Origin of the sequence: Rubripirellula lacrimiformis (assembly GCF_007741535.1) — a bacterium.
GTDB classification, from domain to species: domain Bacteria; phylum Planctomycetota; class Planctomycetia; order Pirellulales; family Pirellulaceae; genus Rubripirellula; species Rubripirellula lacrimiformis.
On sequence record NZ_CP036525.1, the window covers coordinates 2,652,887 to 2,710,557 of the forward strand.

A 57,671-nucleotide genomic window follows, 5' to 3' on the forward strand; every position below is an offset into this window, starting at 1 on the left:
GGCAGCGTCACGCTAGACGATGCGCCGATGAGTCTAAGTCAGTTGACGCAAACGCTTCGTCAAGAACACAGCAATTATCCAGGTTTGAAGGTTGCCGTTCGTGGTGAAGCCGACGGGTCCCAGCAACAATTGGTCGATGTGCTGCAGGCCGTCCGCATCAGCGGCGTGGATCAAATTGGGATCGCGACCAAGAGGATGCAGCGTTGAATGATCCCGTCCAACTGTGGGCCGATCCTAGGCTGGTCTATACGGTCGCGGGTGCCGCGGCTGCGACCTTGTTGTTCACGATCTGGTTGTTCGGCCGTCGCAAACGCGGTGGACGTCCGGCCGGTGTGATCTGTCTGATGCTATCGATCGGGTTGCATGCCGCACTGATTTTCTTGGTGCCCATGCTGCCTTCGTTCAGCGGTGGATCGTCAACGGCTGATCCGACGACCGATCAGCAGGCGGGCATTGATTCGATTTCGTTTTCGACATTCGATCCCGATATGATCCCGCAGGATGCGTCGGGCGAAGATGCCGATGCGATGATCGCGCCGCTGCCGGTTTCGAATCTGACGGACCTGCTTACCGATCCGGTTGCCCAATCGGATCCCGAGCCCGAACCGGAGACTGCAGACGAACCCCAGGATGCGTCGGCGATCGACGTGGCCCCTGAATCGTTGGTGATGGCCCAGCCGTCGCCGACCAGCCAACCGCTATCCGAAATCGACACCGCGTTGGGCGAATTTTTGGACGATGCATTTGCCGAATCCGAGGCTGTGCCCGATTCGCCTGATGTGCCGACGCCCGAATCGGTGGCCGCAGACGCCAGTGAATCAGCCAGTGCGGCGGAACCGATCGCCAAGGCCCCCGTCACGCGGCAGGTCGACGCGCCGTCGCCCGTGATTGTCAAAGCAACCGATCCCGTTCAGGCAGCACCCGTGTCTACGACGACCGCGCCTGGTGCGATGGTGGCAGGGGATGTCCCCGACGATTTCGCAAACCGCGTTGGGAAGGCCAAAGAGGTCGCGATCCAGCGGACCGGCGGAGACGCCAACACCGAGGCGGCCGTCGAAGCGGCGCTGAAATTTTTGGCCGAAACGCAACGTCCCGACGGCGCCTGGGATCCTCGCGCCTCGGGCGCCGGAAAGGAACGCGCCCCGCTGGGAATGACACGTGGAAACGCAGGCGCCAAAGCCGAAACCGCGATCACCGGTCTGGCTTTGCTGACCTTGATGGGGGCCGGTCAAACTCATCAACAAGGTCCTTATGCCGACAATGCCTATCGCGGGTTGGCGTACTTGATCCAGCATCAGCAGCCCAACGGATCGCTGGCCGGCAATGCGTCGGTCTATGCGGCCACCTATAGCCATGGGATGGCGGCGCTGGCGATGTGCGAAACCGCCGCGATCACTCGGGATCCGTCGGCGATCCAGTCAGCGACTCGGTCGATCAACTTCACCCGATCGATGCAGCACCCGTCGACCGGCGGATGGCGATACACCGCTGGCGATCCCGGCGACCTCAGCCAATTGGGGTGGCAGGCGATGGTGCTGGATGCGGGCTACCGCGCCGGCGTTCCGGTCGACCGCCAAAGTGTGACCGGAGTCCAACGGTTTTTGCGCAGCGTGCGGGCTGGTTCGGTCGGCGGTTTGGCAAGCTATCGGGCGGGCGAGGCACCCAGCCGGACCATGACCGCCGAAGCTTTGGCCACGCGATTGCTGATCGGCGAAAAGGTTCCGCCTGCCGAAATTGCCGAAGCCCAGCGATATCTGATGCAGCAGCCCCCCGGTGTCGGGCAAGACAACTATTATTACTGGTACTATGCAACGCTAGCGCTGCACCAGTTGCAGGATGAAACCTGGCAACAGTGGAACACGGCGCTGAAAAATCGACTCCTGGCCACCCAACGCAGCGACGGCAGTTGGCCTGCCGATACCGTTTGGGGCGGCTACGGAGGCACCATCTACACGACCGCCATGGCGACCCTGTGTCTGGAAGTCTATTACCGTCACACAATCCGAAGCGATTCCGACCGGATCGCCAACCAGATCAACCAGCCGTCGATGCGGTGAGCGGTCCTTTGATTCCGACTGATTCGTCATCGACACAGGCGTCCGTGGATGGACTTCGCGACTTGATCGCTGCCGAAGGGTTCACGCTGTGTGGGATCGCTCCCGCGGTGGATTCGTCGGGGCACTCGGATTTGGTCCGCTGGATCGAAGCCGGGTACGCGTCCGAGATGCAGTACTTTGCTGATCGGATCGACGCCTATCGGCACCCCGCCGGCGTACTCGGCGGTGCCAAGTCGATCATTGCGATGGCGATGCCCTACCCTGCCCGCCCGGCTCAACCCCTGCCGATCGGTCACGGCAAGGTCGCTCGGTACGCATGGCCGGGCGTCGACTATCACGATGTCATCCACCCCAAATTGAAACGACTGTGTCGAACGATCCGTGAAACTTTCACCGGGGCAGCGGCCCGTGGCGTCGTCGACACGGCACCGTTGATGGAACGCGAGATCGCTCAGCTTGCTGGGTTGGGGTGGCGTGGAAAGAACACGTTGTTGCTGAATTCGGTCCAGGGCAGCTATTTCTTTTTGGCCTGCGTTTTGGTGGACATCGAATTGCCCACCGATGGGCCGCAGGCGACCGCGCATTGTGGCACCTGCACGGCTTGCTTGGATGCCTGTCCAACGGATGCGTTCCCGTCGGCCGGCGTGCTGGATGCCAGCCGCTGTATCAGCTATTTGACGATCGAACATCGTGGCCCGATTGACCCGCTGTTGCGACCGGCGATCGGGGATTGGGTTTTCGGTTGCGACGTCTGCCAACAGGTTTGTCCGTGGAACCGCCGACCCGCCCGCGCCGATCCGACGCCGGAGGTGCCGATGGAAAGAATCGAACTGTCCTCGCTCTTTGGAATCAGCGAAGATGATTTCCGCCAACGCTTTCGCAAGACGCCCATGTGGCGGACTCGGCGACGCGGACTGTTGCGAAACGCCGCGATCGTGCTGGGGAACCAGGGGGACGCCAGATCGATCCAAGCGTTGACGATTGGTTTGCATGACGACGAAGCGATCGTGCGCGGGGCCGCGGCCTGGGCGATCGGACAAATCGGCGGTAGGCAAGCGATCGACGAATTGGACCAGCGATTGTCGATCGAAACCGACCCCGACGTGATTACTGAAATTGATGCCGCACTGAGCTAAATCCGCTATCATTCTGCTATGTCGCGATACGAAAAAATCAAACGTGTGTTCTCGCGTGTCGGCCAACCTGCGGCGGCTTATGTCGCCGGTTCGGCCGCCGACCCTGTGGCCCATCCCGTGACCACGGCGGCGAGATCCAACAGTGCCATCCGCCCTCGTGATCCCGCCGTGCTAAGCAAGTTGGCGGGCGAGGTCGCGCTGCGGACGTTTCCGCGTGCTGAAATCGATCGAATGCAGCGAGAGATTCACGAGCAGACATTGCAGTTAAGCCGGACCATCAATCGGCCTAATTTCACACGTGTCGGACGCGAAGATCTGATGCGGATGATCCGCATGTATGACGAACGTTTTTTCGGTGGCAAAATTCTGCCGGTTGCGATGGCCGAAGGTTTGACCTTTGGCATCTCGTCCCGGATGACCAGCGTGGCTGGCAAATTGGTGACCCATTACGCACGCGGAAGGAACACCGGACCGCGCAAGTTTGAACTGGTTTTGTCGTCGACCCTGCTGTTTCAAACTTTCGAAGATGTGGATCGTCCGGTGGAGGTCACCGGTCGGTTGTGCCGCGATCGTTTGGAAGCCATGCAGCGGGTCGCCGAGCATGAATTCACGCACCTGATCGAAATGCTGATCTGGAACGATGGGAATTGCAGCGAGTCGCGTTTCCAATCGATTGCCAATCGGTACTTTGCCCACACCGACTATCGACACGCCCTGATTACCCAACGCGAACGAGCGGCGATTAAGTTCGACATTCGTGTCGGCGATCAAGTCGTGTTTCGCCGCGATGGCCGCGAATTGATCGGCCGCGTCAACCGAATCACTCGCCGGGCAACGATTCTGGTCCCGGATCCCAACGGCGAACCGTTCAGCGATGGTGGTCGCTATGTCCGCTACTACGTGCCTCTGGAACGCCTGAAGAAGGCCAGCTGATCGGTCTCTGCCTTGCTATCAAGGCCGCATTTTCGTCTTGTAGCCGTTGAACCTCGTCGATACGCTGAGCATTCGAAGCAGGATGTTTCACGGTCTCGGTTGGGCCGGTTTGCCGATTTGCCAGGGAGGGCGATAGCGTGTTGAAACGAAGATCGATTCGAACGAAGTTGATCATTGCGATGACTCTGTTATCCGCAATCGTCCTGCTGCTAGCATTCAGCAGTTTCTGGGGGCTAAATCGTTATCGCAGGTTGGCCGAAGCGGTCAGTCAGCGGGCCACGGAAATTCCCTGTGTCAACGAACTGAACCGGTACGCGTTGACGATGCGGGAAAGCCACCTGCGATCCAGCGAGCTGAGCGACCACCAGGGCATGATCCATTCATCTTCGATGGTGGATCCCTTGTTCGACATGCGTCAGGTTGAAAACGCCAAGTTCAATCATGCTGTTTTGAAATTCGGTTTCGACCTGGCACGTTACGAAAGCAGGGTCGAATTATCCTCCGGAGCAACTTCCTTGTTGGTCGGCGACGTCCAGCAAATCGATTCGATCGACGCGATTGTCCGCGCGTTTGATCGATTGGAAGCGTTCCGCCGAAAACCTCGCGTCATGGACGCAATCCAAAAAGCCGAACTTGGTCAGCTGATCGATCAATTGGTCGACCTGACCGATCAGCACCTGGCGATCATCCACGGATCGATGGCCAAAGTCAGCAATGACGTGCGTGGTGAATACCGAACATGGATGACGCTGGCGCGAACCTGCAGCGTGGCAGCAATCTTGATCATGGTGGTCTTGCTGTGGTCATTCAATTCGTTGGTCGTCAAGCCGTTTCGAACTCTGTTGGACGGATCGCGATTGGTCGCCGGTGGCCAGTTTGATCATCGCATCGATTTAGGCACCGGCGACGAACTGAGCGAGTTGGCCGTCGCGATGAACCAAATGACCGATCGATTCCAAGGGGCGCTGGCAAAAGTCAACGCGTGGTGCAACAACTTGGATCGCCAAGTCCAAGAGCGAACCCGCGAAGTGATCCAAAACGAACAATTGGCCAGCGTCGGTTTTCTGGCTGCCGGTGTCGCGCACGAAATCAACAACCCGTTGGCGACGATCGCCTGGAGTGCTGAGTCGTTGCAATCGCGAATGAGCGAATTGGCGGGAGTGTCGCAGTCGCAACGGATGGTGGACGACGAACTTTATGACGCACTGACGACCAATCTGCGACGCATCGAAGACGAGGCGTACCGCTGCAAAGGCATCACAGAAAAACTACTGGATTTCAGCCGGTTGAACGAGGTTCGGCGTGCTCCCACCGACCTCACGGAACTGGTGCAAGACGTGATTGCGATGGTCGGAACCGTCGGCAAGTTTCGTTGCAAGTCCATCATTCCACACACCGAAGGCCCGGTCATCGCCGAGGTCAACGCCCAAGAGATTCGCCAAGTCGTATTGAACCTGCTGACCAATGCGTTGGAAAGTGTCGATGTGGATGGCGCCGTCCAAGTCCAGGTCCGCGGCGATCAGGATGGGGCGATGATCGTGGTCGAAGACAACGGTTGTGGGATGAGCGAAGAAGTCATCCAGCATCTGTTCGAACCATTCTTTACCCGTCGACGTGACGGAACCGGTACCGGTTTGGGATTAAGCATCACGTACCGAATCATTTCTCAACACGGCGGATCGCTGACTCCACAAAGTGATGGTGTTGGCAAGGGATCACGAATGGAACTTTCACTTCCCTATCAACCCAGCGATACAGACATCCACGGTAGCCACCGATTCCCCATTCGGCCGATGCAGCGAATTTCGCAAGCGGCGTAAGTTCCCCAACACCCCAGGTGTGCGGTACCGCTGTCCAGGGACTGTCCCTGCCAGTGGTTTGCAAAATGGAACCGAGCACCCGAATCCCGTTGGCTCTTCATTCTTTTCAGGTCATGGACGCACGATGAGTAAGAACAAACAAAACAAGCCGCCGGCAATGCACATTTTGTTTGCCGACGACGAGAAGAATCTGCAAGAACTGATGCGCCAGGAATTGCCTCGGATGGGCTACTCCGTCACGGTTTGTCCCGATGGGCTGACCGCGGTTGCTGCGCTGGAACGGGAATCGTTTGATTGTTTGCTGGTCGACCTGGACATGCCCGGCATGAACGGGATCGACGTGATCGGGAAAGCACGTGAACTGCGCCCCGAAATCGAAGCCGTGGTCATGACCGGCAAACCGAGTCAAGAAACGGCGATTGCCGCGCTTCGTCATCAAGCGTTTGACTACCTGACCAAACCATGTCGATTGGCCGATGTCGCCGGCTTGCTGGGACGCGTCAACGAGCGGCGCCAGAACAAAAAACAGCTGACCGCGCTGAACCTGCGCCTGCGGCACGCCGAAGGGGATTCGAAATTGGTCGGCAGCGGCAAGATGATGGACGCGGTCCGCACGTTGATTTCGAAGGTTGCACCGACCGATAGTTCCGTGCTGATTCGAGGCGAGACCGGGTGCGGTAAAGAATTGGTCGCCCGCGCGATCCACGACGCCAGCCTGCGTGCCGACAAGCCGTTGGTGCCCGTGAACTGTGGTGCCCTGCCCGAAAATTTGATCGAAAGCGAATTGTTTGGACACTGCCGTGGGGCCTTCACCGGCGCCGACGTTGCCCGTACCGGACTGTTCGAAGTCGCCGATGGTGGCTCGATCTTCTTGGACGAAATCGGTGAACTCCCTTTGCAGATGCAAGCCAAGTTGCTGCGTGTTTTGGAAACCGGAGACATCCGACGACTGGGGGATAACCAAACGGTGCATGTCGATGTTCGCATCGTTTGTGCCACCCACCGTGATCTGGAAAAGATGGTCGAAGAAGGCACGTTCCGCGAAGACCTGATGTTCCGGATCAACACGTTCGAAGTGCATGTGCCGGCGCTTCGCGAACGGACCGAAGATCTGGCCGTCCTAGCCCGTCACCTGCTGCGTCGGCATCGCACCGATGGCGCCGACGACAAGTTGTTCTCGGCCGATGCGATGGAACAATTGATGTCGCATCGTTGGCCAGGCAACGTGCGTGAATTGGCCAACGTGATCGAACACGCAGCGATCCTGAACGATTCGTTGCCGATCGAAGCCGAACACCTGCCCCGCCACTTTGGCAAACGACAGCTGCGAAAAGAGATCCGAGACTCCGGACCGATGAAGTTGCGGGATTTGGAAATGCTTGCCATCGACAAAGCGATCGAACGAAACGATGGCAACAAGCCTGCGGCGGCCGAGGAACTAGGGGTCAGTCTGAAGACGCTGTACAACAAACTGAATGCGGCCGAAGAAAAACGAGCCGCTGGTTAACCGCGTTCCCCAACCGGTTCAGCTGCGTACCAATTTTCGGAACGCTTCGTTCAACTTCGTCGTGATCGGGCCCGGTTTTCCGTCGCCGATCGTGCGGCCGTCCAGTTTGACCGCGGCGATCACTTCTGCGGCACTGCCGGTCAGAAAGCATTCGTCGGCGATGAAAATGTCGTGCCGCGTCATCGGATGTTCCGAGGTTTCGATGCCCGCTTGTTTGGCAAGTTCCAGCACGGCGTTGCGAGTGATGCCTTCTAGGATGCCGGCGTCGATCGGAGGTGTGGAAAGTTTGCCGTTCTTGACGATGAAGATGTTGTCGCCGGTGCACTCGGCAACTTCGCCCTTGATGTTCAACATCAGTGCTTCGACACATCCGGCTCGCAAGCCTTCCATCTTGGCCATGATGTTGTTCAAGTAGTTCAGCGATTTGACGCGTGAACTCAGGGCCGCCGGATGGTTGCGGATTGTTGCCGCTGTGATCAGTTCCAGGCCGTTCTCGTACATCTCGGCGGGGTACAACGAGATCTTGTCCGCGATGATGATGATCTGCGGATCGCTGCACTTGTACGGATCCAGCCCCAAAGGTCCGCAGCCGCGGGTAACCACCAAACGAATATAGCCGTCATCAAGGCCGTTCTTGGCAACACATTCGTCGGTGTCTTTGGCCAACTGTTGGATCGTCATGCCGATGGGAAGCGCGATCGCGGCGGCGGATTCGAACAGTCGAATTAGGTGTTCTTCCAGTCGAAATACTTTGCCGCTGTATATGCGCATGCCTTCGAAGACGCCATCCCCGTACAGCAGCCCATGATCATAGACGCTGACCTTGGCATCGGCGCGCGAGAAGTATTCACCGTTGATGTAGATCTGTTGGCTCATGAGAACATTGATGGCGGACGAGGAAGTGAAGGTCAGAAACGATTCGTAAACACGTTCAGTATCAGAGAACAAAACCGTCGCGAAAGTCGCCAAGACTTTCGGCCATTTGGCACGTGCCCGAAACCCTTGGCGAGCCTAGCGGCGGTTCGATTCATGGCTAGCCACTGAATATTGGCAAACCACTAATCGATGTCGGCGGCGGTCACGGCGCCCACGATGGATGCATCAAAGTAGTTGATTGACATGCCGGCATCGACCACGATCGACTGAGCTGTGATCCCGCTGCTGCGCGGGCTCAGCAGAAAGGCGGCAGTCGATGCGACTTCATCCGTGTCGACCGCACGTCCGCGCGGGATCACTTTTTCCGCATACAAATAGGAATCGACATAGCCGGGGATGCCGGCTGATGCGCTTGTCTTCAGTAGTCCAGCGGCGACAGAGTTGAATCGGACTTCGCTGAACTTGCTGAACGATTTGGTCAGAAAGGCCAGGGATGATTCTAGGGCGGCTTTGATCGGGGCCATGAACCCGTAGCTTTCGCTGGCCATGCGAGTCGTACTGATCCCGATCGTGACCACCGACGCGTCCCGAGCGAACGTGTCTTTCAGCGCGTTGCAAACATTGGTCAGCGAGTACGCCGAAATGTCGATCGCTTGCAGGAACTGCTTGCGAGTGGTTTCGTGGAACGGGCGGATCCCTTCGGGGTAATCGGCAAAGGCGATCGAATGGACCAGCCCTGCCAATTGGATCGAATCGGCGGCCAACGTGGCTGCGAGTTGATCGATCTCCGATTGCTTTTCCACGTCGCAAACGATGATCCGGCGGTCGGCCAATAGCTTCGCCAGACTGTCTTTCCGCGACTGACTCCGCACGCTGTAGATCACTTCGGCACCGGCCTGTTCCAAAATTTTGGCGATTCGGAAGGCGACGCTCTTTTTGTTGGCGACGCCCATGACCATCACGGTCTTGCCGGACAGACCCAAAAAATCAAAGCTGGGTTCACGATCGCTCATGTCGATGTCTCCTGATCGGGGCGGCTGGATCCCGATGGCGGCGTGGGGGCTGGGCTAGAAAGGCTGCAACTGAAATCCAAACGCATCGCCAGTTTCCCGCCGACCTTCATTTTGCCAGTCATGTAGAACGCGTTGCTGACCTGGTCGTTCAACGTCGCTTCGATCTCGACCGTGTCGCCCGGACGGACCATTTTCTTGAATTTGACGCCATCCATTCGCGTCGCAACCGGAACCGCATCGGCGGCGACATCCCCGGATCGGCCAGCCAACAGAATCGCACCGGCCTGCAAACAACATTCGCACTGGATCACGCCCGGCACGATCGGCGAATCGGGGAAGTGTCCATCGAAAAAGAACTCGTCGGCTCGGAACGTCTTTCTGCAAACGATCGAATCGGCAGTTTCCGAAACGATTTCGTCGACCAAAAGCATATTTCCCCGGTGGGGGATGCGCTGCTGTATTTGTTCAGATGTCATGGCGTTATGAGACGGCAAATCAGCACCTGAAGTCAAGCGGGGCGGGATCTGGTAGGTTGGCGTTTTGGCCGGTTTTTGACTCCCCGTTTTCATTCCCAACGACATGACCACCTACTACGCCAACGGCAGCGAATCGCACTCCCTCACCAGCGACGATCTAAGGGACGCGTTAAAACAGGTTTTTGCCCAGATCGGCCCCAAAAAGAAGGTGCTGTTGCTGCCGCCCGACCAAACCCGGCTTTTCAGCCGCGCCGGCGAACTGACCGTTCAGTGCTGCGAACTGTTGGGCGATGCCGTTACCGACATCATGCCCGCGCTTGGCACCCACGACGAAATGGAACCCGATCAACTGGACCATATGTTCCCCGGCGTGCCCCACCACCTGTTCCGACCCCACCGTTGGCGTGACGATGTGGTGACGTTGGGCGAAGTGCCAGCGTCCTACGTGCACGACGTTACCGGCGGCCTGTACGACAAACCCTGGAAAGCCCAGGTCAACAAGATGCTGGTCGACGGTGGACACGACCTGATCTTTTCGCTCGGACAAGTCGTGCCGCACGAAGTCATCGGGATGGCGAACTACAACAAGAATGTGTTCGTCGGGACCGGCGGTGTCGAAGGAATCAATGAAAGTCACTATTTGAGCGCCGTATACGGGATCGAACAGACGCTCGGCCAAGCCAACACCCCGCTGCGACAGATCCTCAATCATGCTCAGGATCAGTTCTGTGGCGACATGCCGCTGCTGTATGCATTGACGGTGATCCAGCAGATGCCCGATGGCAAACTGCACACCCGCGGGCTGTTCATTGGCGACGATCACGAGACGTTTTTTGCAGCCGCCGAATTGGCTGGAAAGGTCAACATCACGCACCTTGATCACGCCCCGCAGCATGTGGTGGCGTATCTGGATCCGCGAGAATTTTCCAGCACCTGGCTGGGAAACAAAGCGATCTATCGGACCCGTTTGGCGATCGCAACCGGCGGACGCCTGACGGTGATCGGGCCAGCGGTGAAAAAGTTCGGCGAAGACAAATCGATCGACCTGCTGATTCGAAAGTATGGCTATCGCACCAAAGCGGAAATCATCCAACTGTTTGCCGAGAACGAAGACTTGCGAGCCAATCCATCGGCCGCCGCGCACCTGGTCCACGGATCTCACGAGAATCGGTTCGAAGTCGTTTACGCCGCCGGTAAATTGACCGCCGAAGAAATTCGTAGCGTCAACTACACCCCCGGTGACGTCAACGAACTGATGAACCGATACGACGTCAATCAATTGGAAGACGGTTTCCATCAGGACATCGATGGGTCCGAATTTTACTTCATCCAGAACCCAGCACTGGGGTTGTGGCAGGCCCCCTTGTAAACCAGGAAACGCTTGTTTGCGGGTTGTTTTGTTCCTTTATGTGGAAATAGCGGTTTGTTTCGTGCCTTTTGGCCGTTCCTGACGTATCATTGATTGCATGAGGAAAGCGAGCAACATCGGCTCGGTTCGCAGCTCGCTTTTCGCGTGTCGTTCGGTAACGACGTTCGCTACCGGATGAAGGCAATCTGACTTGGCTGGTTCCGAGCCGGCAGTCGACTGATGCGTGGGAGGTCCGTCATGGGTTTTCTGTTCCGCACGGGATCGCCAGGGGAAAGTTCGCCGCAGGAAAGTTCGCCGCAGGAAAGTTCACTAGGCCAAACTTCGGTAGGGATCGCAGCCGACCGCGAAACCGTCGACCGTGAAGCAGCCGACCGTGAAGCAGCCGACCGTGAAGCCAACAAGCGCGAAGCCAACGAGCGGGCATCGGGCCCACGCCCCACCGGCATCACCTCGTATCGTGATTTGCCCGCCTACGGTGTCTTGCAGCACGCCGCCGAACAGATCCCCACACGGCCGGCAATCGTTTACGGCGACCTGGTTTGGAACTACGGTCGGCTGAACTACGACAGCATCCGAGTCGCGGCTTTGCTGCAACGGATGGGAGTCCGACCGGGGGACCGGGTCGGTATCTTGCTGCCCAACGTTCCAGAATACGTCATCGCGGCCAACGCGATCTGGCGCTGCGCTGCGGTGGCGATCGCCATCAGTCCGTTGATGGTGGCCGAAGAAATTTCGGCCCTTCTTTCGCGGACCAAGTGCCGGATCGTCATCTCGCTGGACATGCTTTCGGACGTCATCGTAGACCCATCGATTCATCGGTTGTTGGTTTCGCTGCGCCAGCATCTGCCGTCGCTGTATCAACTCGGGTACCTCTGGGCACGGCGCACACGAACCGGCCACTGGACGCTTCCGACTGGACCGCGGTGTCAGTGGCTTTGGCAGCAAGTCGATAGAACCACCAATCGTTGGCAGCCAATCACGATCGACTGTGCCAACGACCCGGCGTACATTTTGCCGACGGGAGGCACCACGGGGACTCCCAAAGCGGTGACGCTTAGCCACACCAACCTGGTCGCCAACGCGTGGCAACAATACCAGTGGACCGGTTGCTCGTTCGCCCGCGAAACGATGCTGGCGGTACTGCCGTTCTTCCATAGCTACGGAATGTCCGCGACCGTGATGGGCGGCGCCGCGACGGGGGCGACGTTGGTGCTGCACCATCGATTCAACACTCGCCAAACCATCGATCTGATCGAAAAGCATCGGCCCACGGTGTTCCATGCGGTGCCCGCGATGTTGGTTGCCATGAACGAACGTTTTCGAAAGCATCGACCAGACATCCATGGCCTGCGATGGGTGATTTCAGGTGGTGCTCCACTCGAACAAGAAGTTGCGTCAGAGTTTCGTGATTTTACGGGTGCCTTGGTTGTCGAAGGTTACGGATTAAGCGAGGCGTCTCCGGTGACTCACGTTGGTCACCTGTTTCGCGACCCTCGCTACGGCGTGATCGGATTGCCATTGCCCGAGACCGAATGTCGAATCGTGGACGAAACCGACGGTGATACCGAGGTTTCCGAAGGCCAGGTCGGGGAACTGATTATCCGCGGTCCGCAGGTGATGATCGGATATTGGGATGACGACGCGGCGACTGCCGCTGCGATTCGCGGCGGATGGTTGTTTACCGGTGATTTGGCGGTCCAAGAAACCGAAGGGTATTACCGGATCGTCGGTCGCAAAAAAGACCTGATCATCACCTCGGGATTCAATGTGTATCCCAGCGAGGTCGAAGACGTGATCCGCGGTGCGCCCGGTGTGTTGGATGCGGCCGTGGTCGGGGTCGTGGATGACCATCGCGGTGAACTGGTGAAGGCGTTTGTGGTGATGAAACCTGGTGCCGTATGGGACGAATCTGTCTTGGACGGACATTGTGCGATGCACCTATCCAAATACAAGCGTCCGCGACGGTGGCAACGATGTCAGGACGACCTGCCTCGCAACTTTCTTGGCAAAGTCCTCCGTCGCAACCTTCGTGAATCCGATGTTTCGGCATCCGTCGATGAAATCAAGGAGACCATGTGATGATTGTTTCGAAACCTGACACCATGAATCCGGTCGCCGTGATGGCGGCAGCCCGCACCCCCTTTGCCAAAGCGTTCACGGAACTGTCCAAGGTTTCGGCGGTCGAACTAGGCAAGATTGCGTTGCTTGGCGCGGTCGGTCACAGCGGTCTGCGGCTTGATGATGTGGATGAAGTCATCTTTGGCAACGTCGCTGGGCCAGCGGACTCGGCCAATATCGCTCGTGTGATCGCGCTCAGTTCGGGCGTGCCACAGGATCGAATTGCGCACACGGTCAATCGAAACTGCGCCTCGGGAATCGAATCGCTTTTGGCGGGATGTCAGTCATTGAATTCCCGCCGCGCGGGACTGGTCGTGGCCGGCGGCACAGAATCGATGTCGCAGATCCCGTTGCTGTTTCGCCCAGCGGCCGCCCGGCGGATGATGAAACTGGCTCGCGCCCGTTCGTGGCGCGAAAAGTTGCGGGTGTTGGTCAGTCTGCGGCCAGCCGACTTCAAACCGGTGGTGGGGATTGAACTGGGGCTGACCGATCCGGTGTCCGGATTGAACATGGGGGAAACCGCGGAGGTCTTGGCCAAAGAATTTGCCATCACCCGCGACCAACAGGATGCGTTCGCGATGGATAGCCACGTGAAGGCCGAAGCGGCTCAAACCCGATGTTTTCTGTCAGGCGAAATTGTCCCGGTGCCGGAGTCCACCGCAGGAATGGATCGCCCGTTCGCCAAAGACAATGCGATCCGCTACGGCCAATCGATGCAGTCGCTGGCAAAGCTGCGGCCGATTTTTGATCCGGCCGGATCGGTCACCGCGGGCAACAGTTGTCCGTTAACCGATGGTGCGGCAGCGGTCGTGATGGCACGAGAAGACGAAGTGGTTCGGTTCGGGACTTCGCCGCTTGGGTACATCGTCGACTATGCGGTGGCGGGATGTGACCCGCGACGCATGGGGCTTGGCCCCGTCTATGCGACGGCCAAGCTGCTGGACCAACGGGGATGGTCACTATCCGACTTTGATTTGATCGAGATCAACGAAGCCTTTGCAGCGCAGGTGATCGCCTGCGAACGCGCGTTCGAATCGAAACAGTTTGCCGAGCGTGAACTCGGTCGCGGAAACGCCGTGGGAACCATCGATCGGTCCAAATTGAATGTTCACGGCGGCGCGATTGCATTGGGGCATCCCGTCGGAACCACGGGGACTCGATTGATCCTGACCATGATGCGAGCGCTGCGTGAATCGGGCGGCAACCGTGGGTTGGTGACGTTGTGTGTGGGTGGCGGTCAAGGTGTCGCCGTGGCGATCGAAGTGCGTTCTTAACAGGAGATGAATTCAGATGAATACCAAACCCTATCAAAACTTTGATGTCACGACCGATCACCGCGGTGTAGTGACGGTATCGATGAACGTTCCCGATCGGCCGTTGAACGTGCTGACACGCTCGGCAATGTTGGAATTGGTTACGATCGTTGCGGACTTGGAACGGTCCCAAGGAATCGTGGCGGTCGTTTTCTGTAGCGGAAAGGAGAGCGGGTTCTTGGCGGGAGCCGATGTTGCGGTGATCGCCGATATCCAGTCGCCCGAGGAGGCTTCTCACATGATCGAAGCCGGACAGCAAATGTTTGCGCGTATCGAATCATTGCCAATGCCAACCATCGCAGTCATCCACGGCCCATGTTTGGGGGGTGGTTTGGAATGGTCATTGGCCTGCGACCATCGAATCGCTCGTGACAACAGTTCGACCAAGATCGGATTGCCCGAAATGAAGCTTGGGTTGATCCCCGGATGGGGCGGCACACAGCGGTTGCCTCGTTTGATTGGGCTTCGTCAGGCTCTGCCATTGATCCTGACCGGGGCGCATGTTGACGCCAAGAAGGCAGCGAAGATTGGGTTGATCGATCGAGCGATTTTGCCTGATCGATGGGACTACGAAATCGATCAGTTCGTCGATGATGTTGTCGGGGGGCGAATTCCGCAGCGAAGTGCAGGATCACTTTGGCACAGAATGCTGGATCGCACTCGGTTAGGACGTTTCGCCACCCTGCAGATTGCGAACCGGTCGGTGCGGTCCAAGGCCAAGCACTATCCAGCACTTCCCGCGGCGCTGCGGGCAATGTCACACAGCCATTTGAATCTCACGGTCGGGATGGCGGCGGAACGAACGGAGTTTGTGAAGCTGTTATCGACCCCGACTTGTCGTCATTTATTGTCGCTGTTCTTTGCACGCGAACGGGCTCGCAAGCCATCGACATGGTCCACGGCGTCCACGGTAGCAATGCATCAGCCACCGATTCGCAAGGTGGGGGTTGTCGGTGCTGGGGCGATGGGCGCCGGCATCGGCCAATTGGCCGCGACCTTGGGCTATGACGTCACCCTGAACGAAGTGGACGAAGCTGCGGGGCGTGCTGGTCAAACGCGAATCGACAAGCTGATCGACGACTTGGCAAAACGCAAGCGATGGGATGATGCCGGACGTAAGGCTTTGGCAGATCGTATTCGCGTCTGCTGGGACCCCCATTCGCTTGCCGATTGTGAACTGGTGATCGAAGCGGTGGTGGAACGCGCCGATGTGAAGGCTGATGTGTTCCAGCAATTGGATGCGGTGGTCAAACCATCCGGGATACTGGCCAGCAATACGTCATCCCTTTCGGTGACTCGGATGGGCGATGCCACCACACGAAGCCAGCAGGTCGCGGGGCTTCACTTTTTCAATCCAGTCCACCGGATGGAACTGGTCGAAGTGGTCCGCGGTCGTGACACCGACGACGTGACGATGGCACGATTGGTGGGTTTTGTTCGGACGCTGGGGAAGACGCCGGTGGTGACGACCGATACCCCCGGATTCCTGGTCAATCGCGTGTTGTTTCCCTACTTGGGGGAAGCCATTTTGATGGTCGCCGGTGGCGGCGACACGGCGATGATCGATCGCCAAGTCAAAAAGTTTGGGATGCCGATGGGGCCGCTGGAACTGTTGGACCAGGTGGGGTTGGACGTTGCCGAGCACGTCGCCGAGTCGCTTCGCGGAGTGATTGCGGACGTGGAACCCGTGGTCCAGTTTCTGCACCGCATGGTGTCCAAGGGACATTTGGGACGCAAGTCGGGACAAGGTTTCTATCGCTACGAAGATGGCCAACGCCGGCGGGCCTTGTCGCTGCGTGGTCGCCGCCGGGCGGACGCGGATCCGGAACTAGGATTCCTGCCCGATGGGTTTTCGCCCACGGCACGGCGGTTGGTCTATCCGATGTTGATCGAAGCGGTTCGTTGCCACGACGAATCGGTCGTCGATTCCGCTTGGGCGATCGATTTGGCGATGGTTCTGGGCACCGGGTTTGCGCCTCATCTAGGCGGTCCTTTGCACATGATCGACCAGATCGGTCCGGGCACGATCGCAACCAACCTGCGGCGTCTGCGTGATCTGCATGGGGATCGGTTCGTGGTTCCGGATTCACTTCGCGCGATGTCTCAGTCGGGGGAAAACTATTTCGACCAGTTGGTCGACACGCAATCGCCATCGGTCACGGTGGAAGGATAACGAACATCGATCGGTTGGATTCTCGATACTGTAGGAGTATTGATCATGAGCACTGACATTCGGAAACCTTCGAACAGCGACGATCAAAGCCGGGAAGTCAAACGGCACGTTTCGCCGACGAACGATTCAAATCCATCAGCCGTCCCTGTGTCGGCTTCGGCTAGCCATTCGTTTGCCGAGGTTGCACTTCGCTTAGGTGGCGCGTCCGACGACGAAGCCAGACGCACCGGGGTGCTGGATACGGCGGACGATCAGGTCGAGGGCCTCTTTGCGCCTCAGTACCAAACGGTCCAAAGTCCGGCTCACCGTGCTGTTTGGGATGCGCATGTTCCCACCGAACTGTTCCAAAGCGAAAACGGCGAATCCGATGCAGCCGTGGATGGGGTGATCGAGCGATCGTTGCAGGTCGTCCGGTCGCACCGTGATGGTGGGACGCTTGTCAACGATCAGGGGAAAATCACTGACGAAGTCCTGGACCAGCTTGGGGAAGCTGGATATTGGGGGATGTTGGTGGACCGCGAATTCGGTGGCAGCGGCGCATCGATGCGGCAATTTTCCAAAATGATCACTGCGATGGCGACCTTGGATCCAACCGTTGCCGGTTTGGCGTCGGTCCATGGCTGTATCGGCGCCGTGGACCCTGTCCGATCTTTTGGATCAGACGCGCAGAAACGTCGATTCCTGCCCAAGTTGGCTGACGGTACTCGGCTGTCTGCGTTCGCGCTCACCGAGCCCGGTGCGGGCAGCGATCTGACGGCGCTGCGAACGACCGCGGTGCTGGACGGTGATGACTACGTGGTCAACGGCGAGAAACTGTTCATCACCAACGCCGTTCCCGGTCGCACGATTGGTTTGGTTTGCAAGATTGATGGGGTCCCCAGTGTGTTGGTGGTCGACCTTCCCGAATCGGAAGACGAGACCTTCCAAATCAATCGCTACGAAATCTATGCACTGCGTCGGGCGCACAACAATGGACTGGTATTCCGAAACTTCCGCGTCCCCGCCAAGAATCGTCTGGTCCCAGCCCACGGTGACGGCTTGACGATCGCCTATCACGGGTTGAACCTGGGGCGAGTCGCGTTGTGCGCCAACGCAGCGGGGACGATGCGATGGATGTTGGCCGAGATGTTGCCATGGGCCGATTACCGTCACACCTATGGTCAAGCGATCGCAAGACGCGAATTGGTCCAACGTCGCATCGGACGCATGGCCGGATTGATCGTCGCCTGCGACGCGCTATCGAGTTGGTGTTCGGGGTTGCTGGATCAAGGGTATCGCGGCGAGATGGAATGCATCATTGCCAAGATCTTTGGCAGCGAAGCTCAAAAGGAAGCGGCCATTGAATTGTTCATGAAGACACACGGCGGGCGTTCGTTCCTGGCAGGTCACCTGTTCGGTGACAATGTCCATGAATTCCTTGCGCCGTGTATCTACGAAGGCGAAGGCGAGATGCTGGGGATGGCGTTCTTCAAGTCGCTGGTCAAGGATCATGGAAAACGCTATTTCGAACCGATCGGACGGATTCTGCATCAGCGGGGAATCCAACAACCCAACCTCGCAAACCCGCGCCATCTTTGGGCGCTGAAAGAACCGATGATGGCGTATGCCCAGTGGTATGGGGTCCGCGGTTTGGGGGGGGCATCGTGGACGAAACGTCCAAGGATGTCGGATTCTTTGGCGCGGCATGCCAAGTTCGCGCAAAACGTTCTGTCCAGCGGTGCGTTGGATGTCAGCGGAACGATGCGTGCCCATCAACTGAAATTGGCTGATCGTCAGTGTCGTATGTCGGCACTCTCGTCCCGATTGCAGGATGCGATCGTGATGTTGGTGACGGCGCTGTATGCCAACCGATCCGAGGATCCGGTGACGCAGGCAGCCGGGAACGTGATTTGTTCGGAACTGCGCCGTCGGTTATCGCTCGCGGCGCCTTCGGACCGAGACTTTCGTCAGGTCACTCGATTGGGGGCAACGATCGCGTCCCAGGGTTGGAATGAATTGAAAGGTGTGGGGGCCACCCCCATTCTGATGCCGTATTCGAAGGGAGGCGGTTGATATGATCGATCTGATGCGGTTCTTTATCCCTCATCGGCCAACCTTTGATCGGGACCCCCAACGACGCCAAAGCGCAGCGATTGCACTTGGCGGTGGAGGTGCGCGGGGGCTGGCGCACCTGGGCGTGATCGAAGCCATGCAGCAGACTCACTTAACGGTGGATCAAATCGTCGGCGTCAGCATGGGCAGTTTGATCGGTTCCATGTTTGCCATCGACGGAGACATCCAGCGAGCCAAAGCGATCGCGGTGGAATTGCTGGGGTCACCCGACTTTCAACATCGCCAACAGGTGTTGTTTGGTGCCGCACCACCGGCCGAAGATGAATCGTTGGGAGGAACTTTGGGGTGGTATTCGCGGCTGCGCAAGATGGTTTCGGCGCATCGGAAACTCAGCCGCGCCGTGACGGGCCCTTCCCTGTTGTCGGATGCCCCGCTGCGGGATTCGATCGAAGCCTTGCTGCCCGATATCGATCTTGCCGACCTGGCGATTCCGACCAGCGTTGTGGCGGTTGACCTGTTGACCGGACACCGGATCGTGTTGGAACGTGGCTCGCTCCGCAAGGCGGTGTTGGCGTCATCGGCGATCCCTGGAATCTTTCCGCCGGTGCCCTGGGACGGCATGCTGCTTTGTGACATCGGAACGATCGAAGCGGTGCCGACGATGGTGGCAAAATCCTATCGCCAAGACCTGACCATCGCTGTTGACGTGGGACAGAGCGATACTCGCGTTGAAGCCTGTTCAACGGCGCTTGACGTGATGATGCGAGTCGATGATATCGGGCAACGATTGATGCGACGTCATTATTTGCAGGCTGCCGATTGTGTGATTCGTCCCGACGTGGGCACGCGAGCTTGGTTCGACTTCAGCAAGCCAGACGAAATGATCCGCGAAGGACACCGATCCGCGCTGGAAATGTTGTCGTCCGTTGTCCAAATCCAGGCGGCATGAGTTCCGCGATATCGAAACCGATCAGCCGCGGACGATGTCGAAATCCGCTGCCGCTGGCATCCGCAGGTCATTGGGTCAGGATGACCAACACATATCCAATCCCGACCATCGATCCAAACGCGGTTACCCCCCAAGCCGTGTAAATTCGCTTGCGGCGGTTCGGGTGCTGATGGGCCTCCGGTGGCAAACGCCAAAGCAGCGACATGACGTACAAGGTTGAAATTGGCGGAAACAGAAAGACCGCAGCGAATGCAGCGATCAGTACCCGCCGAACCTGTTCATCAAGATCATCGCTGGACACCGCGGCCGGTGACGCTTGGGAGTTTTCCAAACCGACGGGCTTCTCCGGCGTGACCAATACCGGGCGGTAGGGATTGCCGTCTTCGCGAGTCGACGCCGGGGCGGGCGGATCGAAGTGATCGTCAAATCCGTTGGCGACGGGAATCGGCGGTTCTTCGACGACGTCTTCGCTGCGGATCCGTACGTCGTCATCACGGCGCGGCTTATTGCAGCTCCAACACAACTCGAACGCGGCATCGTTGGGCTCGCCACAGCGACTGCACTTCCAGTCCCCTGCTTCAAGCGTGCGGCGGGCGTCGTTCAGAAGAGTTTCGTTAGCAAGGTCGTAATCGTCCGGATGCACTTCGACACGCACCAGTCGGTCTGTGCCGGCGCCACCCATGCTGAGCGCCGATTCCATATCGGTACCGGTCACGAAAGCACGAATGTCGGCTGCGGCCAAGCGGTCGCGAACGATCTCGGCTTCGTACACCGCGGCGTATTCGCGTAGCGGTCGAGTCGACTGTTGCATCGTGGGAAAACCTGTGCGAGCGAAATTCAATCACCGGTCCATTCTATTCGCTCTGCCCTGCGGTGCACCGGTACCGGCACGGTATCGTTGACCCTTTGACGCAGGATTCCGGTCTAGCGTCCACTTGTACCGCCGCGACTGGCCCAACGCGTCTCCCACGGCCAGGGTGACGCGGGAATCCATTGGCCAAATTCGCTGACGGTGCTTGTGATGCGCAGCGGATTCAGGCGGCTCGGGTGCGCATCGATACGTTGGATGTAATCGTTTCGCATTCGTTGATCCAGCGTTTCAGACGCCGCGTGCTGGGCAGTCGACGACCGCGCAGTTGGGCTTGCCCTTGACTGCTTTCTGCGAATCGTTGCAGATCGCGATGGAGCGCTGCGGCAGATTCACAAGCGAGGCCTCGGACGCCGCGGCGATGAATGCTGACCAACAGCATCGCGTCACGCGGCATCATGCCGGGAACCGATGCCGCAAATCGAATCGATCGACGGTATTGCTGGATCACTCGCAGCGCCTTACGCGATGCGGTGAAGTGGCTGGCCAGTCGTTCGGGATTGGCCGCAGCCAAGTCTCCGGCGGTGATGATGCCCAGTTCGGCAAGTCGTTCACAGCGTTTGGGGCTGCAGATCCGGATGTGTTCAATCCGCATGCTGAGCAGGCGTTGGCGATGGCCGCCTGAACTTTGCCGTCGCGCAGTGTGATGCTTGCCATCGATTTTGGCATGGCAATGGGGGACGGAGCGGCCTTGGGGGGCAGCGGTCGGTAGTTGGGCGTACAGCACCACCGACTGGGATGTTTCCGTCGGGATGGGCTTGGGAGCCGTTGGCGTAGAAAAGAGACGCAGAATAGATCGTAGCAACATGGTGTCCCGTGTGGAGTGAGAGAAGAGATAAGGCACTCGACACTTTTGAATTACCGAACTGACCGGGCCGGACGCCAGAGCGAAAATGTTGACACCGACTATTGAACGGACCGAGAAGTTTGAGATTGGTATTGCGTTTGGAACCGAGAGCGGCCCGGATCCCGGGTCCGCGATTCACATTCGGTGAACGAGGAAGGATGGGATAGCGGATTTCTTGGTCCCGCATACTTCTATTTCGTCGGCCTTTCGGCCCCTGCTCGTTTCACCGCGTGCCCGTCGGGCCGCGCGTTTTGGGTGCGTGGACGCACGGGGCGTTGCCCACGCGGTGAAACGATTTAGCGCACGAGTCGCATGCGCGGTGCCTGATTGCTCCCGCTCGTTTAACCGCGTGCCCGTCGAGCCGCGCGTTTTGGGTGCGTGGACGCACGGGGCGTTGCCCACGCGGTGAAACGATTTTGGGCACGGATCGCATGCGCGGTACGTGACTGCCCCTATCGTTTAACCGCGTGCCCATCGGGCCGCGCGTTTGGGTACGTGGACGCACGGGGCGTTGCCCTCGCGGTTAAACGATCCAGCGCACGGATCGCATGCACGGTACGTGACCGCCCCTATCGTTTAACCGCGTGCCCATCGGGCCGCGCGTTTTGGGTGCGTGGACGCACGGGGCGTTGCCCACGCGGTGAAACGATTTTGGGCACGGATCGTATGCGCGGTACGTGACCGCCCCTGTTCGTTTAACCGCGTGCCCAGCGGGCCGCGCGTTTTGGGTGCGTGGACGCACGGGGCGTTGCCCACGCGGTGAAACGATTTTGCGCACGGATCGTGTGCGCGGTACGTGACCTCCCCTGCTCGTTTAACCGCGTGCCCATCGGGCCGCGCGTTTTGGGTGCGTGGACGCACGGGGCGTTGCCCACGCGGCCAAACGATCCAGCGCACGGATCGTGTGCGCGGTACGTGACCGCCCCTATCGTTTCACCGCGTGCCCATCGGGCCGCGCGTTTGGGTACTTGGACGCACGGGGCGTTGCCCACGCGGTTAAACGATCCAGCGCACGAGTCGCATGTTCGGTGCGTGACGGCCCCTGTCGTTTAACCGCGTGCCCAGCGGGCCGCGCGTTTTGGGCGCGTGGACGCACGGGGCGTTGCCCACGCGGTGAAACGATTTTGGGCACGGATCGCATGCGCGGTACGTGACTGCCCCTATCGTTTAACCGCGTGCCCATCGGGCCGCGCGTTTTGGGTGCGTGGACGCACGGGGCGTTGCCCACGCGGTTAAACGATGCAGCGCACGGATCGCATGCGCGGTGCGTGACGGCCCCTATCGTTTCACCGCGTGCCCGTCGGGCCGCGCGTTTTGGGTGCGTGGACGCACGGGGCGTTGCCCACGCGGTGAAACGATCCAGCGCACGAGTCGTATGCGCGGTACGTGACCGCCCCAGTCGTTTCACCGCGTGCCCGTCGGGCCGCGCGTTTTGGGTGCGTGGACGCACGGGGCGTTGCCCACGCGGTTAAACGATCCAGCGCACGAGTCGCATGTTCGGTGCGTGATTGCTCCCGCTCGTTTCACCGCGTGCCCGTCGAGCCGCGCGTTTTGGGTGCGTGGACGCACGGGGCGTTGCCCACGCGGTTAAACGATACAGCGCACGGATCGCATGTTCGGTGCCTGATTGCTCCTGCTCGTTTAACCGCGTGCCCATCGGGCCGCGCGTTTTGGGTGCGTGGACGCACGGGGCGTTGCCCACGCGGTTAAACGATCCAGCGCACGGATCGTATGTTCGGTGCCTGATTGCTCCTGCTCGTTTCACCGCGTGCCCATCGGGCCGCGCGTTTTGGGTGCGTGGACGCACGGGGCGTTGCCCACGTGGTTAAACGATTTTGGGCACGGATCGCATGTTCGGTGCGTGATTGCTCCCGCTCGTTTCACCGTGTGCCCGTCGGGCCGCGCGTTTGGGTGCGTGGACGCACGGGGCGTTGCCCACGCGGTTAAACGATACAGCGCACGGATCGCATGTTCGGTGCCAGATTGCTCCTGCTCGTTTAACCGCGTGCCCATCGGGCCGCGCGTATGGGTACGTGGACGCACGGGGCGTTGCCCACGCGGTGAAACGATCCAGCGCACGAGTCGCATGTTCGGTACGAGACCGCCCCAGTCGTTTCACCGCGTGCCCGTCGAGCCGCGCGTTTTGGGTGCGTGGACGCACGGGGCGTTGCCCACGCGGTGAAACGATCCAGCGCACGAGTCGCATGCGCGGTGCATGACGGCCCCAGTCGTTTCACCGCGTGCCCATCGAGGCTGTGAATAATTGAGTTTTGGCTTGTTGGATTTCTACATGGGGCTAAATTATTTGCATGAAAATTCCAACCGATGCTCAGCAGCGTGGTTCCGCTCGCACCCACCGCCCCGAACGCAGCCAAGTTGAGATGCGGTTCTATTCGCTCGACCAGATGGTGGCCCGCGAGCACCGCGTTCGTTTGGTATGGCAGTACTGCGAATCGCTCGACCTCGGACCGCTTTACGAGAAGATCAAATCGAAAGTAGATGGTCGTGGTCGTACCCCGATCGATCCGCGAATCCTCTTCGCCCTGTGGTTCTACGCAACGCTCGAAGGGATCAGTAGCGCCCGCCGTTTGAGCGATTTGACCACCCGCGACTTCCACTACCTGTGGATCTGCGGCGATGTCACGGTTAATCATCACACCCTGAGCGACTTTCGCAGCGGCAACGCCGAGTATCTCGAGAAGTTGCTTAGCGACTCGATCGCCGTGCTGCTGAGCGAAAAACTGATCACGTTGGATACCATCGGGCAGGATGGCATGCGGGTGCGTGCCTCGGCCGGCAGCAGTTCGTTTCGGTCCGAATCGACGCTCCAACAGATGCAAGAGGTTGCCGAAGACTATGTAAAGGAACTCGCCGAGCGATCCGACGAGGAAGCTGCCGCGGCAACTCGGGCCGAACAGGCCGCCCGTAAGCGTGCTGCCGACGAACGACTCGAGCGTATCAAGGCGGCTCAAGAGAACCTCAAAGAACTTGAGCGACGTCGTAAAGAGAAACGATCACGCAAAAGCAAGTCGACCCCACGAGCCTCCACAACGGACCCCGAAGCGGCGCGGATGAAGATGGGAGACGGCGGTTTTCGCCCCGCCTATAACGTCCAATTCGCCAGCGACGGCGACTCTCGAATTGTCGTCGGCGTGAGCGTTGACAATCAGGGCAGCGATCAAGGTGAGATGCTTCCGATGTACGAGTCGATCTGCCGCACCTATGGGGTGACGCCGGCACACTACTTGGTCGACGGCGGGTTCACCAAAGCGAGCGATATCGAAGCGATGGACGCTGCGGGGACGGAGGTTTACGGTCCACTGAAGGACATCAAAAGACAAGTCGCTAACGGCAAGGATCCCCATGCGAGCAAGCCGGGCGATAGCGACGCGATGGCGAGGTATCGAAAGAGGATGGGGACACCCGAGGCGCAGGAGATGTTGAGACGACGTCCATCGATAGCTGAATTTCCCAACGCGGAATGTCGTAATCGCGGTCTTCATCAGTTCCGGGTTCGTGGCCAGAAGAAAGCAATGGCCCAAACGCTTTGGCACGTGCTGGTGAACAACTTCAATCGATTGAACAACCTAGGATTTTTACAAACACTGATGAGGCAATCCTGTACTGCGACGCCTTGAGGTTGGCCTCCGGCCTCCAATCGTTGGACGCATCGCGTCCAACGAAGCTTCAAAGCGATCCACCAAGACAAAAGAACCACCGAAGCTTCAACCTGAAACTTTGACGACGACCGGCAATCCAAAATTTTTGAAAAACCACTTCAAAAACACGGCGTCAAGCCACAACCGGCCAATTATTCACAGTCTCATCGGGCCGCGCGTTTTGGGTGCGTGGACGCACGGGGTGTTGCCCACGCGGTTAAACGATTTTGGGCACGAGTCGGATGCGCGGTGCATGACGGCCCCTATCGTTTAACCGCGTGCCCATCGGGCCGCGCGTTTTGGGTGTGTGGACGCACGGGGCGTTGCCCACGCGGTTAAACGATCCAGCGCACGAGTCGCAGTGAGTGCCTTGCGGTGCGAGCCGTCAGGTTTGCTTGCACCATTGGTTCTGCGCCAGACCCGGCATGCATTGCCAATGCCGGCGAGTGGAAATCAGTTCTTGGCCCACGGTGTCGCTGGAAGATTGTTGACACGATCACGCAATCGATCCAGATCGACCGATTCATCCGCGGCGGGATACGGGCTGTCCCAAAGCCACCAAACTTCCGTGAACGATGCTGACTGGCCCGGTGAGATGGTTTCGGCGGGACCGATGGGTTCGACTTCGACGGTTTCGCCGCTGGCCGGCGCCCAGGTCGACAACGTGATGCCGGCGACTTCGTTGTAAAGCCTGTCCGGGAAAGTCGGGTACTGTTTGACAAACATCAATCCGGCGGGCTGTTGATGAGCGACCCAGCCGGCGAAACTGTCCATGCCTAGCTTGGGTGTCTTGGGTGGACCGATGACCTCTAGGAATCCATCTCGAATGCGGATGTTGTCATCGACAGGCTTGGTCAAAATGCCGCCGCCCTCGTAACGCACGTAACGCTTTGGGAATCTCGCGTGACCTGCCAGCGGCAGCAAGGCGATCCCGGCGCCATTGGCTAGCGTGCGGCTCCAGTGACAGTACTGAACCGTGCGGTCGGAAATGTTTTCGATCCTTTGAGTGCAAACCAACCGAGATGTTTGGTGGTCGAGCGAAAACTGACGTACCAATCGAACCCCAGTCGTCGGACAGTCCGGACTAGTCAGTTCGATCTCGTGATCGGTAGACGACGTCACCGTCCATTGACCACGGAAAAGCGGATCCCGTTTGGGGACGATCTGTTCGGGGCCAATGTCAAACCGGCCAGCCGATGGATTGTGTTTCCAACCATCATCTGGCTGCCCCAATTCATACGGGGACACGAACAACGCATTCTTGCCGTCCAGCGAATACTCCAGCACGCGGCCGCCAACCTGCGGGCACAATACAACACGTGTTCGATCGTTTCGAAGCACGGGGCAGTCTTGATAGCGGCCAAAGTCGACCACTTGAGTGGACGGTGCTGCGATTTCAAATGCCACCGCGGCCATCCACAAAGTCCAAGCAGCAATAGGTGACATCGACAGGTCCAGCGTGCGAATGAGGGGCAAGATTGTTTGCCGGCGACGGACGGTTCACTCCGCTGCCACGAACAAAAGGTTCGCCCCGTATTCTACTGCAACGGGCCTGCTAGTAGCCGATCCCGAGCCGGAAATTGATCCCGTCATCGATGTCGATATCGTTCGCGCTGTGTCGATATTCGATGTCGCGATTGAACACATAACCGACCTCGAAGAACCCGATGCGACGACCGGCGCGGATCGCGTCGCTTTGGCCCCATTCGATACCGCCGATCAATCGAATGTCATTGATGTCGACACTGTCCTCCGCACCGCTGGCACGCGTGACGGTCCAAGAACCGCCGCCGTAGTCGCCGCTGATGTACCACCAAACGTCTTGGGTGCCGATCGTGCGGCAGTAACGCGCGAACTTTGGCTGTGGAAAGAAGATGTCGAAACGTGTCATCGGGTTGGGTTGCCACAGCAGTCCACCGGCCGGGACCAGTTTCGTGTTGTTACGGTCCAGGTAGTAGACGCCACCTTTCAGTGTCGATTGTGGGGTCATCCGGAAACTGACCAATGCTTTTCCGAGGACTCGAATGCTTTCGTCATTGAAAGTGTCAAAGTCGGTGAAGGCACCGACGCGTACGCCCAATTCGGTGCTGAACATCTGGTTGGGGTCCGAGTTCCAGCCCAAGTCCAGGAAGGCACTGTAGGCGCTGCCGGGCAGGTCCGCCCCGTTGGGATAGTTTTTGGGGCCATCCCAAAGGTGCATCGAAAACGACGGCACCACGTAAAAGGGTTGATTGGTGTACAGGAAATTTGGGAACGCAAAGACGATCGAAAGATCCATGTCGTTCATGTTCAACGAGTCGTCATCGTCACCGGATCCGACGTACCCGTAACGGAACCGTGGTCCACGCAGCAGACGATAGGCACTGTAATTGTCGACGCCGGTACCCGGAAAAACGCCACCCTGGAACAGACCTTCGGGGAACAGCGTCGAAGGTGACGACGACGGGTAGATCGAACTTGGGTAACCGGGGGCGGCGTAGCCACCCTGATTTCCATAGACATTGGTGTTGTCATAGGGCAGACCCGGGACGCCGTAGGCGGGTGCGCCGTTGAAGGTGGGTGCACCGACGACGGGGGCACCGTAGGGCGATGATCCGTAGGGGGCCGTGGTTCCAAAGGGGACGCTGGTGCCGGGGGCCTGCACCGGGGCACCGAATCCGGAGGGGACCGGCGCGGATGCGGGTTGCGAAAACAAGCCACCGAAGATGCCCGAGCCGGTACCGGTGGAAAATGGTGATCCCGCATAGTTGGGCGGCGCTGTCACGCCGGCCGGACCTGTGGTGCCGATCGGTGCGCCGATACCCGAGGTGCCACCGTAGGGAGCGTTGGAATACGGATCAAAACTTCCATAACCGCCCTGGGTGGGCGGGGCGGATGGTGGGCTGATCGGTACTAAGTTCGTCTGTGGGTTTTGGGGGGCACTGCCGGTGCTGGGATATTGACCGTGGGCAGGCTGGACCAGCAAAACCAATATCGCTGCCAAGCAGAGGGCCGGACTCGACTTGCCAAAATGCTTGCGGTTGGAAATAACAACAGCCGGCCAAGACAAGGCCGTCCAAACTTTGCTCGGCATCCTAGCGATGCTAGGTCCAGGCATGGATGATCCCCGGTGATCCCCGGAATGAAATCCAGTTCGGCGTTCGCTAGGGCTTCGACGATCAGTCGTTTTCATCGCAGGGCTGAACGGGACAAGTGGTTCGGGATCCGCAGTGCGGAGGGGAACACGTGCCTGTCCGCATCCTCGAATTACCTAGACCCGTCGTTGCCGGTCAAGGCGAATTGCTCGGCAAAGGGCATCCAAATCTTGAGCCGATTTCTAAAAAAGGCCTCCTTTGCCCTACCAGGCCAAGAATCGCGTCAACATTTCGATTCCGGGTTCGGTCAGGAAACTTTCCGGATGAAACTGCCACCCTTCCATTTTGAATTCGCGGTGCCGCACACCCATGATCTGTCGGATGCCACCGGTGTCGGTCCAAGCGGTGACGACCAATTCAGGTGGCAGACTGGACGGTTCGATCACCAGCGAATGATAGCGTGTGGCAATGAACGGATTGGCCAAGTTGGCAAACAGCCCACTGTCGCTGTGGTAGATTGCATCGGTCTTGCCGTGCATCAATTGCGGGGCGCGGACGATATTGCCACCGAAGGCTTGCCCGATCGATTGGTGCCCCAAGCAGACACCCAGCAACGGAACTCGCCCGGCGAAATGCTTGACGCATTCGACACTGATGCCAGCTTCGTTGGGGGTGCATGGTCCCGGAGATACGAGCACACGCGACGGCGAAAGTTCGTCCAATTGTTGGACCGTCAATTCGTCATTGCGGAACACTCGAATGTCGATCGTCGGATCGATCTCGCCGAGCCGCTGGACCAAATTGTAAGTGAACGAATCGTAGTTATCGATGACGACGACCATCAGGTTGTTCCCGCCGAAGAAGTCAATGGAGATTCAAGTCGAAACAGGCAAAAAAGATATTCTTTCGCTACTAGCTTAAACGCTCTTTAGCCAGTTCCGATACGGTGCCTATAATGGCGATGTCGCTTTGTGCGATCGATGACGAGTCGACGGGTGGATACCAGACGGCGTCGAACCGGAACGACAATGAGCCCCCAGTTGCGACGGCTCGCCCTTGGCAAGTGGACGCTCTGCGTTTGGCTTGCTTTGGATCTAGAGCTTGCGGTAACTCAATAGTTCTCACATTGAATCATCTCTTTGTTCGTGTAACGGAAATCTGCTGTGCTTTCGGTTCGTCCTAAAGTTGCCGAATTGGCATTTCACGTCTTCAGCCGTTCGCTTCACCCCGAACTGTACGCGATTCACAAGAGTCGTCGCGTTGAACGTGATCACTACCATGCCCAGATCGATATCACCAATTGCGGTCACGTCGTGACCTGGAATGCGGACGGCATCACGCTGTGCGAAGTCGCAACCAGTGCCCAGCAACCACTGCCCAAGCGGCGATGTTTGTTGTCCAAGCCGCTGAAAGGCAGCCGAACCGAACGCGCCAATTGTCGCCAAGGGTTCAGTTATCGCACCCATTTTCAACTTGAACCTGTCGAACCAGACATGTTCTGGATGGTCCAACAACAGTTGGGCAACGGTCCGACCGAAGGTTTGTTGCACAACTTCGACGCCAGCGGCCGGATGGCCCTCGGGGCACTCAGCTACGTCAGCGTTGAAACACGTCGCAGTTCGATGTTAATCCAGGCGATCCATACTTTCCCCGACGATTTTGCAATTGTGAAGGTGGAAACATTGTTCTCCATCGGTTCGGACAAAGAATCGGTTTGATCAACCAGCTTGCAGCAGCACGAAAGCTTTCTAGCTGCAATCCCCCCATCGACCGAACCCGGTCGATCAAGCCCGATCAAGATCTCTGCCAATCCAGCATGGCGGTCGCCGATTCGATCATCGGCGTGATTGATCTGAAGAACGGGCAATCGGTTCACGCGGTCGCTGGTCTCCGAGATCAGTATCGACCCGCAAACGGCGGTGATGGTTCGCCCACCCATCTGGCATCGCATTACCGAAGCATCGGTGTCGATCGACTCTACATTGCGGATCTGGATTCGATCCAGTTTGGCCGCGTTTCAGTGGACGTGATCGCCGAACTGCTGGACATCTACGCCGGCTGTGAAGTGCTGGTGGATCTGGGGTGGCGGAACCCATCCAGAATCGAAATCGTTTCCGCCATGAATGTTTTGGTTGCCCGATCCGAACATGTGTCGTTCATTGCCGCCACAGAGTCCGCGGAATCGTTGGTTTCGGTCCCGCAGATGGCTGACATCGTTCCAGCAGACCGCTGTTTTCTAGGTTTGGATTTTCGAAACGGCCAACTCAATGTTCCATCCGGCAGCCAGGCCGATTGGATCGATGCGGCGGCGGACGCCCGTTTTGCCGGCGTCGTGGTGTTGGATGTGGCCGAAGTTGGAATGCGGCGTGGCCCGGTCACTGCGACGCGGTGCCGAGAAATCGCCGATGATTTTCCCCAGTTCCGCGTCTATACCGGCGGGGGGATCCGATCGTTGGATGACGCAAAACGGCTTGTCGATGCGGGATGCCGTGGATGTTTGGTGGGGACCGCCCTGCTGCCCCAACACTAAATCGGGTGGTGTTTCGACGGCGGGTATCGAACGGTTTGGGGTCCAGTGGACAGGCATTGATACCGAATCAAACGTCCACTTTCCGTTCGAATCGTTCGATCGACTTTGCTTTCCCATTGTCCTTCGCTTCGATGATCGCGCCGCACAGTCGGACGTCGCGGGTTGCGACATGGAAGTGGCATGGTTCAAAAGTTCGTGTCGTCTGGGTGACGCGTCGAATATCACGGCCGATGATACTGTCGTACGGACCGCACATTCCGACATCACATTGGAACGCGGTTCCACCGGGGAAAATGCATGCGTCTGCCGTTGGGACGTGCGTGTGAGTGCCCAAAACAGCCGTGACTTTGCCATCCAAGTATCGCCCGATCACTTGTTTATCGCTGGTCGCTTCGGCATGGACATCGACCAGAATGTGTTTCGCCGCGTCTCCGATCTCTTCGATCGCGCGGTCCAACGCATCGAATGGGCAATCCACCGGCCGCATGTAAACACGCCCCATCACCGAAATCACCCCGAGGGGCCCCTTGGACGTATCGATCACGATCCAATTGCGACCCGCCGAATCGGCTGGATAGTTGGCTGGTTTGACGATCCGATCGCTTTTTTTCAGCGTCGCTACGATTTCTTTGCATCGATAGATGTGGTCGCCCAAGGTGACAGCGTCCACGCCGACTTCTAAAAATCGCTTGAATTGCCTTGGCATCAGTCCAGATCCGTCCGATGCGTTTTCGGCATTGATCACCAACGCATCCAGATTCAGTTCGGACCGCAGGGCTTCGGCATGTTTGGTGACCGCGACGTAGCCAGGTTTGCCGACGACATCGCCTAGAAAAAGAATCCGCATGGCGAAAATGTCACTCCGAAATCAAAGCTAGTCGGTCGAAAATGGGGGCTGCCTATCGATGACGGCATGATACGCGATCCATCGATTCAGTTCACCGGTCGATCAAAAGACGAGGGGGGGGGAGAGATGAGACGACTCATTCGTTCTCCGCTGGTTCCATGCTCCGGTGGTTCGATGCTTGCCGCAGTGGGGGGGAACCTATTCTATGGAAATGGTTAGACTGTTGATGCAGGTGTGTGTGCCACATAAAACGGAAAAGATGCTCGATGAAAAATAACGTAAAATTGTTTCCCCCGTTTCTCAGTGCAACCAAGTCGTTGATCCTCCGTTTAGCGGTCCTTGCGGTGATCGCTGCGTCCCCGTGGACGGTTGAATTGGCGGCGGAACCGCCTGCCGGCGAACTGGAATCCGCCAATTCAACCGAGCAGATGATTCGCGACGTCTTGGAAGGCAAAGAGCTGGGTCAGGTCAGCGATGGAGTCTTGGAGGACGTCTTTAATGTGATTCGAGATCGTGGCAGCATTCTGGACGGCAGCATTTTGGACGACAGTGCAGACCAGGAAAGCCAAACCGAAGTCCGCAACCGCGGTGGTAGCAAAAAAACGCATTCGGTGTCGGATCGCGGCTCTGCGGTCCATCGTCGTGCAGTGGCCGCCGAACAGCTTCTGCGAGCGGCGCGTTTGTTGGTTCGCGTGGATGGGGAAGACGCTCAGAACGACCTCGTGCGACAGATGCGATCGGAAGCCGCACGACTGCTCGCAATCCCATCGCATGCTGAACGACCGATGGTCGATTCGTCCGCATCGGTCGATTTCGTGGAACCGAAACGCCATCAAGTTGGTCTACGCAAAAGTAGGGCTGGTAAAGCCAGGCGAAACGAAACCGAGTAAACTGCGTTTTGCCGGCCACCGCCCGTGGCTTTGCATCCAATCTATGACGTGGAAACCGACGCTTTTGGCGTCGCCCCTGAATCTCTGACCCGACCCAAGTCAATTGCAACCGATCTCTTCTCCGCTCAAGTCCAAACGGTTGGCATTGGTCGCTGGCGCCGCGATTCTGTTGCTCGCGGGTGGCGTGTTTGCCGACTACTGGTCCGCACGACCACCCGAGACGGTTGCCACGTATGTCGGACGCGCCGCGTGTATCGATTGCCATCAAGAGGAATCGTTGGCGTTCACTGGATCGGATCACGACAAGGCGATGGACTTAGCGACGGACGAGACCGTGCTGGGCGATTTCGACGACGCCACGCTTGACCATGACGGGATGACCAGCCGAATGTTTCGCGACGGCAAGCGATTCATGGTCCGGACCGACGGCCCATCCGGCGAAATGGAAGACTTCGAAGTCAAGTACGTCTTCGGCGTCGAACCGCTGCAGCAATACATGGTCGAATTCGATCGAACCGATGACATGTCACCCAACGAAGTGCCCAGGTTGCAGGTGCTTCGAATCAGTTGGGATACGATCAACAAACGTTGGTTCTATCTGCGTCCCCCGGACGTCGATGACAAACTGTTGCCCGATGATCCATTGCACTGGACTGGCATCGCCCAGCGCTGGCAGACGATGTGCGCCGATTGCCACTCGACCAATCTGAAAAGCAACTTTGATCCGGTCACGACCAAGTACCACACGACGTTCTCGGAAATTGATGTCAGTTGTGAAGCCTGTCATGGACCGGGCAGTCTGCACGTTGAATTGGCCAATGCGAAATCGTTGTTCTGGGATCGCAACCACGGCTACGGTTTGGCTCGGCTGAAAGGCCCCGACGCCGAACCGCAGTTGCAGTCGTGCGCACCCTGCCATAGCCGGCGCAGTCTGCTGGATGATCAATTCAAGCCGGGGGACATGTATACCGACCACTACAACCTGGAATTGCTGCGTGCGGACACGTATCACGCCGATGGCCAGATCAAGGACGAGGTTTACGTTTACGGTTCGTTCATCCAAAGCCGGATGCATCACAAGGGCATTCGTTGCACCGATTGTCATGACCCGCATACGTTGAAACTGAAATCCACTGGCAACGAAACCTGCACGTCCTGTCACCAGCATGCGGCTGGTAAATACGACGTTCCATCGCATCATCACCATGCCGTCGGCACGCCCGGTGCGATGTGTGTGAATTGTCACATGCCGCACACGACCTACATGGACGTGGACAAACGACGGGATCACAGCATTCGCGTGCCCCGTCCGGATCTGTCCGTCGAACTGGGGACGCCCAACGCATGCAGCCAATGCCACGTTGCGGACCAACTAAAATCGCTAGATACCAAACGGCAAACGGAGTTTGCGACCAAAGAGTATGCCGACTGGATTTTGGCTGCTCAGGCCGGTGACGAATCCGTGGCCGATGCGATTCTGCGTACCGATACCTGGTGCGACGAAGCCTGCGATCGTTGGTACGGCGACAGTCGCAAACAACCGGATCACTTTGGTCAGGCCATCACTGCATTTCGACGCGGCGAGCCCGATTCCGTTGCTGGCATGCTGCGGTTGGCGATGATGCCGACCGAAACCCCCCAGGGACAGTTGACTCCCGACATGGCTCGCGCCTCGGCGCTAGCGGAAATGGCATCCTCGGGTGCCGCCGAAGCAATTCCGACGGCCAAGAAACTGCTGGACGATCCTGATCAACCGCCGATGGTTCGGGCTGCCGCTGCGGGTGTATTCCTGATTGCGTCGCCGGAAGCCGCTCGCCGCGCGTTGCAGCCGCATCTGCAAGACCCGTCGCGTTTGGTTCGCACCGAGGTCGTCCGCGTGTTGGTGGCGTCCGGTGGATACCAGACGTTGACCGGCGCCGAACAGTTGCGTGTCGACCAGGGGCTAGAAGAGGTTCGAGAGGGAATGATGATGGCCGGCGATCGCGCCGGTGCTCATATGGCGTGGGCGATGCTTTGTGAAGCGACCGGACGGTACGACGAAGCGATCAAAGCCTACGAAGCCGCCATCCGTGTCGAACCCAATACGACCGGTCCGCGGTCGAATTTGGCCACCCTGATCGAGAACTTGGCACAGCAATCGCAATCGCCGAATTCGGTGTCCATGTTGCAGCGTGTCGGTGAACTGCGAGCCGCCGAACTGCCATTCCTGAAACGCGATGCTAACCTGGCGCCCGATAACGCGGCGGTTCAATATCGTTTCGGATTATCGTTGTATTTGGCGGGACAGTTCGACGAAGCGCTCGACCAGATTGAACTTGCGATCGAACTGGCACCGGATGTCGCCGAATTTCGTCAGGCTCGTGACTTACTAAAAGCCAAACTTGCCGAGTAAATCGGCGACCGTTGGTGACTCTGTGGAAGGTACCCGAATGCGCATCCTGTCTCTGATTGTTTTTACGCTGATTCTGGTTGGGCACTCGGACGCCGAGTCACCGCTGCCGGCGGGAGGACATAGGGTCGTTGAATCGGATTCGTCGATCATCGACAAATTGGATGTCCGGTTAGCCGATGGCACGTGGGGGACCAGCGTGATCAGTGCGGTGGACCATCCCCAATTTGAAAAGTCGCTGCGCATTGATCTGACGAAACAGCCGCAAAATACTTGGGACGCCAGCTTCGGAATCGCAACGACTGGTCCGGTGGCCAAAGATGACATCCTGTTGGTGGGGTTTTGGTTGCGCGGCAATGCGTTGGAAAACGATGGCGGCGCAGTTGCCGAATTCGTTTTTGAACGGTTCGGCGAACCGTACACGAAAAGTATCCAGTTTCTGGCCGAGTCGCCTGCCGACGGATCATGGGAACACTACTGGGTCCGGTTCCGAAGTCTCGAAGACTACGATGCCGGCGTCGCAGGACTGAATTTTCAATTGGGCTATCAGCGTGAGACCATCGAAATCGCTGGTTTGGAAGCATGGAATTTCGGAAAAGATTTCAACATCGATTCGCTTCCCAACACGCAACTGACTTATCAGGGGCGGTCGCCCAGCGCTGATTGGCGGACCGAATCGGCCCAGCGAATCGAAACGCTTCGCAAACGTGACATCAAAATCACGTTGGTGGACGAAAACGGGGATCCGCGGTCCGGCGTGAAGGTGTCCGTCGAACTCGATCGGCATGCGTTCGATTTTGGTTCCGCCGTATCGGTGCCCATGGTGACCGGTCAGGGCCCCGACCATGATCGATACCGAGAAACGTTCCTCGATACGTTCAACTGTGCGGTCATCGAAAACGGATTGAAGTGGGGCGTGTGGGAGCAGACGCAGGACCGGCGGACGGCAACCCTGGACACGCTTCGCTGGCTGAAACAGGAAGGCGTCCCCAGCCGCGGTCATGTGATGGTTTGGCCCAGTTTCAAGAATTCGCCGGGTTGGGTGGCACCGATCGCAGATCACCCGCAGTCGTTGGCGCACACGATCGATACCCATATCCGCGACGTTGGGTATGCGACACGCGGTTTGGTTCGTGACTGGGACGTGCTGAACGAAGTCTTCGACAACCTCGACTGGACTCGGATTTTGGGCGACCAAGCGATGGTGGGTTGGTTCAAACTTGCCGACGAAGTCGCGCCCGATGCCGATCTGTACTACAACGACTATGCCGGTTTGGTGCGCGGCGGGTTTCCTACCAAGCACAAGGATCACTTCGAAGAAACCATTCGGTATCTAAAAGACAATGGTGCACCGATCGATGGCATCGGGATCCAAAGTCACTTTGGTTCGTTGCTAACCCCGCCTCAGCGATTGATCGCCGAATTGGATCGTTGGCACGCCTTGGGACTGAAGGTGTTGATCACCGAATTCGACGTGGTGGTTCCGGACGATCAGTTGCAAGCGGACTTCACTCGCGACTTCCTAACGGCTTGTTTTTCTCACCCCGCCGTCGTCGGTGTTCTAACCTGGGGTTTCTGGGAAGGTGCTCACTGGAAACCCGATGCCGCTTTGTTTTCGAAAGACTGGTCGCCGACCCCGATGGGCAGTCAGTGGATCAGGCTGACGCAGCAGGAATGGACCACCAAGACGTCGGTCGTGACCGATCAGAATGGCGTGGCTGGTTTTCGTGGATTTGCGGGGACGTACAACGTCACCGTCGGCGATGAAGCGTATCGGGTGGATGCATCCCAAGACGGGGAAGCCCAACGCATCGACTGAAAATCCACGCCCAATGGCTGTGCTGGTTTAGGCCGGTGTGTCGGACCACGGTAGTCGGCAAACTCCCCACTGACCATGGTTTTCATCGACGCCGACTTCGATCCAGTGGATCGCGTCGCCGAACTGTTCGCGGGTCTGCTCGCGAACTCGTTCCGCGATCACGCGAGCCATTTCTTCGGCCGTGGTGTTGGTGACCGGCAGGATGACACAGTCTTCGTTTGGGAACACCCATCGTCGGTCACCGAAGGTGGCTGTGGTTTCTTTTTCGTCGCTTGTGATTTTGATTTCAGCGTGATCGCTAGGCAGCACCACGTGGTGATCCAATAACTGCGTTTGCTTCAGCACGGCATCACGCAAAGCGATGAAGTCCACGACATATCGGTTGGCGTCCAAGGGGCCTTCGACCGAAGCGCGAACGCCATAGTTGTGACCATGCAGTCGTTCGCAAATGTCACCTGCAAACGTGATGAAGTGTGCTGCCGAGAAAACGAACTGTTCTTTCGTTACATCGACGCGATAGGTTGCCTGGTTCATGGTTTCGATTTTCGTGGGTGGGGAAGCGTACTGTCTAAAACGTGCCCGCGTCCGTCCGCAACAACAGATACATGCTGGCTGCAATCAAGTCGGCGGTCGTTCCCGGATTCAATCGGTGGTCATCGGATCGTAGGTAGGTGTCCAATGCCAACATGTCTTCGGCATTGTCGACGTCGACGGTGGCGGCGCTTCGCTGCACTTCTTGGGCAACGGTTGGTCCACATTTGCGAGCGATCAGGGTGTCGGGGGCCTCGGAAAGAATCCGTACATGGGCCCGTGCGATGCCGCTGATGACGTCACCAGATTTCCGAATCTGATCGGCAACGACTGGCACGACGTTTTCTATGAGATCGCGAAATCCGGTCGCATACTGTCGTGCGATACGGTCACGCTGCTTTGCCGAATCCATTGCACTGACGATATCGATCGACTCGTGATCGTGTCGAACGTCCATCGAATCGACTTCGCCTAGTCCGCCGGCAGACGCCGCGCCGATAGCGGCATAGATATTCTGGCCATCGGCCGCGTCGAAAGTGCGGATCACTTTTGCGATCTCGTTACACCAGTCCGCTGGGCAATGCAGCGACCGGTGGTTGGCTTCGTCCGCAGCGACGATGGGGCCCAACAGCAGGATGATTCCCAGATTCACGTTCGTATGGGTCGCACGCTTGGTTTCGATCGCGGCGTCTTTCATCCGCTGTGTGATGGGGATCGACGGGGGCGACAATTCTATGGCGCAGGTTTCGGCTGCCACTTGGAAATCTTGATACGTCAAATCGTGAAACGACTTGCCCGGATAGACATTGCCGGCTTTGGGCGCGGTTGCTTCCAGCAGGCATGCCCAGCGGATGGCATCGGCAGGATTGCCCACGTGACTTCGAAGCAGATTCAGCGTGTCAGGCATCAGTGCTGTTAGCCAGGAATGATTCAATCGCTTGCAGGGTCTCGTCCGGCGCATCCTCGATCACGTAGTGGCCGGCGTCCGCGATTTCCACCGACGTGGCAGAGGGCCAAACCGACTGAAAACGCCTCAGACACTCTGGGCGGAAGCACCAATCTTTCATCCCCCAGACCAGCAGCGAAGGCAGATCCGCAAGACTGGGCAGCGCGGCCTCTAGATCGGCCAACGTTTGATAGGTGGGGTGGCTCCGGTTCATCGGGATGTCCTGGACGAACGCGTTGATCGCGACCCGATTTTTCCAGCTGTCGTAGGGAGCCAGCAATCCAGCGGCGACGTCGGGATCCATGCGGTTGCGGTCCATCGCCATGGTGATGGCTGCCTTGGCAAACGCATTGAGGCCCTGGACGGCAGCGGGACCCACCACAGGGATCCGACAAGCGGCGATCCGCCTTGGCAGGTAGGGGGGCGGGAACGCCGCCGTATTGAGCAGCATGATGCGATTGAATCGATCTCGCCGTGCCACTAGCGACGATAGTCCGATCGCACCGCCCCAGTCGTGAGCCAGTAGTGTCACGTTTTGAAGATCCAAATGGTCGATCAGGGCAATCAGGTTGTCCCGGTGGTCGGCCAAGGTGTATCCAAAATCGCCTGCCGCCGGTTTATCGCTGCGACCACAGCCAATATGGTCGACCGTGATCACGCGGAATCGGTTTGAAAACTGCTCGACAATCTTCCGCCAATAGAAGCTCCACGTCGGATTGCCGTGGACACAAAGGATCACTTGATCGCCAGTTCCCTCGTCCAAATAGCGCAGCGTATGGCCGCCGACGTTGAACTCGGCAGATGAATAGGGCAATCGTTCCGACGCAATCTGTTTCATGAGCAAGAGTTTCGCCAATTGAGCCGGATTTTGAAACCGGTAGGACACGGAATGTTCTGGGCTGGGAACTGCGAATTGTAACCACTTTTGGGCGTGATTCGTCTTTACCCGAAAGCACGGAATTTCGTAGCTTGGGTTCGTTGGCAGGAATCCTGGCAATCTTTTCTCCTTTTCTTTTCTCTCCGCGGTTCGATGGGCCCCCCTTCCATCCACCCATCAGGAGACATCCATGATGTTGCATTCTGCGCTCACCGGTCCTTCGTATCCATTCGGACTGTTTCGACATCTAGCGGCGCCCTAGTACTTCGCTGCACCTTGGTTTTCGGGTAGCGGAACTCGTCAAGAGTTTCGGCCTCGCCGTGATCTACGAAAGTCTTGACGACTTCCGCTACGGCGTTTGCACGAAAACTAAGCTGATACGGAGTACTAGGGCACGGCCCCCGTTCGATACGGCCCATTTCGATACAGCTGCAGTCCGTTCGGGACCTCAGCGATCCCTCCCCTGTCCAGATTTGTTCTCCTTCGATTTCTGCTGGCACTGTGCCAACAGCGAAACGATGGCGTCGTCGGGGGCGGTATCGCTATGCCAAAACGATGGCTGCGGTTTTAGGTTCTCGCTCGAGTTCGATTCAACCAATCAGAAGGTTCGTTTGGTGAGCTTTTTCACTGCATTTGCTGCGCTGACCGCTATGGCCGTCACCGCATCGTTGGGGTTTCTGTTGGAAGCTTGGCTCTACCGTCGGCGGCTTCACCAGATTCCTATCCGCATTCATGTCAACGGGACGCGGGGGAAATCTTCCGTCGCTCGGTTGATCGCAGCGGGGCTTCGCAGCGGCGGAGTCCGGACTTGCGCCAAAACGACAGGCACATTGGCCCGGATGATTTTCCCGGACGGTACAGAGATGCCCATTTTTCGACCCGCCAGGGCCAATGTGATCGAACAGAAACGTGTGGTCCGTGCGGCCGTGAATTCTGGGGCGGAAGCCTTGGTGATTGAATGCATGGCACTGCAGCCGCTGTTGCAAACGGTGTGCGAATTGAAATTGGTGCAGTCCACTTTAGGAGTCATCACGAACGCTCGCGCCGACCACCTGGATGTGATGGGACCGACTCGCTTGGATGTGGCCAGAGCATTGGCGGGAACCACTCCCGTTGGCGGCACTCTTTTTACGGCGGAATCCCGTGCGGATTCGTTAAGCGTGATGCAGATGGCCGCGTCGGATCGCGGCAGCCGGATGGTGCGGATTGACCAGCGGGATTCGGATCAAGTGACGCCCGAAATTTTGGCAAAGTTTTCGTACATGGAACATGCCGAAAACGTCGCGTTGGCTTTGCAAGTATGCCAGGCCGCCGGGGTTGATCGCGAGTCCGCGTTGCTTGGCATGTGGGCTGCATCCCCAGACCCGGGCGCCATGCGAGTCCACTGTTTGGCGTTGGGGCAAAATTCCCAGTGGCACTTTGTGAATGGTTTTGCAGCCAACGATCCCGAATCGACCGAGGGACTGTGGGCGTCCGCGTTCGACCGATTTCCAGGCACCTCTCGCCGAGTCCTGGTGATGAATTGCCGAGAAGATCGTCCCGATCGATCGACGATCATGGGACAGGCGGTGGGGGCATGGTTACCAGCCGATCAGATCATCGTGATTGGGACAGGGACAGAAATGTTTGTCCGAGCGGCTTTCGCCAACGGTGTCGCCGCAGAAAAACTATCGTTGCTGGGCGACGCGACCAGCGAAGAAATTGCCAATGCGATTGCCGATCACGCCACATTGACCGAACCGTCCGTGATGGTGATGGGGATCGGAAATGTGGCGGGGCCAGGGTTCCGCTTGGAACGTTTCTTCGAACAGAACAGCGTGGCCGTGTGTGGCGACGACGGCAACGCCTGGACACCCACGCGGTTGCCCGAGGTGTCCCGTCGGTTGGCCGATCCCGTGGTGCCCGCGGAAACGGCGTACCCCGTCGAAGTGATCTTTCAACGGATCCAACCCACGAACGAAACGACTGCTGCGTCGCTTCCCTCTGTTCCAAACGCGTCGGCAATACGGACCACGCCGTCACGAACGTCATTGCCGGTCCACGAGCTATCAGGAGCTGTTTGAAATGGAATGGGTTGCTGTTTCTATCGGGTTGGGTCTGATTGTCAGTCTGCTGTTCACCGAGGCCTTTGGGTTAAGTGTTGGCGGAATGATCGTGCCGGGATACTTGGCGCTGCATTTTGCACAACCGATGACGGTCGTGTTGACGATTGCTGCGGCCGTGGCAACGTGGGGGATCGTCCGTGCGGTCAGTCGACACGCAATCGTGTTTGGTCGCCGCCGTGTGGTTCTGACCATGTTGATCGGATTCGCGGTCGGCGAAGGGATGCGGATGGCGTTGGCTTGGTCGATCTCTGGTAGCGGCCCCGAAGCGACGACATCCGGATCGATGGCGGGCGTGACGGTGGTGGGATTTGTGATCCCCGGTCTGGTCGCTTTGTGGATCGACCGAACCAGCATCCTGCAAACACTCTCGCCTCTGTTTGCGGCATCGGGGTTGGTCCACCTGACGCTGATTGTTCTGGGCATGCAGTCGTTCTAACAACGGAAATTCGATCATGAAATCGCTTTACTATCGTTCACAGAAAATTTCGGACACCGCCTTTGTCTCGATTGCGATGACGACACTGGCAGTGCTGGCCGTCGTTCAGTGGTGTCGCAACGAGACACCGACGGCGCTGCGTCAACAGATGATTGAAGCGGCCACGCAGACGGACGCATCCTTCGCTGCGATCCGCCATCATCGCAGTGAATTGGGACATCGAATGCTGTCCAGCCAAGATCCGACGCAAACCGGGATGTTGGGCCCATCGATGTCGTTGGTGACGACGCTGCCCGGACATCTGGACGCCAAACAGACATCCATCAATCCCAACTTTGCTGCGGTCGCCGTTCGGTTGTTTCATGATGCGGGCGTCGATCCCGGCGATCGTGTGGCGATCGGGATGACGGGAAGTTTTCCGGCTTTGAACATCGCTGTGCTTCAAGCTGCTCGCAGTATGGACCTGGACGTCGCTCTGGTCAGTAGTGCAGCGTCCAGCCAGTTTGGTGCCAACCATCCAGAAATGATGTGGCCTGATATGGAACGAATACTGTTCGACGAAGGCCTGATCGGGCAGAGGTCCTTGGCAACTTCGCTAGGAGGTTTCCGCGACGCAGCAGTCGGTATGACCGACGACACACGTTCCTTGTTGGTCGATTCGGTGCAACGAAATCGAGGCGTGCTGTTGGAATGTGAATCGGTGGCTGATTCCATCGATCAACGAATGGCGATGTTCGATCGCTCCGAAAATGGGCGGCCGGTGGTTGCCTATATCAATGTCGGTGGCGGGTCGGCGTCCGTCGGTGGAACGAAGGGGAACGATGCGTTGGGCAGCGGAGTGATCTTGCCGACCCAACTGACTGCGTTGTCATCGGAAATCGATAGCGTCGCCACAAGGTTTTTGAAACGCGACATCCCGGTGATCAACATGATCGAAGCGGTCTCGCTCGCTAATCGCTATGGTTTAGCGGTCCAGCCAGACGTTCGCCCGAACGTCGGCGAAGCGAATGTGTATCAAGCGTCCGAGTACCGCAGGTTATGGGCAGCGACGGGGATTCTAGTCGTATTGATGGTGACCAGCCTGGCAGTGCGGCCACCACGCCGCTGGGTCGCATGGATCCAACGACAAAAATGGTGGTCAGCCGAAGAACACCAACCCCAGTGGATGGTCTAATCCCAAGCCTCAAGCCTCAAGCCTCAAGCCTCAAGCCCCAACCGCCAAACGGCGTCCGTCCCATCCCGTTGTCCGTCGCAAACGCGAGCGTAAGTCTTTCGGCCTTCCCCTCCCCCACCAATCGATTTGGCGGGCCGTCAATGTGTCGCCAGCCGCCAAACCGCGCGTAAGCCGAAAGTCTTGGCGACATTCGCTACGGGGGCAGGTGCAGCGTTGACCTCGTGCCAACCTAGGGCTGGCTGGCGACCTGAAGCGATAACCGCTGATTCCAGAATTCTCGAGCCGCTTTCACGTAGGGAATGTGCTTTGCCAACTCGGTCGGTGGCAGGCGTTTGAGTCTTTCCTCGTAATCGCTTTGCCACTTTTGAAAGAACAGCACCGCGTCGGTGGTGACCCGGCGATGTCCATCAAAATCGATGTACCAGGGGGCGCTGGTTGCGATGCGATAATGGTCGTCATGCAGTGTGACCACTCGCATCATGACCCAGCTGCTTTCTTTGATCAGCAGTGGAGGAATGATGCCGCCGGCTTTCGCAAACTCATCCAGCCTGGCCTTATAATGGACCTGGCCATTCTGGATCACCTCCAAATAGTCGACCGGATCTCGCGTCGCCAACCGCACTTCGGGATGCATCTCCAAAGCTTCGCCGGTGGTGGCGTGAAAGACATGCCCGGGAATCTTGCCAGCCAAGACCGGACGCAGCATCGGACCGTTGGTGGCGACGCTTTGCCCAGCCCATGCGGACCGCCACCAATTCGTTTCGCTTTGGACCGGGTTTGCTTCCAGTTCAGCGTCTTCGTTGTACGATTCCAACGGTTCGGCAACATATAGCCGGTTGTAACCAATCGGTGACAGACCCGAATCGTCACCGCTGCCGGCAAGCGGAGCGATCCGAAACCCGGCGTCTAGTAGTTTCCAATAGATCTGTTCGGCCCAACGTCCCACCGCATGGTGCGTGCCTTTGACCAGGCTTTGCGTTTGCTGCCCGCTGCGAACGGACAAGACCTTTCGATCCAGACGAAGCCAGTCCCCCAGCACAAAGAATCCATCGATTCGTTCGCTGGCTAGCCAGATCGGTAGCGCCCAGGCGAAAGGGTTCTCGATCGCGATCTGTACATCGGATTGGTCCGACGTCGCAGCGATCCACTGGCTGGGGATGGATTCAGACGGCGGGTGCTGATTGGGATCCAGGCCATAAAACGCCAAACCATCGTGCGTGGCAACATCGTCGCGAATCCACATGGGATCGATGATGGGTGGGTCATCGCGATCGCGGCGGGGGATCGGCTTGGCGTCGACGTGGCCCATCACGGCGGCTAGGTGCAGGTCTTCGGAAACCATCCGAAGCGGCAGGCTATTGGGGGATGCCGTGACGCAGGCATCCCCGCTGGTCCATCCCTTGGATCGCATGTTGACCATGCGTGGCAGATCGACGTTGTGTTCGTCCAGGCTGGCTTTTTCGAGTGAAAAGTTTCCTGTGATGATCCGATACTCGGGGCCGCGAATCATTCGGAACTGGTAGCCGCCGTCGGGCAGCGAAAGTTCCAACGATCGGTCCAGCACCACACCCATCCCGGCCGGCACCGACTTTCGAATCTTCATCGGTTTGTCGGGTTGTTCCAACCGAAAGATTTCGACCCGGGTGATGGTCGGATCGCCCGTTTCTTCGTCGTGAACGGTCAAGTTCAGGACGCCACCGGCGGCCTGGCATGGCTGGGCCATCATGGTGCCCATCGAAAGCGTCGCAGCCAGGCCGATAAGGATGGCCAGCCCGCGGTGATGCTGGTTCGGTTGTCCGGCGGCGGTCGGAGCCAATCGGGGGTTGGCAACGAACTTGCAACTTTCGTCCTCGGCGGCGACTTGTTCAGGCTTGAAAACTACACTCGCCATCACCGCGGTGTATCCTTGATTGACCCAATTACCTCGAGTGAAGGACCTTCGATGCGACATTCAGTCATCCTGTTGTTTTGGCTTGTGACCACGGGAATCTACGCGGCCAATCGACCCAATATCGTCTATGTCTTGTCAGACGATATGGGGTTTTCGGACATCGGGTGCTACGGCAGCGAGATCCCAACGCCTCATCTGGATTCGTTGGCCCACGATGGGATCCGCTACACACAGTTTTACAACACAGGCCGTTGTTGTCCCACGCGGGCAAGTATGTTGACCGGGTTGTATCCGCATCAAGCGGGTATTGGCCACATGATGGATGATCGCGGATTGGATGGCTATCGCGGCGAATTGAATCGCAACTGCGTGACGATCGCCGAAGCGTTGAAACCGGCCGGGTACCGAACCTACATGTCCGGCAAGTGGCATGTGACCAGCAGAATTGACCCCAAGTCGGATGCCGACAAAGCCAACTGGCCTCGCCAACGCGGTTTTGATCGGTTCTATGGGACCATTCATGGTGCCGGAAGCTTCTTCGATCCGAATACGTTAACCCGAGACAACGAATACATTTCGCCGTTTGCCGATCCGTTGTACACGCCCGATCAAATGGCCAACGGAACCTTTTATTACACCGATGCAATCGCCGACCATGCGGTCAAGTATGTGCACGATCACCATCAATCCCATGGCGATCAACCGTTCTTTCTGTATGTCGCGTTCACCGCAGCGCATTGGCCGATGCACGCATTGGAAAAGGATATCGCCAAACACACCGGGAAATATGACGCCGGTTACGACGCGATTCGTGACGCTCGGTATGCTCGGATGCTATCGCTTGGCCTGATTCGTGAATCGAATACCGTCAACTTTCCAATCTCGGATCGCGCCAAACCAGATATGTTCTGGCAGTGGGACAAACGAAACATGGAAGTCTATGCAGCGATGATCGACAGCATGGACCAAGGCGTCGGACGCATCGTCGACGCGCTCAAAGGGACCGGTCAGTTCGACAATACGCTGATCTGTTTTCTGCAGGACAACGGGGGCTGTGCAGAAGGCTATGGCCGGGGCGGTGTTGGATCGGCGCGAATCCAGCCGCCATCGATGACCCCGTTGTCGGACGACTATCTACAGCCGCACATGACGCCCAAGCAATCGCGAGATGGTTACCCCATGCGAACCGGCAAGGGAGCGATGGCGGGACCCGCCGATACGGCGATCGGATATGGCGAGGCTTGGGCGACCGTGTCCAACACCCCGTTTCGCGAATACAAACACTTCGTCCACGAAGGCGGCATCGCGACTCCGCTGATCGCCCACTGGCCGGATCAAATCAAACGTGCCGGTCAATGGGATTCAACCCCCGGCCACCTGATCGATTTGATGGCGACCGCGATCGATGTTTCCGGGGCGACCTATCCCAAAACTTTTCATGGCGGCAACGCAATCAAGCCAATGGAAGGCAAAAGCCTTGTGCCGACCTTCGCAGGAAAGACGATTGATCGCGATGCCATCTATTGGGAACACGAAGGCAACCGAGCGATCCGAGTTGGCGATGATAAATTGGTTGCCAAGGGAGCCAAAGGAAAGTGGGAACTTTACGACATCGCGACCGATCGCAGCGAACAGAATGATCTCAGCGAGCAGAAGCCCGAGTTGGTCAAAACGCTGGCGGCCAAGTGGCAAGCCTACGCGGAACGCGCCAACGTGTTGCCGCTAACTCCGAATCGTCCAGGTGCGGCGAAGAAACACTGACAATGTTTGGACGGACGCGTCCAGCTTACGACAGCCTCGGAGAGGCGAAAGCATCATGCCGGTGGCCTCGGCCACCGGCATTTGGCCACCGGATATGGCCACCGGATATGGCATCGACCAATGATTTTCTTGGCCGGGCGCCCTCCGGCGGCCCGGCCGAGAAGATCAAGATTTCATCAGTCATCGCTAACCGTGGGGCGGGCCACACGGCAAATAGCTGCCGCCGCTCCGCGGCTGAACTGGACGCTCGTGCCACAACCCTTAAGTTCCGTCCGGTCAGGTGCCGCCAATGACCGGAGGGCTCGCGCCGCGGGCGCTAACAAAGCACCCCTTTCGCGGTGGTAAAGTAGGTGGCATTGGCCGTGAGGGCACGGGCAACGGGGGATGCCCGGCCGCTTACGCGATCACGGCTCACTCAATCAACGGGCCGCTAGGGGCAAAACTGCTATTCAACCGAACGACTTCCTGGCTATCTGCTTGCCAGCAGGGAATGCTGGCGAATCCCATTGCCCGAGCTTGGCTGGTTTAGGCCAGGCGGTGCAATCGACGCGTGACCCATTCCATTGTCAGCATCGTCGCGATCAGCCACATCAGCACGACATTGCGACGTTCACCAAAGTCAACGTCGGGGGTGCCGGGCAGGATTGTGGTTTGTGGTTGCGGCCGAATCGATCCGATCAGTTCGGCACGGATCGATTCGTCGCTGGTGTCGTCATTCATCGGCAAGAAAACGCCGCCCGTCGTGGATGCGAACTGAGTCAGTTCGGCATCGTTGCGACGCGGGCGTTCCAGTTCGATCGTGGGCAGCCGTACTTGAACGCTTTGCCGTAGAACCTGTTCGTCCAAAGCATCGCCGAGGGTCAACCGAATTTCATAGCTGCCCGCTTCCCGGACGACGAACCGGCCGCCGTACGTTCCGGCGCGAGGTTCACCCTTGAGCGGCAGCAGTCGCAAGTCATCGATGCGTCCGCTGGGGGCCAGCAGCTTGGCTTGAACTTCGGGGACATCCAACGGTTCGAACTGTTCGTCCGACAACACCGCGCGGACTGTGATCGTGTCCCCGACCATCGCACGCGACGAATCGATCAACAGGATCCCGCGGTTGCTGTCACGCAGCAAACGCCCTTCGCTGACCCATCGGATCAGTTTGGTGTAGTAGCTGTCGAAATAGGCGTCGCTTTCACCACGCAATCGCCACATCTCGCCGCTACCTTGGAAATAGATTCGGCCGGCGCCGTAAAATTGGGACGCTTGATAGATCGGCAATGAACCGGCAATCTCAGTGGTCGGGTCGCTGAAATAGCTGTAGACCTTGGCACCCGGTTTGGCGCTTTTGGCATCGACGTAGTCGTACACGCCATCGAAATCGTCCCACACTTCGAAACTGGATTCCGGCGTTTCCGCGATCCAGAAAAACTCGGCTCGACGAGCCTCGGGGGTGAACTGTGGCGGCCACGGTGTTTGCCCGCCTTGGCGTCCACCAGAAAGCAGAGGCGATTGGGTGGATAGATTGACCGGAAAGAAACCGCGGATTCGCGAGACGCGTGGATCGGTTTGGCGGCGGATCCAAAGTGGGTGATAGACCGGGCCAGCGACCAACACCATGCCGCCGGCTTGTTGGCTCAGCCAGCGGTCCAGCAGGTCCAGTTGTTCGGGCTGGATCGCGGTCCAGTCCGGGTCGAACATGGCGATCGCATCGTACTGGAAAAGTTCTTCGGCCGTCTGGGGGAACGACATCAGTAACCGGTTGGCATCTTGGCTCATCCCGGTTTGACCGGTTTGCAGCCAAGCGTCCAGTTCAATGGATTTGTCGCGGTGCAGCAGGTTTCGGACAAACCGATACTCGCGGGTCGGGCCACCTGCGATCGCTAATACCTTGAGTTTCCGTGCGACGACTTCGTAACGCGCGTCTCGGATATCGTCGCGATCATTACGGTCCTCGGTTGGCGCCACGACTCGCACGGCCAATCGTCGCCGGCCAACCGATTCCGGTTCCAGTTCGAATCGAATGCCGGTCAGTGTGCCGTCGTTGTTGACTTTTACTTTTTGCGACTGCACGACATCGCCAGGCGGCGAAATCTTGCCATCGGCACCGCGATTTTGGCTGTCGTCGGCGGGACTATCTAGCCCGTCCAATAGTTGCACTTCGATTTCCAGTGGCTTGGATCCGCTGGCCTGCAAGACCGCTGTGATGGCAAACTTGTCGCCCGGGTAAACACGACGCGGTGCATCCAAATCGACGACGCGGATATTGGTGGGGGCATCGCTGCTGCCCAGGCCAATCGGATAGACCGCGACTTCGCTGCGTCTTGCTGATGCGATTGCTGCGCCGGGATCGCTGCCACCGTTGCTTTGGCCGTCGGTGAACAGGATGATTCCGGCAAGTGTCGCCGGATCATGATCGGTCAACACGCCGCGAACAGCGTCGCCGATCCGGCTTTCCGCATCCGCGGCGGCAATCGCTTCGTTCCAATCCGTGACGCGAATCGGCTCTGGTGTTTCCGGTTGGTCGTCGGGCAGCACCTCGGACGATTCGGATTCCTGTCCAGCGACGCCGACGATTTCTGCCAACGATCGCTCGGTATCGACGCAGTAGGCCGCGCCTAAGATCACAATTCCCGGTATCAAGGTTGCGGCGCTGGCCAGAATCCAGGGGCCGACGAACGTGCCACGACCGGCGGCGCCGATCAATAGCGAAAGCACCGCCAAGACAATGCCAAGGCTGATCAACGCGATGCCCAGATGAGCGAAAGTGGATGGGCCGGATCGATCGGCCGTGTCCGTGGTCGGTTTTTGGCCGTCGCTGACGGATCCGATCGATTCCAACAGACGCGGTTCTGAATCACCACCGAATCCATACACACTGACGCGGTGTTCGGACGACAGATCGTCCAATAAATCGGTATCGCCAAGCAATTGTTGGACCCGCTGGGACCGGTTTTGGGTACCCACCGATGTCGCTGATGAACCCGATGGCAAAGACATGCTTTGACTGGTGTCGACCAGCACCACGACCTCGCTGGGCCGAGTGACCAATCGCTGAGCCCGCCGCTGGAGATCAAAGAAAAAGAACACGAGTGCCGCCAGAGTGCCGATCCGAAGAGCGATCAATCCCCACCGCAGCGAAGGGGAAAGTTCAGCGACGTCGCGGCGATAGTAGCGAATGCAGATCCACATCGCCGCAGCGATTGACGCGACCAGCAATGCCCAGACCCACCAACCTTCTAGAGTCGCGGCGCGAGCGAATTCGTAAATGATTTGACGTGTGTCATTTGCCATCGGCGTTGAAGCGGACTCGTTCATGCTTGTCCTCCCGCGGCGGATGGTTGATTCGATGGTGGTGTCGGGCGGTGGCGGTGACTGGCCGATTGAGTGGTTGGCTTGGCGTGATAGCTGGCCCAATATGCCAGTGCCTGTTCGGCGGCCAAGAACAGTGCCAACAGTCCTAACAACAACAGCATCAGTGTCGAACTGCCGGCGGTGCGGTTCTGTTCGCTCCAGGCACTGCTGCTGACAAACGTGACTTCGGTGGGCAGCAATTGTTGAGTAATGTCGGCTTTGTCGGCGCGGTCCAAGTCGCCTTCGCCGACTTGGATGACTGATGCAACGGGCAACACTTCGCCGCGGCCGTCGGTGCGATTGAACACCCATTCGGAAATGCCGGGACGCAGCACTTCGTCGACTTCACCCTGCCCTTCGATCACCATTTCGTTCGGCGCGATCACAAAATGAAGCCTCGGGTCGTCGCCCAGTGCCATCGCGTTGTCGGGACCATCATCGGTTTGATTCGATTCGTCGTCCGGTGTCGCAGCGATCTCGATCGGAATTCGCGGCGGCGAAAGACTGGCCGGTAGGTAGGTCGCCTTCGCTGCGTAATCGCGGGATGAACGGATTTGATCGATCGGGTCGTCGACCATCCGCTGGGTGGGTGGCGCCGCACCGCTCCACAGCAACGCGTTGGACTGCAGTAGGAACACGACAAAGGTTGGATCCCCAGGCCAGTTGGACCAGCCACCGTCGAGTCCCGACAAAACTGTGATGACACGACCGCGTCCGACATCGTGCTGGGTCACCCAAGGCAATCCATCTCGCCGTGTCAGCACCGTCCGCACGCGCGGTTGATCCGGCAACGGATCTTCGCCCAACGCAGGTTTTCGCAGCTGCCAAGATTGGGTTAGCCGCACCAACGAAAATGCACTCTCGCCCACTGACTGCAGTGGCGCTAGCAACAGAGATGCGGATTCACCGAGCCCAATATCGGGCTGGTTATCGGTCGGCGGTGGCAGCGGAATCGCTGGCATCAATTCAGCGGGCAGCAGATGGCGGTCTTGGGCCATCAGTGATCGGTTGTACGATTCGCTACTGGCTTGTGGGCCGATGAACCAAGCCAACCCACCACCCCGGCGAACGTATTTGGAAATCGCGTCGGCCGCGTTTTCGCCAATCTCGGGAACGTCGACCAGATAGATCGCACGATAGGCCGCAAGAGATTCTGCAGTGGCCGAGCGTAGGAACGACGGTGGCTGCACGTCGGGGACGGCGCCGATTCGAACCTGGCTGCCGGGATCCAAGACGGATGCGATGTGATAGGCACCCCGTCCATCGATGTCACCATCGATCACCAGCACCTTTTCGGCATCAGACAGCGGCAGCGTGCAAGTTCGGACATTGTCGATCGCAAGTGAGTCATCGGGAAGCGAGACTTCGATCGCATGCGTCCCGGTTTGTGTCACGAACACTTGGAAACTTTTGGTCGCTTCTTCGCCTGCGGCCAGTTGTTCAATCACCATCGTGGGAAGCGATTCGACTTCGCCGCTGAACGAACGTGTCGGATCGGCGGCGATGACGTCCTGCGAATATCGGATCACGCGGCTCGACAACGTGACGTTCTTGGCCACCGCAGACGAGTAGTTTCGAACCGTGACTCGGATAACAACCGGAACACCCGCGACCCAGACATCACGTGCTGGCGAAACATCGGTGATCGCCAAGTTGGGGCCGGGCGGTGCGGCGCAATCGATCATCCGAACGCTGACGTCGTTGTCGAGTTTCCGCATCGATTGGGCCAGACGTTCGGCGGATCCCCAATCGCGTTGCCGGAAATCGCTGGCGACATACAAGTACTTTGCGTCGGCCGGTGTCGCATTGATCAACTCGGTGACTTGATCCAAGGCCGGTACCAAATCCGTTCGAATCGGGGACGCTTCAGTCGCCATCACGCGGTTGATCAGGCGGGCGTCACCGGTGACGGTTTGAACGGATAGGTCGGCTGCGGCGTCGGCTGATTCGCGCCCACCGCGGGTGGTCATCGCAGCCCGACTGGCACGGATGACCGTCAACTGATGCACGCCATCATCCGACGCCAAGCGTCGTGTTAGATCCTGCAGCGCTCCTAGCGAACGCTGATAGGCCGACGCGCCGTTGTCGGCGGATACCAGTGGTGTGCCGGACCCGATACTAGAGTCGGCCATCGAGTAGCTGTCATCCAGCACCACCACGTGATGAGTCGTCGTACCACCCAGAACGCCAAAGGTTCCTTTGCCGCCTGTCCAACCGCACAACATCGCGATCAACAATGCGGCGACTGCCAAGCGAGAGAGCAGCAGCAACAGTTGACGAAGCCGGATCCACTTTTTTTGCTTGCGATAACTGGCCAGCAAAAAGTCCATGGCGGCCCAGGCTTGCTTGCGATGCCGAAGCATGTTGATCAGATGGACCAACAATGGCACCGCGACAAACAGAAATCCGATCGTCAGGGCTGGGTAAAGGAACAAGAGTCGTTTTCAGGTGACAGGTGACTGGGGATGATGTATGCGGGCGTGACGTGCCGTCGTGCGGGCTATTTTTTCAGTTTGGGCAGCGAGTTTCTTGCCGCTAGGAATTTGGCCAGCACGGCATCCAGTGGTTCGCTGGTCCGCACCTGGACGTAATCAATCGACAGCCGACCGCACGCTTTCTTGGTCTGGTCCAGGAACTGGTTCAGGGCTTCTAAATAACCGTCGCGAAGAGCGCGTGGGTTGCAGTTTAGAAAGTCGTCGCCTTCGAGTCCTTCGAATCGTGTGGACCCGCTGAATTCAAAGTCCAGTTCGTCGTCGTGCAGCACGTGGAATAGCACCACGTCGTGACCGCGACGACGCAGCACTTGCAGTCCGGCGCGAAGGTTGTCGACCCCCAACAGATCCGAGACGACCACGACGACACCGCGTTTGGGAATCCCCTGGGCGATCTGCTTGGCGACCCGTGTTAGATCGGTTCGGCCGTCGGCACCGACGCTGTCCAGCATCGTCAGGATCCGCGTCAGTTGCTGTTGGTTGCTTTTGGCCGGAACCGATGCACGGACTTCGGTATCGAAGGTGAACAACCCACAGGCGTCTTTTTGACGAAGCGCCAGATAGGCAAGCGATGCGGCGATCGACGCGGAATAATCGAACTTGTTCGATTCTCCTTCGCCGTAGGCCATCGATGCACTGCGGTCGACCAACAACGTCAGTCGAAGATTGGTTTCCTCTTCGTACTGTTTGATATGCAGTTTGTCTTGGCGCGCGTACACCTTCCAATCGATGTGACGAATCTCGTCACCGGCGGTGTAGTTGCGGTGCTGTAGGAATTCGATCGATTGACCAAAGTACGGGCTGCGGTGCATCCCCGACAAAAAGCCTTCGACCACGCGGCGAGCCGTCAACTCCAGTCGACGTATTCGCCCAGTTACCTCAGGACGCAAATATCTTCTGGAATCGGGCATCGCGTGAAAGCTCGTCTTCGGTCGTTGGCGTGGCTGCGATGATCCGTTGGATCACATCGTCGCTAGTGATTCCGTCGCTTTCGGCCGCAAAGTTGACAACCATGCGGTGGCGAAGGACGGCATTGGCGAGTGCTTGGATGTCTTCGACCTGGACGTGGAATCGGCCTTTCAGCAACGCCCGGGCTTTGCCACCCAAAATCAGGAACTGAACCGCGCGAGGTCCGGCACCCCAGCCGACCAATTCGTTCACAAAGTCAGGAACGCCTTCGCTGCCGACCCGCGTTTGGCGGACCAGCGATAGCACGTAACGCACGACATGATCGCTGATCGGAACTTGGCGAACGAGTTGCTGCAGACGCAGGATTTCTTCCGCGGTCAAAACCGGTTCGACGACCGATGTTTGGGTGCCGGTGGTTCGGCGAGCGACCTCGAATTCTTCGTCAAAGCTTGGGTATTCGACAAACACCTTGAACATGAACCGGTCTTGCTGGGCTTCGGGCAGCGGGTAAGTGCCCTCCTGTTCGATCGGGTTTTGTGTCGCCAGCACAAAAAACGGATTGCCCAGTTCGTGTCGGTTGCGACCGACCGTCACCTGCCGTTCCTGCATCGCTTCTAGCAACGCTGCCTGAGTCTTGGGCGGTGTGCGGTTGATTTCGTCCGCCAAGACAACATTGGCGAACAACGGGCCCTGCATGAAACGGAATTCGCGGTGGCCGGTCGCGCGATCCTCTTCGATGATCTCGGTACCCGTCACGTCGGCCGGCATCAGGTCAGGAGTGAACTGAATGCGGCTGAATGAAAGGTCCAGCGTTTTGGCCAGCGTGCTGATCATCAGCGTCTTGGCCAGTCCCGGAACGCCTTCAAGCATCACGTGGCCGCGGCTGAACAGGCAGATCAGGATCTCGTCAATGACATGTTCCTGGCCAACAATGACCTTGCCCAGTTGGTCCAGAATCCGTTTTCGAGCTTCGTGCAGACGGCTGGCGTCGGCCTCGCTGAGAACATCTACGTTTCCCGCAGCATCATGCGACATGCATTCTCTTTCGCTGTTGAATCAATCGTTGAGGGTGGGATCAGGGACGCCCAGGCATCGGCCGATACATTCTACGACCCTGCCAAACCCAAGCAAAGGATACCAGCAATCCAGGCCGGGGGCGGCATCGCAACCGCATCGCTGGTCAGATTCGATCATTGACGACGCTGTTTGGGCCCTCGCCGGTCGGGGGGCCATCGTCTGGTAAAACGTCCGATTCCAGATCCTGGTCGCCCTCTGCTTCCTCGAGGCTCTCATGCACCTCGGCGCCGGCGGTCCAATAGAACACCGTTCCGATGATCGCCATCACCACTTTGACGATTTCAAAGACCAACGCGACCAGCGTTCCCGAGGCTTCGGTGGGGACGGCCGGGACGCTGCGGTACAGCGTTTCGGTCACAAATTCTAATACCCCGATCCCGGCCGGGGTGATCGGCAACGCCGACGCCAACATGCCGATCGGGACGATCACGAAGTGTTCGGCCAACGTCGGCGGATCGGGATACATCCCGCGTGCGACCAAGTACATGCTGATCACCAACAATCCCTGCACACCGATGCTCATCAAAATCGATGAACCAAACGCAAACGGATGAGCGTGAAACATTCGCAGCGGCGGGCCCACGGTCCGAATGATGCCGCCGATCAGCGGCAAATCACTGCCCCAGCCGATCAGCCGATCCACCCCGCGGCCACCCATCACCAGGATCGCTAAGACCGTCGATCCGACAACGATCAATACGGCTGTCGCGGTTTTGATCTTGTCCATGTCCAGTGCCGAATCCACGGAAGCCGGTGGCGCCGAAACCATCAACCCCGCAGCGACCAACAACAGCAGCCCGTACAGTCCAGCACCGCGGTCGACGAACACCGAAGCCACCGCAGCAATTCGCTTGCCGGGACGTCGTTTGGCCAGAAAAACGGCTTTGAATACATCGCCGCCCACCGAACCGGCGGATACGAACGAAAGCAAGAATCCGATCGATCCCAGCCGGAACGCTTCCAACATCGACAATTCGATCCCCTGGCAGCGAACCAGCACACACCAGCGAACGAAGGACAGCATCATCGCGGCCAGCGATACGACCAGGGCCGCAGCCAGCAAACCGTAGTTCTTGGGTTGGGACGATAGCTGTTCCCACTGTTCTGGTTCGATCCTCCAGATCAAAAATCCAATGATTGCCGCCGGGAAGGCAAACTTGGCGAGCACGACGAGAGCGGTTTTGGCGGTGGGATGCATCGTGAAAAGGATAGTTGTCGACGAAACGGCATCCAAGCGGCCAACCGAACAAAAAGTGTCGTTCGCGGATTCCCACCGCCGCCGCTACCGCGCTAAGAATCTTGCGGGAAAAACGTGTCCGAGTCCCTTTTGCCGCGTTCCCGGCCCTTGGGGTGGTTTGCACAAAAGTTGAAACGCGCCGCCTGGATGGGCACACGGCTAAACGACCATGAAGCGGACCGGAGCGATTTTTTCGGCCTACCGTCGACCCCCGTCGGTTTGATACAGGTCGGATTCTGGATGACTTCTTTTGGTTCCGTCGACACTCACAGCCCTCTTTGCCTGCCGTGCCCACTCGTCTGACACGTTACGTGCTGCTGGAGATTCTGAAGATATTCTTCGTTTCTTTGATCGCGCTGACGATGTTGATCCTGCTGATCGGCGTAGGGCGAGAATTGATTCGTCGTGGTTTGGGGATCATGGCGGTGGTCCAGCTGCTGCCGTTCGTTTTGCCCATCTCGTTGCAGTTTGCATTTCCGGCAACCGCACTGTTTTCGGTCTGCTGTGTCTATGGACGGATGGCGGCCGATGGCGAAGTGGCGACCGTCAAGTCGTCGGGGATTTCGCCGCTGAAACTGTTGCAGCCCGCGTTCATTTTTGCTGCTTTGCTTAGCCCCGTTGCCGTCTATGTCTCCGACTTAGCGGTTTCTTGGGGGCGGCCGGGCGTGAACCGAGTGGTGATGCTATCGATCGTGGACATCGCCTATCGCGTCTTGGAATCCGAGCATTCATACACATCCGAGCAGGGGTTTTCGATCAGTGTCCGCGAAGTCGACGGACGGACGTTGGTGCGACCGCGGGTCACCGTTCACAACAGCGGCAATTCAGGGCCGATGATTTTGACGGCCACCACGGGCGAATTGAGTCTGGATCCCGAGTCCGAGATGCTGCTGTTGAAGGTTGTCGACAGCCAGTTCCAAGGCGGCAGTTCGTTCCAGTCGCTGGTGCCCGGCGAGAATGAGTTTCGGATTCCGCTGTCCGACGCGATGAGCAAGAAAGACATCAGCGACCAGAGTCCAAGTGAACTGCCGTTGCGGCTGATCAGCAGTGAACGGATTCGCCAGGACAGCCGATCGCACGAGACCGTCGGCAAGATGGCCGCCCACACTGGTTTTTCGATCCTGGCGTCGCGAACCGAAGAAATCGCCGGTGGCGAAGGCCAATCGCTGACCCATTCGCTCTCTCGCAGCAAACGGCGGTTGGTCCGACTGCAGACCGAACCATGGCGACGATGGGCGTGGGGATTCAGTTGCTTTTTCTTTGTCGTCGTGGGAGCACCGCTCGCCATGATCGCCAAGACCAGTGACTACTGGACCACGTTTGGACTGTGCTTTCTGCCCACGTTGATCGTCTACTACCCGCTATTCATCTTTGGATTGGAACAGGCCAAAGACGGCACCGTTCCGCCCTATGGGGTTTGGTTGGGCAACGGAATCCTGGCGATGATCGGGATGGGATTGATCGCCCGAGTCCGCCGGTATTGATCGATCCGACCCGCTGACGATCTTGCTTGTCGACCTGGTCACCGATTGTGAAAGAATGTCGCCGGAATCGTCGGCCATCACGCCACCCCGATCGGGAATTGGCCGCCAGCGGCCAACGGATTTCGTGAGCCGCGATGCGTGAGAAAACGTCCGGCTTACGGCAGCCTCGGAGAGGCGAGAGCATGCTGCGGTGTGGGCGAGCCCCACGGATTCAGCGTTACCACCGCCCCCTCACCCCAACCCTCTCCCCCTGGATAATCGAAGCTCCACTTCGATCATCCAGGGGGAGAGGGGGCAAAAAAACAACCAACCGCAGTGTCGCCCCACCTCTTTTTTTCCCCTCTCATTTCGCCCCCTCACCCCATCCCTCTCCCCCTGGATCATCGAAGCTGCACTTCGATGATCCAGGGGGAGAGGGGGCAAAAAAACCAACCGCAGTGTCGTCCCACCTCATTTTTCCCCCTCTCATTTCGCCCCCTCACCCCATCCCTCTCCCCCTGGATCATCGAAGCTCCACTTCGAATATCCAGGGGGAGAGGGGGCAAAAAAACAACCGCAGTGTCGCCCCACCTCTTTTTTTCCCCTCTCATTTTGCCCCCTCTCCCCCGCGTTGAACGCGAGTTCCGCTCGCGTTCAACGTGGGGGAGAGGGTTGGGGTGAGGGGGCCCGACCTTCGCCGCTCCGCGACCTTCGCCGG

General features: G+C 58.3%; 41 protein-coding genes (1 of these 41 cut by a window edge). 23 read left to right on the forward strand and 18 right to left on the reverse strand.

Annotation, left to right across the window (positions count from 1 at the left end):
- From K227x_RS09395 to K227x_RS09420, 6 genes are all read left to right on the forward strand, one after another.
- Positions 1–207, forward strand: the 3' portion of a protein-coding gene (locus tag K227x_RS09395) for an ExbD/TolR family protein (RefSeq protein WP_145169275.1). The gene continues 204 nt to the left of window position 1, outside the view; only the last 207 of its 411 coding nucleotides appear in the window; its start codon lies beyond the left edge, outside the window; its stop codon occupies positions 205–207.
- Entirely contained in the window at positions 204–2,057 is a 1,854-nt protein-coding gene (locus K227x_RS09400) for a prenyltransferase/squalene oxidase repeat-containing protein (protein WP_246146693.1), read from the forward strand. The genes K227x_RS09395 and K227x_RS09400 overlap by 4 nt, the downstream gene beginning before the upstream one ends.
- Positions 2,054–3,193 (forward strand): tRNA epoxyqueuosine(34) reductase QueG, encoded by a 1,140-nt coding sequence (queG, locus tag K227x_RS09405; RefSeq protein WP_246146694.1) that lies wholly within the window; start codon positions 2,054–2,056, stop codon positions 3,191–3,193. The genes K227x_RS09400 and queG overlap by 4 nt, the downstream gene beginning before the upstream one ends.
- A gap of 18 nt (positions 3,194–3,211) precedes the next feature.
- Positions 3,212–4,126 carry a hypothetical protein gene (locus K227x_RS09410; RefSeq protein WP_246146695.1) on the forward strand — a complete coding sequence of 305 codons (915 nt, stop codon included), beginning with the start codon at positions 3,212–3,214 and terminating at the stop codon, positions 4,124–4,126.
- 179 nt (positions 4,127–4,305) lie between these two features.
- The gene (locus tag K227x_RS09415) at positions 4,306–5,946 is read left to right on the forward strand and encodes a sensor histidine kinase (RefSeq protein ID WP_145169276.1); all 1,641 of its coding nucleotides are present in this window, start codon (positions 4,306–4,308) and stop codon (positions 5,944–5,946) included.
- 157 nt (positions 5,947–6,103) lie between these two features.
- A complete protein-coding gene (locus K227x_RS09420) occupies positions 6,104–7,453 on the forward strand; it encodes a sigma-54-dependent transcriptional regulator (protein ID WP_145177554.1) in 1,350 nt (449 codons plus the stop codon).
- Positions 7,454–7,471: 18 nt separating this feature from the next.
- On the opposite strand, the gene ilvE is transcribed toward K227x_RS09420, so the two are convergent.
- The 3 genes from ilvE to K227x_RS09435 form a co-directional block, all read right to left on the reverse strand.
- Positions 7,472–8,329 carry a branched-chain-amino-acid transaminase gene (ilvE, locus tag K227x_RS09425; RefSeq protein ID WP_145169277.1) on the reverse strand — a complete coding sequence of 286 codons (858 nt, stop codon included), beginning with the start codon at positions 8,327–8,329 and terminating at the stop codon, positions 7,472–7,474.
- A gap of 182 nt (positions 8,330–8,511) precedes the next feature.
- Positions 8,512–9,342: an SDR family oxidoreductase gene (locus K227x_RS09430; protein WP_145169278.1), complete on the reverse strand. Its 831-nt coding sequence runs from the start codon at positions 9,340–9,342 to the stop codon at positions 8,512–8,514.
- A complete protein-coding gene (locus K227x_RS09435) occupies positions 9,339–9,923 on the reverse strand; it encodes a 3-hydroxyacyl-ACP dehydratase FabZ family protein (protein WP_391540427.1) in 585 nt (194 codons plus the stop codon). The genes K227x_RS09430 and K227x_RS09435 overlap by 4 nt, the downstream gene beginning before the upstream one ends.
- Between K227x_RS09435 and K227x_RS09440 the strand changes: the two genes are divergently transcribed.
- The 6 genes from K227x_RS09440 to K227x_RS09465 all read left to right on the forward strand — a co-directional run bounded on the left by K227x_RS09440 (position 9,922) and on the right by K227x_RS09465 (position 19,792).
- The gene (locus tag K227x_RS09440; protein ID WP_145169280.1) at positions 9,922–11,187 is read left to right on the forward strand and encodes a D-mannonate epimerase; all 1,266 of its coding nucleotides are present in this window, start codon (positions 9,922–9,924) and stop codon (positions 11,185–11,187) included. The two genes, K227x_RS09435 and K227x_RS09440, sit on opposite strands and share 2 nt — an antisense overlap.
- Before the next feature lie 237 nt (positions 11,188–11,424).
- Positions 11,425–13,266 (forward strand): AMP-binding protein, encoded by a 1,842-nt coding sequence (locus K227x_RS09445; protein WP_218933885.1) that lies wholly within the window; start codon positions 11,425–11,427, stop codon positions 13,264–13,266.
- On the forward strand, positions 13,266–14,579 hold the full coding sequence (locus tag K227x_RS09450; protein ID WP_246146697.1) for a thiolase family protein: 1,314 nt from the start codon (positions 13,266–13,268) through the stop codon (positions 14,577–14,579). Before K227x_RS09445 ends, K227x_RS09450 begins: the two co-directional genes overlap by 1 nt.
- A 16-nt stretch (positions 14,580–14,595) precedes the next feature.
- Entirely contained in the window at positions 14,596–16,791 is a 2,196-nt protein-coding gene (locus tag K227x_RS09455; protein ID WP_145169282.1) for a 3-hydroxyacyl-CoA dehydrogenase NAD-binding domain-containing protein, read from the forward strand.
- A gap of 45 nt (positions 16,792–16,836) precedes the next feature.
- Positions 16,837–18,843 carry an acyl-CoA dehydrogenase family protein gene (locus tag K227x_RS09460; RefSeq protein ID WP_145169283.1) on the forward strand — a complete coding sequence of 669 codons (2,007 nt, stop codon included), beginning with the start codon at positions 16,837–16,839 and terminating at the stop codon, positions 18,841–18,843.
- A 1-nt stretch (position 18,844) separates the two neighbouring features.
- Positions 18,845–19,792: a patatin-like phospholipase family protein gene (locus K227x_RS09465; protein WP_145169284.1), complete on the forward strand. Its 948-nt coding sequence runs from the start codon at positions 18,845–18,847 to the stop codon at positions 19,790–19,792.
- Between the two features lie 67 nt (positions 19,793–19,859).
- Here the strand turns inward: K227x_RS09465 and K227x_RS09470 are convergent, their stop codons facing one another.
- The gene (locus K227x_RS09470) at positions 19,860–20,603 is read right to left on the reverse strand and encodes a DUF7577 domain-containing protein (protein ID WP_145169285.1); all 744 of its coding nucleotides are present in this window, start codon (positions 20,601–20,603) and stop codon (positions 19,860–19,862) included.
- Positions 20,604–20,826: 223 nt separating this feature from the next.
- A complete protein-coding gene (locus tag K227x_RS09475; RefSeq protein WP_145169286.1) occupies positions 20,827–21,468 on the reverse strand; it encodes a DUF4332 domain-containing protein in 642 nt (213 codons plus the stop codon).
- A 2,348-nt stretch (positions 21,469–23,816) separates the two neighbouring features.
- Between K227x_RS09475 and K227x_RS09480 the strand changes: the two genes are divergently transcribed.
- A complete protein-coding gene (locus tag K227x_RS09480) occupies positions 23,817–25,145 on the forward strand; it encodes an IS1182 family transposase (protein ID WP_145169287.1) in 1,329 nt (442 codons plus the stop codon).
- A 474-nt stretch (positions 25,146–25,619) separates the two neighbouring features.
- Here the strand turns inward: K227x_RS09480 and K227x_RS09485 are convergent, their stop codons facing one another.
- The 3 genes from K227x_RS09485 to K227x_RS09495 all read right to left on the reverse strand — a co-directional run bounded on the left by K227x_RS09485 (position 25,620) and on the right by K227x_RS09495 (position 29,082).
- On the reverse strand, positions 25,620–26,612 hold the full coding sequence (locus tag K227x_RS09485; protein ID WP_145169288.1) for a hypothetical protein: 993 nt from the start codon (positions 26,610–26,612) through the stop codon (positions 25,620–25,622).
- Positions 26,613–26,721: 109 nt separating this feature from the next.
- Positions 26,722–28,263, reverse strand: a complete 1,542-nt coding sequence (locus K227x_RS09490) for a hypothetical protein (RefSeq protein WP_246146698.1) — start codon at positions 28,261–28,263, stop codon at positions 26,722–26,724.
- Between the two features lie 240 nt (positions 28,264–28,503).
- Positions 28,504–29,082 (reverse strand): anthranilate synthase component II, encoded by a 579-nt coding sequence (locus K227x_RS09495; protein ID WP_145169289.1) that lies wholly within the window; start codon positions 29,080–29,082, stop codon positions 28,504–28,506.
- A gap of 321 nt (positions 29,083–29,403) precedes the next feature.
- On the opposite strand from K227x_RS09495, the gene K227x_RS09500 reads away from it, so the two are divergent.
- Together K227x_RS09500 and K227x_RS09505 are read left to right on the forward strand one after the other, a co-directional pair.
- Positions 29,404–29,958, forward strand: coding sequence for a DUF2617 family protein (locus tag K227x_RS09500; protein ID WP_145169290.1), 555 nt, complete (start codon positions 29,404–29,406; stop codon positions 29,956–29,958).
- Complete coding sequence (locus tag K227x_RS09505; protein WP_145169291.1) at positions 29,955–30,770, forward strand: HisA/HisF-related TIM barrel protein; 816 nt, start codon at positions 29,955–29,957, stop codon at positions 30,768–30,770. Before K227x_RS09500 ends, K227x_RS09505 begins: the two co-directional genes overlap by 4 nt.
- A 67-nt stretch (positions 30,771–30,837) precedes the next feature.
- On the opposite strand, the gene K227x_RS09510 is transcribed toward K227x_RS09505, so the two are convergent.
- The gene (locus K227x_RS09510) at positions 30,838–31,617 is read right to left on the reverse strand and encodes a TIGR00282 family metallophosphoesterase (protein ID WP_145169292.1); all 780 of its coding nucleotides are present in this window, start codon (positions 31,615–31,617) and stop codon (positions 30,838–30,840) included.
- A gap of 266 nt (positions 31,618–31,883) precedes the next feature.
- On the opposite strand from K227x_RS09510, the gene K227x_RS09515 reads away from it, so the two are divergent.
- From K227x_RS09515 to K227x_RS09525, 3 genes are all read left to right on the forward strand, one after another.
- Positions 31,884–32,507, forward strand: a complete 624-nt coding sequence (locus K227x_RS09515) for a hypothetical protein (protein WP_145169293.1) — start codon at positions 31,884–31,886, stop codon at positions 32,505–32,507.
- 103 nt (positions 32,508–32,610) lie between these two features.
- Positions 32,611–34,899 (forward strand): tetratricopeptide repeat protein, encoded by a 2,289-nt coding sequence (locus tag K227x_RS09520; RefSeq protein ID WP_145169294.1) that lies wholly within the window; start codon positions 32,611–32,613, stop codon positions 34,897–34,899.
- A gap of 37 nt (positions 34,900–34,936) precedes the next feature.
- The gene (locus K227x_RS09525; protein ID WP_145169295.1) at positions 34,937–36,715 is read left to right on the forward strand and encodes an endo-1,4-beta-xylanase; all 1,779 of its coding nucleotides are present in this window, start codon (positions 34,937–34,939) and stop codon (positions 36,713–36,715) included.
- Positions 36,716–36,742: 27 nt separating this feature from the next.
- Here the strand turns inward: K227x_RS09525 and K227x_RS09530 are convergent, their stop codons facing one another.
- Genes K227x_RS09530 through K227x_RS09540 form a run of 3 tightly spaced genes read right to left on the reverse strand, consistent with a single transcriptional unit; the run spans position 36,743 to position 39,030 of the window.
- Complete coding sequence (locus K227x_RS09530) at positions 36,743–37,249, reverse strand: 6-pyruvoyl trahydropterin synthase family protein (protein WP_145169296.1); 507 nt, start codon at positions 37,247–37,249, stop codon at positions 36,743–36,745.
- Positions 37,250–37,283: 34 nt separating this feature from the next.
- Positions 37,284–38,153, reverse strand: a complete 870-nt coding sequence (locus tag K227x_RS09535) for a triphosphoribosyl-dephospho-CoA synthase (protein WP_218933886.1) — start codon at positions 38,151–38,153, stop codon at positions 37,284–37,286.
- Positions 38,146–39,030: an alpha/beta fold hydrolase gene (locus tag K227x_RS09540; protein WP_145169298.1), complete on the reverse strand. Its 885-nt coding sequence runs from the start codon at positions 39,028–39,030 to the stop codon at positions 38,146–38,148. Before K227x_RS09540 ends, K227x_RS09535 begins: the two co-directional genes overlap by 8 nt.
- A gap of 653 nt (positions 39,031–39,683) precedes the next feature.
- Between K227x_RS09540 and pgsB the strand changes: the two genes are divergently transcribed.
- The 3 genes from pgsB to pgsW are packed head-to-tail and all read left to right on the forward strand — an operon-like array spanning position 39,684 to position 42,784.
- Positions 39,684–41,132, forward strand: a complete 1,449-nt coding sequence (pgsB, locus tag K227x_RS09545; protein ID WP_246146699.1) for a poly-gamma-glutamate synthase PgsB — start codon at positions 39,684–39,686, stop codon at positions 41,130–41,132.
- Between the two features lies 1 nt (position 41,133).
- Positions 41,134–41,610 (forward strand): poly-gamma-glutamate biosynthesis protein PgsC, encoded by a 477-nt coding sequence (gene pgsC / locus K227x_RS09550; RefSeq protein WP_145169299.1) that lies wholly within the window; start codon positions 41,134–41,136, stop codon positions 41,608–41,610.
- A gap of 16 nt (positions 41,611–41,626) precedes the next feature.
- Entirely contained in the window at positions 41,627–42,784 is a 1,158-nt protein-coding gene (gene pgsW, locus K227x_RS09555) for a poly-gamma-glutamate system protein (RefSeq protein WP_145169300.1), read from the forward strand.
- Positions 42,785–43,013: 229 nt separating this feature from the next.
- Here the strand turns inward: pgsW and K227x_RS09560 are convergent, their stop codons facing one another.
- Positions 43,014–44,675, reverse strand: coding sequence for a CehA/McbA family metallohydrolase domain-containing protein (locus K227x_RS09560; RefSeq protein ID WP_246146700.1), 1,662 nt, complete (start codon positions 44,673–44,675; stop codon positions 43,014–43,016).
- A gap of 51 nt (positions 44,676–44,726) precedes the next feature.
- Here K227x_RS09560 and K227x_RS09565 point away from each other — a divergent pair, with 51 nt between their 5' ends.
- Positions 44,727–46,436, forward strand: a complete 1,710-nt coding sequence (locus K227x_RS09565) for an arylsulfatase (RefSeq protein WP_145169301.1) — start codon at positions 44,727–44,729, stop codon at positions 46,434–46,436.
- A gap of 525 nt (positions 46,437–46,961) precedes the next feature.
- Here K227x_RS09565 and K227x_RS09570 read toward each other — a convergent pair.
- The 5 genes from K227x_RS09570 to K227x_RS09590 form a co-directional block, all read right to left on the reverse strand.
- Positions 46,962–49,739: a vWA domain-containing protein gene (locus K227x_RS09570; protein WP_246146701.1), complete on the reverse strand. Its 2,778-nt coding sequence runs from the start codon at positions 49,737–49,739 to the stop codon at positions 46,962–46,964.
- Complete coding sequence (locus K227x_RS09575) at positions 49,736–52,210, reverse strand: BatA domain-containing protein (protein ID WP_145169302.1); 2,475 nt, start codon at positions 52,208–52,210, stop codon at positions 49,736–49,738. The genes K227x_RS09570 and K227x_RS09575 overlap by 4 nt, the downstream gene beginning before the upstream one ends.
- A gap of 65 nt (positions 52,211–52,275) precedes the next feature.
- Positions 52,276–53,157, reverse strand: coding sequence for a DUF58 domain-containing protein (locus K227x_RS09580; RefSeq protein WP_145177573.1), 882 nt, complete (start codon positions 53,155–53,157; stop codon positions 52,276–52,278).
- Positions 53,147–54,211 carry an AAA family ATPase gene (locus tag K227x_RS09585; RefSeq protein ID WP_145169303.1) on the reverse strand — a complete coding sequence of 355 codons (1,065 nt, stop codon included), beginning with the start codon at positions 54,209–54,211 and terminating at the stop codon, positions 53,147–53,149. Before K227x_RS09585 ends, K227x_RS09580 begins: the two co-directional genes overlap by 11 nt.
- Before the next feature lie 145 nt (positions 54,212–54,356).
- Positions 54,357–55,451, reverse strand: coding sequence for a lysylphosphatidylglycerol synthase transmembrane domain-containing protein (locus tag K227x_RS09590; protein ID WP_145169304.1), 1,095 nt, complete (start codon positions 55,449–55,451; stop codon positions 54,357–54,359).
- Positions 55,452–55,777: 326 nt separating this feature from the next.
- On the opposite strand from K227x_RS09590, the gene K227x_RS09595 reads away from it, so the two are divergent.
- Positions 55,778–56,974, forward strand: a complete 1,197-nt coding sequence (locus K227x_RS09595; protein WP_145177576.1) for an LptF/LptG family permease — start codon at positions 55,778–55,780, stop codon at positions 56,972–56,974.
- Positions 56,975–57,671 lie beyond the last annotated feature (697 nt).

Coding starts and splice junctions, on each gene's coding strand:
- K227x_RS09530 (WP_145169296.1), bottom strand. CDS start 37,249: ATGAACCAGGCAACCTATCGCGTCGATGTAACGAAAGAACAGTTCGTT.
- K227x_RS09560 (WP_246146700.1), bottom strand. CDS start 44,675: ATGGCGAGTGTAGTTTTCAAGCCTGAACAAGTCGCCGCCGAGGACGAA.
- K227x_RS09465 (WP_145169284.1), top strand. CDS start 18,845: ATGATCGATCTGATGCGGTTCTTTATCCCTCATCGGCCAACCTTTGAT.
- K227x_RS09590 (WP_145169304.1), bottom strand. CDS start 55,451: ATGCATCCCACCGCCAAAACCGCTCTCGTCGTGCTCGCCAAGTTTGCC.
- K227x_RS09495 (WP_145169289.1), bottom strand. CDS start 29,082: ATGGTCGTCGTCATCGATAACTACGATTCGTTCACTTACAATTTGGTC.
- K227x_RS09485 (WP_145169288.1), bottom strand. CDS start 26,612: ATGTCACCTATTGCTGCTTGGACTTTGTGGATGGCCGCGGTGGCATTT.
- K227x_RS09445 (WP_218933885.1), top strand. CDS start 11,425: ATGGGTTTTCTGTTCCGCACGGGATCGCCAGGGGAAAGTTCGCCGCAG.
- K227x_RS09490 (WP_246146698.1), bottom strand. CDS start 28,263: ATGCCTGGACCTAGCATCGCTAGGATGCCGAGCAAAGTTTGGACGGCC.
- K227x_RS09570 (WP_246146701.1), bottom strand. CDS start 49,739: ATGAACGAGTCCGCTTCAACGCCGATGGCAAATGACACACGTCAAATC.
- K227x_RS09515 (WP_145169293.1), top strand. CDS start 31,884: ATGAAAAATAACGTAAAATTGTTTCCCCCGTTTCTCAGTGCAACCAAG.
- K227x_RS09435 (WP_391540427.1), bottom strand. CDS start 9,923: ATGTCGTTGGGAATGAAAACGGGGAGTCAAAAACCGGCCAAAACGCCA.
- K227x_RS09525 (WP_145169295.1), top strand. CDS start 34,937: ATGCGCATCCTGTCTCTGATTGTTTTTACGCTGATTCTGGTTGGGCAC.
- K227x_RS09460 (WP_145169283.1), top strand. CDS start 16,837: ATGAGCACTGACATTCGGAAACCTTCGAACAGCGACGATCAAAGCCGG.
- pgsC (WP_145169299.1), top strand. CDS start 41,134: ATGGAATGGGTTGCTGTTTCTATCGGGTTGGGTCTGATTGTCAGTCTG.
- K227x_RS09585 (WP_145169303.1), bottom strand. CDS start 54,211: ATGTCGCATGATGCTGCGGGAAACGTAGATGTTCTCAGCGAGGCCGAC.
- ilvE (WP_145169277.1), bottom strand. CDS start 8,329: ATGAGCCAACAGATCTACATCAACGGTGAATACTTCTCGCGCGCCGAT.
- K227x_RS09510 (WP_145169292.1), bottom strand. CDS start 31,617: ATGCGGATTCTTTTTCTAGGCGATGTCGTCGGCAAACCTGGCTACGTC.
- K227x_RS09440 (WP_145169280.1), top strand. CDS start 9,922: ATGACCACCTACTACGCCAACGGCAGCGAATCGCACTCCCTCACCAGC.
- K227x_RS09455 (WP_145169282.1), top strand. CDS start 14,596: ATGAATACCAAACCCTATCAAAACTTTGATGTCACGACCGATCACCGC.
- K227x_RS09540 (WP_145169298.1), bottom strand. CDS start 39,030: ATGAAACAGATTGCGTCGGAACGATTGCCCTATTCATCTGCCGAGTTC.
- K227x_RS09410 (WP_246146695.1), top strand. CDS start 3,212: ATGTCGCGATACGAAAAAATCAAACGTGTGTTCTCGCGTGTCGGCCAA.
- K227x_RS09480 (WP_145169287.1), top strand. CDS start 23,817: ATGAAAATTCCAACCGATGCTCAGCAGCGTGGTTCCGCTCGCACCCAC.
- K227x_RS09535 (WP_218933886.1), bottom strand. CDS start 38,153: ATGCCTGACACGCTGAATCTGCTTCGAAGTCACGTGGGCAATCCTGCC.
- K227x_RS09470 (WP_145169285.1), bottom strand. CDS start 20,603: ATGCAACAGTCGACTCGACCGCTACGCGAATACGCCGCGGTGTACGAA.
- K227x_RS09430 (WP_145169278.1), bottom strand. CDS start 9,342: ATGAGCGATCGTGAACCCAGCTTTGATTTTTTGGGTCTGTCCGGCAAG.
- K227x_RS09475 (WP_145169286.1), bottom strand. CDS start 21,468: ATGTTGCTACGATCTATTCTGCGTCTCTTTTCTACGCCAACGGCTCCC.
- pgsW (WP_145169300.1), top strand. CDS start 41,627: ATGAAATCGCTTTACTATCGTTCACAGAAAATTTCGGACACCGCCTTT.
- K227x_RS09565 (WP_145169301.1), top strand. CDS start 44,727: ATGCGACATTCAGTCATCCTGTTGTTTTGGCTTGTGACCACGGGAATC.
- K227x_RS09420 (WP_145177554.1), top strand. CDS start 6,104: ATGCACATTTTGTTTGCCGACGACGAGAAGAATCTGCAAGAACTGATG.
- K227x_RS09450 (WP_246146697.1), top strand. CDS start 13,266: ATGATTGTTTCGAAACCTGACACCATGAATCCGGTCGCCGTGATGGCG.
- K227x_RS09415 (WP_145169276.1), top strand. CDS start 4,306: ATGACTCTGTTATCCGCAATCGTCCTGCTGCTAGCATTCAGCAGTTTC.